The 57671-nt window shown below is 52.5% G+C and carries 54 protein-coding genes (1 of these 54 running past the window's edge); 41 read left to right on the top strand and 13 right to left on the bottom strand.

What is annotated here, in order from left to right; all coding sequences use genetic code 11:
• Nucleotides 1–147 carry the beginning of a dCTP deaminase gene (gene dcd, locus HMPREF1141_RS13525; RefSeq protein WP_009065344.1) on the bottom strand. It extends 384 nt beyond the left edge of the window, so the window shows 147 of its 531 coding nt (coding positions 1–147); the start codon lies at nt 145–147; its stop codon lies beyond the left edge, outside the window.
• Between the two features lie 218 nt (nt 148–365).
• Between dcd and HMPREF1141_RS13520 the strand changes: the two genes are divergently transcribed.
• The 8 genes from HMPREF1141_RS13520 (at nt 366) to HMPREF1141_RS13485 (ending at nt 9907) form a co-directional block, all read left to right on the top strand.
• A complete protein-coding gene (locus HMPREF1141_RS13520) occupies nt 366–860 on the top strand; it encodes a pyridoxamine 5'-phosphate oxidase family protein (protein WP_009065348.1) in 495 nt (164 codons plus the stop codon).
• Nucleotides 861–894: 34 nt separating this feature from the next.
• A complete protein-coding gene (locus HMPREF1141_RS13515; protein ID WP_009065308.1) occupies nt 895–1284 on the top strand; it encodes a PH domain-containing protein in 390 nt (129 codons plus the stop codon).
• Between the two features lie 802 nt (nt 1285–2086).
• A complete protein-coding gene (gene murI, locus HMPREF1141_RS13510) occupies nt 2087–2884 on the top strand; it encodes a glutamate racemase (protein WP_009065264.1) in 798 nt (265 codons plus the stop codon).
• 413 nt (nt 2885–3297) lie between these two features.
• A complete protein-coding gene (locus HMPREF1141_RS13505; protein WP_009065370.1) occupies nt 3298–4554 on the top strand; it encodes a sodium/glutamate symporter in 1257 nt (418 codons plus the stop codon).
• A gap of 321 nt (nt 4555–4875) precedes the next feature.
• On the top strand, nt 4876–6225 hold the full coding sequence (gene gdhA / locus HMPREF1141_RS13500) for an NADP-specific glutamate dehydrogenase (protein WP_009065277.1): 1350 nt from the start codon (nt 4876–4878) through the stop codon (nt 6223–6225).
• Between the two features lie 104 nt (nt 6226–6329).
• Nucleotides 6330–7295: a hydroxyacid dehydrogenase gene (locus HMPREF1141_RS13495; protein ID WP_009065288.1), complete on the top strand. Its 966-nt coding sequence runs from the start codon at nt 6330–6332 to the stop codon at nt 7293–7295.
• Between the two features lie 480 nt (nt 7296–7775).
• The gene (locus HMPREF1141_RS13490) at nt 7776–9065 is read left to right on the top strand and encodes a sensor histidine kinase (RefSeq protein WP_009065357.1); all 1290 of its coding nucleotides are present in this window, start codon (nt 7776–7778) and stop codon (nt 9063–9065) included.
• The gene (locus tag HMPREF1141_RS13485) at nt 9062–9907 is read left to right on the top strand and encodes a response regulator (protein ID WP_009065281.1); all 846 of its coding nucleotides are present in this window, start codon (nt 9062–9064) and stop codon (nt 9905–9907) included. The genes HMPREF1141_RS13490 and HMPREF1141_RS13485 overlap by 4 nt, the downstream gene beginning before the upstream one ends.
• Before the next feature lie 985 nt (nt 9908–10892).
• Here HMPREF1141_RS13485 and HMPREF1141_RS13480 read toward each other — a convergent pair.
• Both HMPREF1141_RS13480 and HMPREF1141_RS13475 read right to left on the bottom strand, forming a co-directional pair.
• A complete protein-coding gene (locus HMPREF1141_RS13480) occupies nt 10893–11726 on the bottom strand; it encodes a 3-hydroxyacyl-CoA dehydrogenase NAD-binding domain-containing protein (protein ID WP_009065271.1) in 834 nt (277 codons plus the stop codon).
• 316 nt (nt 11727–12042) lie between these two features.
• Nucleotides 12043–13227: an acetyl-CoA C-acetyltransferase gene (locus HMPREF1141_RS13475; RefSeq protein ID WP_009065303.1), complete on the bottom strand. Its 1185-nt coding sequence runs from the start codon at nt 13225–13227 to the stop codon at nt 12043–12045.
• 393 nt (nt 13228–13620) lie between these two features.
• Between HMPREF1141_RS13475 and HMPREF1141_RS13470 the strand changes: the two genes are divergently transcribed.
• The 19 genes from HMPREF1141_RS13470 to HMPREF1141_RS13380 all read left to right on the top strand — a co-directional run bounded on the left by HMPREF1141_RS13470 (nt 13621) and on the right by HMPREF1141_RS13380 (nt 33582).
• On the top strand, nt 13621–14373 hold the full coding sequence (locus HMPREF1141_RS13470; RefSeq protein WP_009065352.1) for an IclR family transcriptional regulator: 753 nt from the start codon (nt 13621–13623) through the stop codon (nt 14371–14373).
• Between the two features lie 153 nt (nt 14374–14526).
• Entirely contained in the window at nt 14527–14778 is a 252-nt protein-coding gene (locus HMPREF1141_RS13465) for a hypothetical protein (RefSeq protein WP_009065298.1), read from the top strand.
• A 56-nt stretch (nt 14779–14834) separates the two neighbouring features.
• Entirely contained in the window at nt 14835–15293 is a 459-nt protein-coding gene (locus HMPREF1141_RS13460; protein ID WP_009065323.1) for an acetyl-CoA carboxylase biotin carboxyl carrier protein subunit, read from the top strand.
• Nucleotides 15294–15663: 370 nt separating this feature from the next.
• The gene (locus tag HMPREF1141_RS13455) at nt 15664–17439 is read left to right on the top strand and encodes a carboxyl transferase domain-containing protein (protein ID WP_009065260.1); all 1776 of its coding nucleotides are present in this window, start codon (nt 15664–15666) and stop codon (nt 17437–17439) included.
• 270 nt (nt 17440–17709) lie between these two features.
• Nucleotides 17710–19008 carry an acetyl-CoA hydrolase/transferase C-terminal domain-containing protein gene (locus tag HMPREF1141_RS13450; protein WP_009065313.1) on the top strand — a complete coding sequence of 433 codons (1299 nt, stop codon included), beginning with the start codon at nt 17710–17712 and terminating at the stop codon, nt 19006–19008.
• Nucleotides 19009–19064: 56 nt separating this feature from the next.
• Complete coding sequence (locus HMPREF1141_RS13445; RefSeq protein WP_009065268.1) at nt 19065–19847, top strand: enoyl-CoA hydratase-related protein; 783 nt, start codon at nt 19065–19067, stop codon at nt 19845–19847.
• Between the two features lie 33 nt (nt 19848–19880).
• Nucleotides 19881–21020 (top strand): acyl-CoA dehydrogenase, encoded by a 1140-nt coding sequence (locus tag HMPREF1141_RS13440; RefSeq protein ID WP_009065290.1) that lies wholly within the window; start codon nt 19881–19883, stop codon nt 21018–21020.
• A 13-nt stretch (nt 21021–21033) separates the two neighbouring features.
• Nucleotides 21034–21813, top strand: coding sequence for an electron transfer flavoprotein subunit beta/FixA family protein (locus tag HMPREF1141_RS13435; protein WP_009065307.1), 780 nt, complete (start codon nt 21034–21036; stop codon nt 21811–21813).
• Between the two features lie 20 nt (nt 21814–21833).
• The gene (locus tag HMPREF1141_RS13430) at nt 21834–22853 is read left to right on the top strand and encodes an electron transfer flavoprotein subunit alpha/FixB family protein (protein ID WP_009065316.1); all 1020 of its coding nucleotides are present in this window, start codon (nt 21834–21836) and stop codon (nt 22851–22853) included.
• Between the two features lie 193 nt (nt 22854–23046).
• Nucleotides 23047–24021: a glutaconate CoA-transferase subunit A gene (gene gctA, locus HMPREF1141_RS13425; protein WP_009065273.1), complete on the top strand. Its 975-nt coding sequence runs from the start codon at nt 23047–23049 to the stop codon at nt 24019–24021.
• A complete protein-coding gene (gctB, locus tag HMPREF1141_RS13420; protein WP_009065279.1) occupies nt 24021–24818 on the top strand; it encodes a glutaconate CoA-transferase subunit B in 798 nt (265 codons plus the stop codon). Before gctA ends, gctB begins: the two co-directional genes overlap by 1 nt.
• A gap of 151 nt (nt 24819–24969) precedes the next feature.
• Nucleotides 24970–25758 carry a (R)-2-hydroxyglutaryl-CoA dehydratase activase HgdC gene (gene hgdC, locus HMPREF1141_RS13415; protein WP_009065350.1) on the top strand — a complete coding sequence of 263 codons (789 nt, stop codon included), beginning with the start codon at nt 24970–24972 and terminating at the stop codon, nt 25756–25758.
• A 93-nt stretch (nt 25759–25851) separates the two neighbouring features.
• On the top strand, nt 25852–27141 hold the full coding sequence (locus tag HMPREF1141_RS13410; protein WP_009065333.1) for a 2-hydroxyacyl-CoA dehydratase: 1290 nt from the start codon (nt 25852–25854) through the stop codon (nt 27139–27141).
• Between the two features lie 5 nt (nt 27142–27146).
• Nucleotides 27147–28301 carry a (R)-2-hydroxyglutaryl-CoA dehydratase subunit beta gene (hgdB, locus tag HMPREF1141_RS13405; protein ID WP_009065317.1) on the top strand — a complete coding sequence of 385 codons (1155 nt, stop codon included), beginning with the start codon at nt 27147–27149 and terminating at the stop codon, nt 28299–28301.
• A 911-nt stretch (nt 28302–29212) separates the two neighbouring features.
• Entirely contained in the window at nt 29213–29866 is a 654-nt protein-coding gene (locus HMPREF1141_RS13400; protein ID WP_009065315.1) for a 5-bromo-4-chloroindolyl phosphate hydrolysis family protein, read from the top strand.
• A 24-nt stretch (nt 29867–29890) separates the two neighbouring features.
• A complete protein-coding gene (locus HMPREF1141_RS13395) occupies nt 29891–31024 on the top strand; it encodes a toxic anion resistance protein (protein ID WP_009065262.1) in 1134 nt (377 codons plus the stop codon).
• Nucleotides 31025–31214: 190 nt separating this feature from the next.
• Entirely contained in the window at nt 31215–31784 is a 570-nt protein-coding gene (locus HMPREF1141_RS13390) for a hypothetical protein (RefSeq protein ID WP_009065321.1), read from the top strand.
• Complete coding sequence (locus HMPREF1141_RS13385) at nt 31781–32767, top strand: TPM domain-containing protein (protein ID WP_009065305.1); 987 nt, start codon at nt 31781–31783, stop codon at nt 32765–32767. Before HMPREF1141_RS13390 ends, HMPREF1141_RS13385 begins: the two co-directional genes overlap by 4 nt.
• A 209-nt stretch (nt 32768–32976) precedes the next feature.
• Nucleotides 32977–33582 (top strand): HD domain-containing phosphohydrolase, encoded by a 606-nt coding sequence (locus tag HMPREF1141_RS13380; protein WP_009065287.1) that lies wholly within the window; start codon nt 32977–32979, stop codon nt 33580–33582.
• Between the two features lie 222 nt (nt 33583–33804).
• On the opposite strand, the gene HMPREF1141_RS13375 is transcribed toward HMPREF1141_RS13380, so the two are convergent.
• Nucleotides 33805–34212 carry a metal-dependent transcriptional regulator gene (locus tag HMPREF1141_RS13375; RefSeq protein ID WP_009065342.1) on the bottom strand — a complete coding sequence of 136 codons (408 nt, stop codon included), beginning with the start codon at nt 34210–34212 and terminating at the stop codon, nt 33805–33807.
• A gap of 236 nt (nt 34213–34448) precedes the next feature.
• Between HMPREF1141_RS13375 and HMPREF1141_RS13370 the strand changes: the two genes are divergently transcribed.
• The 7 genes from HMPREF1141_RS13370 (at nt 34449) to HMPREF1141_RS13340 (ending at nt 38893) form a co-directional block, all read left to right on the top strand.
• Nucleotides 34449–34658 (top strand): FeoA family protein, encoded by a 210-nt coding sequence (locus tag HMPREF1141_RS13370; protein ID WP_009065300.1) that lies wholly within the window; start codon nt 34449–34451, stop codon nt 34656–34658.
• A 25-nt stretch (nt 34659–34683) separates the two neighbouring features.
• Nucleotides 34684–34905 (top strand): ferrous iron transport protein A, encoded by a 222-nt coding sequence (locus HMPREF1141_RS13365; protein WP_020074359.1) that lies wholly within the window; start codon nt 34684–34686, stop codon nt 34903–34905.
• Between the two features lie 77 nt (nt 34906–34982).
• Nucleotides 34983–37121 carry a ferrous iron transport protein B gene (gene feoB, locus HMPREF1141_RS13360; protein ID WP_009065364.1) on the top strand — a complete coding sequence of 713 codons (2139 nt, stop codon included), beginning with the start codon at nt 34983–34985 and terminating at the stop codon, nt 37119–37121.
• 3 nt (nt 37122–37124) lie between these two features.
• Nucleotides 37125–37280: a FeoB-associated Cys-rich membrane protein gene (locus tag HMPREF1141_RS13355; RefSeq protein ID WP_009065312.1), complete on the top strand. Its 156-nt coding sequence runs from the start codon at nt 37125–37127 to the stop codon at nt 37278–37280.
• Between the two features lie 166 nt (nt 37281–37446).
• The gene (locus HMPREF1141_RS13350; protein ID WP_020074362.1) at nt 37447–37728 is read left to right on the top strand and encodes a DUF2325 domain-containing protein; all 282 of its coding nucleotides are present in this window, start codon (nt 37447–37449) and stop codon (nt 37726–37728) included.
• Nucleotides 37729–37778: 50 nt separating this feature from the next.
• On the top strand, nt 37779–38330 hold the full coding sequence (locus HMPREF1141_RS13345) for a DUF3793 family protein (RefSeq protein WP_009065319.1): 552 nt from the start codon (nt 37779–37781) through the stop codon (nt 38328–38330).
• Nucleotides 38331–38467: 137 nt separating this feature from the next.
• Nucleotides 38468–38893 carry a flavodoxin gene (locus HMPREF1141_RS13340; RefSeq protein WP_035317159.1) on the top strand — a complete coding sequence of 142 codons (426 nt, stop codon included), beginning with the start codon at nt 38468–38470 and terminating at the stop codon, nt 38891–38893.
• 51 nt (nt 38894–38944) lie between these two features.
• Here HMPREF1141_RS13340 and HMPREF1141_RS13335 read toward each other — a convergent pair whose 3' ends face one another.
• Nucleotides 38945–39127, bottom strand: coding sequence for a hypothetical protein (locus tag HMPREF1141_RS13335; protein ID WP_009065334.1), 183 nt, complete (start codon nt 39125–39127; stop codon nt 38945–38947).
• Nucleotides 39128–39218: 91 nt separating this feature from the next.
• Here HMPREF1141_RS13335 and HMPREF1141_RS13330 point away from each other — a divergent pair, with 91 nt between their 5' ends.
• On the top strand, nt 39219–39467 hold the full coding sequence (locus tag HMPREF1141_RS13330) for a helix-turn-helix transcriptional regulator (protein ID WP_009065327.1): 249 nt from the start codon (nt 39219–39221) through the stop codon (nt 39465–39467).
• A gap of 70 nt (nt 39468–39537) precedes the next feature.
• On the opposite strand, the gene hemW is transcribed toward HMPREF1141_RS13330, so the two are convergent.
• Nucleotides 39538–40647 (bottom strand): radical SAM family heme chaperone HemW, encoded by a 1110-nt coding sequence (hemW, locus tag HMPREF1141_RS13325; RefSeq protein WP_009065296.1) that lies wholly within the window; start codon nt 40645–40647, stop codon nt 39538–39540.
• 24 nt (nt 40648–40671) lie between these two features.
• On the bottom strand, nt 40672–42480 hold the full coding sequence (gene lepA / locus HMPREF1141_RS13320) for a translation elongation factor 4 (protein WP_009065318.1): 1809 nt from the start codon (nt 42478–42480) through the stop codon (nt 40672–40674).
• Nucleotides 42481–42723: 243 nt separating this feature from the next.
• Here lepA and HMPREF1141_RS13315 point away from each other — a divergent pair, with 243 nt between their 5' ends.
• Genes HMPREF1141_RS13315 through HMPREF1141_RS13300 form a run of 4 tightly spaced genes read left to right on the top strand, consistent with a single transcriptional unit; the run spans nt 42724 to nt 46801 of the window.
• The gene (locus tag HMPREF1141_RS13315) at nt 42724–44298 is read left to right on the top strand and encodes a spore germination protein (protein ID WP_009065291.1); all 1575 of its coding nucleotides are present in this window, start codon (nt 42724–42726) and stop codon (nt 44296–44298) included.
• Nucleotides 44295–45434 (top strand): Ger(x)C family spore germination protein, encoded by a 1140-nt coding sequence (locus HMPREF1141_RS13310; RefSeq protein WP_035317158.1) that lies wholly within the window; start codon nt 44295–44297, stop codon nt 45432–45434. Before HMPREF1141_RS13315 ends, HMPREF1141_RS13310 begins: the two co-directional genes overlap by 4 nt.
• A gap of 14 nt (nt 45435–45448) precedes the next feature.
• Nucleotides 45449–45661 (top strand): hypothetical protein, encoded by a 213-nt coding sequence (locus HMPREF1141_RS13305; RefSeq protein ID WP_009065314.1) that lies wholly within the window; start codon nt 45449–45451, stop codon nt 45659–45661.
• An 18-nt stretch (nt 45662–45679) separates the two neighbouring features.
• Nucleotides 45680–46801 carry an endospore germination permease gene (locus tag HMPREF1141_RS13300; RefSeq protein WP_009065274.1) on the top strand — a complete coding sequence of 374 codons (1122 nt, stop codon included), beginning with the start codon at nt 45680–45682 and terminating at the stop codon, nt 46799–46801.
• A 1093-nt stretch (nt 46802–47894) separates the two neighbouring features.
• On the opposite strand, the gene HMPREF1141_RS13290 is transcribed toward HMPREF1141_RS13300, so the two are convergent.
• The 6 genes from HMPREF1141_RS13290 to HMPREF1141_RS13265 form a co-directional block, all read right to left on the bottom strand.
• The gene (locus HMPREF1141_RS13290) at nt 47895–48644 is read right to left on the bottom strand and encodes an SDR family NAD(P)-dependent oxidoreductase (RefSeq protein WP_009065311.1); all 750 of its coding nucleotides are present in this window, start codon (nt 48642–48644) and stop codon (nt 47895–47897) included.
• Nucleotides 48645–48663: 19 nt separating this feature from the next.
• Nucleotides 48664–49683 carry an alcohol dehydrogenase catalytic domain-containing protein gene (locus HMPREF1141_RS13285; protein WP_009065332.1) on the bottom strand — a complete coding sequence of 340 codons (1020 nt, stop codon included), beginning with the start codon at nt 49681–49683 and terminating at the stop codon, nt 48664–48666.
• 15 nt (nt 49684–49698) lie between these two features.
• On the bottom strand, nt 49699–50523 hold the full coding sequence (locus HMPREF1141_RS13280) for a carbohydrate ABC transporter permease (RefSeq protein ID WP_009065372.1): 825 nt from the start codon (nt 50521–50523) through the stop codon (nt 49699–49701).
• Nucleotides 50524–50526: 3 nt separating this feature from the next.
• Nucleotides 50527–51426: a sugar ABC transporter permease gene (locus HMPREF1141_RS13275; protein WP_035317157.1), complete on the bottom strand. Its 900-nt coding sequence runs from the start codon at nt 51424–51426 to the stop codon at nt 50527–50529.
• A 206-nt stretch (nt 51427–51632) separates the two neighbouring features.
• Entirely contained in the window at nt 51633–52916 is a 1284-nt protein-coding gene (locus tag HMPREF1141_RS13270; RefSeq protein WP_009065362.1) for a sugar ABC transporter substrate-binding protein, read from the bottom strand.
• Nucleotides 52917–52959: 43 nt separating this feature from the next.
• Nucleotides 52960–53856 carry a sugar phosphate isomerase/epimerase family protein gene (locus HMPREF1141_RS13265; RefSeq protein ID WP_009065330.1) on the bottom strand — a complete coding sequence of 299 codons (897 nt, stop codon included), beginning with the start codon at nt 53854–53856 and terminating at the stop codon, nt 52960–52962.
• Between the two features lie 434 nt (nt 53857–54290).
• Between HMPREF1141_RS13265 and HMPREF1141_RS13255 the strand changes: the two genes are divergently transcribed.
• Nucleotides 54291–56081, top strand: a complete 1791-nt coding sequence (locus tag HMPREF1141_RS13255) for a sensor histidine kinase (RefSeq protein WP_009065325.1) — start codon at nt 54291–54293, stop codon at nt 56079–56081.
• On the top strand, nt 56074–57621 hold the full coding sequence (locus HMPREF1141_RS13250) for a response regulator (RefSeq protein ID WP_009065358.1): 1548 nt from the start codon (nt 56074–56076) through the stop codon (nt 57619–57621). Before HMPREF1141_RS13255 ends, HMPREF1141_RS13250 begins: the two co-directional genes overlap by 8 nt.
• Nucleotides 57622–57671: the final 50 nt, after the last annotated feature.

Raw genomic sequence — 57671 nt, 5'->3', positions numbered from 1 at the left:
CATGTCCAGCACCGGGGTGTCGTAAACCAAAAGCTCGTTGTGCAGGGACAGATTATAGCTGTTCGGGTTCATCTTCGCTTCATCGAACGGATCGATCACGATTTCTTTGTCCAGATGCTTTAGAATCTCTTTTCCCGATAATATCATGGCGAAAGCGCTCTCCTTTGTGCGGTCGGTATTTGCTGTTATTGTACCACATCACGGATTTTGTGTAAAGAAAAGCTCGGGTGTTTTCCAGGCCGCAAGGCGTGTCCCGGCAGGGTGCAGCTTGCGTTTTTCCAAAAAATAAGGTATCATACACGCAGAAGAACATCATCGAAAAATGGACTTTAGAGATAGAAAGGACAGAAAATAGTATGCGTCCTATGAGAAAAAAAGAGAGACAGATTACAGAAGATGAGGCGTATCAGATTCTGGAGAACGCCGAATATGCGACGCTCTGCACCATCAATGCAGACGACGGAGCGCCTTACGGAGTGCCGATTTCTTACGTGGTGAAAAACCGCGTCCTTTATATTCACATGGCCAAGGAAGGCCAGAAGCTGGATAACCTGAAAAAGGATTCCCGCGTGTGCGTGACGTGTGTTGGCCAGACCCTGCTGTATCCCGAGCAGTACAGCACTGATTTTGAAAGCGCGATCGTGACCGGCCGGGCGGAGTTTGTCACCGACCGCGAAGAAAAGATCGAAGCACTGCGGATGCTGTGTGAGAAATACGGTCTGCCGGATGGCGGAATGTTTCTGGAAAAGAAGATTGAGGGCGGTGTGGACCGCATGGAAATCATGAAGATTCCGGTAGAGGCGATCAGCGGCAAGGCCCGTTGGAGAAAGCCGAAACCCCCGATGCCGGAGAAGGCCTGAATGGCCTGCAATACATAAGGAAAGGAGGGACGAAATGGCAGATGCGGTTGTCAATAAATCCTTTCTATTTTACGGTAAGGTACCGATTACCCCAGAGATACTGCGCTTTCTGCACCCGTCGGAGCAGCTCCAGTTCTGCGTCAAAACCTTTCGGGATGTGGCGGCGTTTACCGATAAACGGATTTTGATCGTTGACCGTCAGGGAATCACCGGCAAAAAGGTCGAGTATTTTTCCGTGCCGTACCGCAGTATCGTGACATATGCGATCGAAACGGCCGGCACACTGGATCTGGATGCGGAAATCAAACTGGTGCTTTCCGGCGGGATTGTTCTGGAATTGAACTTTTTCAAGGACAAAGAGAACCAGATGGAGGAGCTTCTGTTTCAGGTGTACGATCTGATCACACAATACGTTTTGCAATAAACATTTGATAAATATGCAGCACTGCTGCCTGAGCCTTGGGGTTCTGCCTTTCTTTTTCGGAAAGCAGAGTCCTAATTTTCTAATAAAAATACTTTGTTTTTTTGAAATTTATGTCCGTGTTTGTTTTTAGTTCAAAAAAAATTCATATTTTTTTAATTTCTTTTAGGAATTATTTGTACTTATTCCAAGGACAGAAGGAGGAATTTGAAGGCTGTCAATTTGGTACCTTTGTATAGAAGTTTTTCAGTGCACTGTAGATAGAAACGTGCAAGATTTTTCGATACTTCAGATTAACTCAAAATACTACAAAACGACAGGAATCAATATATAGGGGGTCACATACACATGAACAGAATTTGGGAAGGAATTAATCTTTATTAGAATAAGTCCGCCCTCTGTGCGGCGTCTGGGACGGATAAAAAAGAGATAAGAACGGTTTTCTTGCATTTTCGGCATTTTTTCTCCTCTCAGTTTGTCCGACAAGAGGAGCGGCGTCAGGGAGCTTGGCTCATGCCGTGAGGAGGGCGGCATGGCTCCAGAAAGGATAACTCTTCCCCAAAGGGTACAAGGGATAGTGGAAAGAAAGAAAAAAGAGCTTCAAAGAGGTGAAAAATAAGAAAGGCTTTTATTTTAAAAAGGGAATTTACACATGTCCTCCACAGAAGGACAAATAGGGCGGAAATCCACCGCTGGTCGCCGTTTTCAGCCTATTGCCTTTGCAGAACAAATGCACTATAATAGGGTCGTGAATTTATTTGACAGCCCGGACAGGCAACTGCCCGGCGGGAAAAAGGAGGCTGTTATGTCAATCTTAGAGGGTTCCATTGGGGTAATGGATTCCGGCATTGGCGGGCTTACGGTTGCGAAAGAAATTCAGCGTATCCTGCCGCATGAGGACATCCTGTATTTTGGCGATAGTGCCAATTGCCCTTACGGGAACAGATCGGCGCAGGAGATCGCAGAGCTGAGCCGCAAAATGCTCCGTTTTCTGGGCGACCGTGGGGTAAAGGTCGTCGCGATTGCCTGCAACACCATTTCAACTCTTGTCGACATACTTACACCGGACTTTGATTTTAAGATCATTGGCATTGTGGCTCCTTCTGCTGCATATGTTGTGCGCTCGGGAATCAAAAGAGTGGGGCTGATCGCTACGGAATTCACCGTTTCGACCGGCAACTACGATAAGCTGATCCATCAGCTTGATCCGGAGGTTCAGGTGACCGGCAAGGGCAGTCCGCTACTGGCGGGGCTGGTTGACAGAGGTGACTTCAACCAGGACGACATCAACACCGAGATCCGTACCCAGATCGACAACATCCTGTCCAGAGATCCTCAGATTCAGCACGTCATTTTGGGGTGTACGCATTATCCTATTATAGGAAAGAACTTCGAAGAGTGCTATCCTGAGCTTTCCTTCATTAATCCGGCCCTTGAACAGGCCAATGTCGTTCGCGACTACTTGACGGAAAAGGATTCCCTGGCCCAGGAGGGAGAAGGCAGCTTTACCATTTGTACTTCGGGTGACCCGGAGGTTTACGTCCAGGTTGCGAAGCGGATTGGGATGAAAGAGCCTACTTCCACAGCTCATATCGCTCTGTAAAAAGAATTTGTATTCCGTTCTATTTTATAGAGAGAGCAGAATCAGAAAGCTTTTTGTACATAAGATGAGCTTTCGCGGCAGGTAAGAATGTGCGCGGCCTTCATTCCGTATTCCATCGCTGAAACGGCACTGCCGTATCTTTACAGCGACAGCGGGAATAGGGTCGGTACAGAGCGGGTGGTGCTCGTAAAAAACCACCGGATTGACAACGAATGGAGTGGCTCCAACAAGACTTTTTTGGCAGAATAACGGGAAACAAGCCCGTGATTTGTTCATGTTGGATGGTATTTGCTCCGGCGCCAAATATTTTTTATTAAATTTTTGACGTTATTGTATTTTTCTGTAGCATTTTGACATCGCGATGTCATACTTACAGACAACCAAATTTCTATTGTTGTAGGAGGAGATAGTTTATGGGCGTTTTAAAAGGAGTCATTGATATCGGCACGAACGATGCCGGTATGACTACAATTGGCCTAAACATGTACCTGGCGGCAGGTCTTGCGGCACTCTTGTTTTGGCTTGGTAACTGGACAGTTGACAAAGTTCGTTTCCTGAGAGAAAAATGTATCCCCGCGCCTCTGGTAGGCGGTTTGTATTTCGCCATCGTGAATACGGCTCTCACCGCAAGCGGTGTGTTGACCATTTCGTTTAACGACACGCTGCAGTCCTTCTTTATGTTGGTATTCTTCTGCACCGTCGGTTTCACGGTCAGCATTCCGATTCTGAAGAGCGGCGGTAAAAACATCATTATCATGCTGTTGCTGGCAACCGTGATGACATTCCTGCAGAACTTCCTGGGCGGCGGACTGATGGCTGCTTTCGGCCAGGATCCCAGACTCGGCGTTGCGGCAGGTTCCACCGCGCTGATCGGCGGCCCCGGCACGGCGGCTGCGTTCGGTGCAACCATGGATGCTCCCTTTGATCAGGGTGGCTACAACATGGGCGGCACAGGTACCATCGTAGGCGTTACCGCGGCTGTTTTCGGTCTGGTAATGGGCTCCATCATGGGCGGCCCCACTGCTTACAGAAGAATCAAGCAGTTCAACCTGAAATCCACTGAAGCGGCTCTTGAGGGCGGCGAAGACGGCGAGACCTTTACCACCACTGGCGGTGCCTTTACTCATGCAGCAATGCTCCTCGCAGTTGCGATCGGTATCGGCCAGCTTGTTTCTGTCGGCTTGAAGGCGGCTACTGGCATTACACTCCCCGGATATATCGGCGCGATGTTGGTTGCAGCTTGCATGCGCAACATTAACGACGCAAGAGGCAAGAAGTTCCCGGGCGAAGAGATCGACACGGTCGGCGGACTTTCCCTGAACCTGTTCCTCGCAATGGCTATGATGAGCCTCAAGCTGTGGCAGCTGGTCGATCTGGCACTGCCTCTGATCGTTGCTCTGCTGGCTCAGATCGTCCTGATGTATCTGTTCTCCTACTATGTAGTATTCAACGTAATGGGCAAGAACTACAATGCTGCGGTACAGACCGCTGGCTTCATCGGCTTTGCAATGGGCGCTACTTCCAACGCGATGGCGAACATGCAGGCGATCACCAAGCAGTATGGCCCCGCAAGAGAAGCTTATTTCGTAATCCCCATGGTTGGCGGTCTGTTCATCGACTTCGTCAACGCGGCGGTTATCACCGGATTCCTCAACTGGTGGACTCCGTGATCTGATTCCTTAAACTTTAAGGGATTGATCAATCTGAATTTCTAAAAAGTGTGTGTGGTTCTGCCGCCCGGATGAAATCTCCGGGCGGCAGAGCGTGGAAAAAACGATGATCGGCCGTTCTGAATGATGTGTGTGGTTTCAGGAAGAACGCCGTTTCGCGTTTTCTGAAAATAGCGATGTTTTTTGGACAAAATAGGTATTGGCAAAAAGCTTTTGCGGGAGAAGTGCGTGCGCTGAACCCAGAGCTTGCGAATCCTTTTTGTATATTTACGTAAATTTTCCCTATTTTTAGAGAAAAATTTTTTTATGGAGGTCTTTGTTATGAACGCGTATGTTGAAAGAGTGTTGGAAGAAACCAAGAAAAAGAACGCCAATGAACCTGAATTCCTTCAGACTGTTGAAGAGGTTCTCTCTTCCCTGGCTCCCGTGGTGGATGCCCACCCCGAGTATGAGAAGGCCGGCCTGCTGGAGAGAATGGTTGAGCCCGAGCGCACCATTGAGTTCCGTGTAGCATGGGTTGACGATGCCGGTAAGGTAAACGTAAACCGCGGCTACCGTGTACAGTACAACGGAGCAATCGGACCCTACAAAGGCGGCCTGCGTTTTGCTCCTTCCGTAACCCTGTCTGTCATCAAGTTCTTGGGCTTTGAGCAGACCTTTAAGAACAGCCTGACCACTCTGCCCATGGGCGGCGCTAAGGGCGGTTCCGACTTCGATCCCCGCGGTAAGAGCGACGCTGAGATCATGCGCTTCTGCCAGTCCTTTATGACTGAGCTGTATCGCCACATTGGTCCCGACATCGACGTTCCCGCCGGCGACTTGGGTGTAGGCGGAAGAGAAGTTGCCTACATGTATGGCCAGTATCGCCGTATCCGTGGCGCTTTCGAGAACGGTGTTATCACCGGTAAGGGCCGTTCCTTCGGCGGCAGCTTGATTCGCCCTGAGGCTACCGGCTATGGCGCTATCTACTATGTAAACGAAGTTCTGAAGCATGAAAATGATTCCATTAAAGACAAGACCTTCGCAGTTTCCGGTTTCGGCAACGTGGCTTGGGGCGCTGTGAAGAAGATTGCGGAATTGGGCGGCAAGGCCGTTACTATTTCCGGTCCTGACGGTTATGTATACGATCCCGATGGCATTGTAACCGACGAGAAGATCAACTTCATGCTCGATATGCGTTCCAGCGGCCGTGACAAGGTTCAGGATTATGCCGACAAGTTTGGCGTAGAATTCTTCCCGGGCGAGAAGCCGTGGGGCCGTAAGGTTGATATCGTCCTTCCCTGCGCTACGCAGAATGACATCAACATGGACGAAGCAAAGAAGATCGTTGCCAATGGCATCAAATACTATATCGAAGTTGCCAACATGCCCACCACCAACGATGCTCTGGTATACCTGATGGGCCAGAAGAACATGATCGTTGCTCCTTCCAAGGCTGTTAACGCCGGCGGCGTTGCAGTTTCCGGTCTGGAGATGTCCCAGAACAGCGAGAGACTGTCTTGGACTGAGGAAGAGGTTGACCAGAAGCTGCATCAGATCATGAAGAACATTCATGATGCGTCTGTTGCTGCTGCGGAAGAGTTTGGCCTTGGCTACAACCTGGTAGCTGGCGCGAACATCGCTGGCTTCAAAAAGGTTGCCGACGCTATGCTGGCTCAGGGCATTTTCTAAACAAAATCAAGGTTTTTCCAAGTTGTTTTTAGATAGGCGGGCGTTGTATACGCCCGCCTATTTCTTCTGTTTGCAATGATAAGGATACAAGGAGAGCATAGGCCATGAAGTATAAGGTACTGTTTCTAAAGGAACTGGATATTTCCGGCAAGCAAATTTTGTGGGATGACGGTGCGGAGATCATCGTAGCCGGCGGACACTCTGAGGATGTTTTTATCAAAGAGATCCGGAAGCATCAGGTAGATGCGATTATGTGCCGTACCGAAATTGTTACCCCCGCGATGATGGACGCTTCCCCGAACTTAAAGGTCATTGCGAAGCATGGCGTGGGTCTGGACAATATTGATGTGGAATATGCCGCAAAGAAGGGCATTCAGGTGGTTTATGCGCCTCTGGGGAATTACAACTCTGTCGCAGAGCATGTGATAATGCTGATGCTGATGGCTGCCCGCCGCTACAAACACGTTGACCGTGAATTCCGCAGCGGCAACTTTGATGTTCGCTATACCCTGCAGGATACCTTTGAGCTGGAAGGCCTGACGCTCGGCATTCTGGGCTGCGGCCGCATTGGTCAGATCATCGCCAACAAGGCTGCTCTGGGCTTTGGCATGAACGTCATCGGCTACGACCCCTATGCCAGGCAGGAGAGCATGAAGGCGCCCGTCAAGCTGCTGGAGAACAGAGACGACGTGCTGGCCAGGGCTGACTTTATCAGCCTGAATCTGCCCTCTCTTCCCTCTACCCGCGGCAGCATCGATTATGCCGCTTTCCAGAAAATGAAGCCGAAGGCTTTTTTCATTAACTGCAGCCGCGGTGACGTTGTTGTGGAAGCCGATCTGATTAAGGCTCTGCAGGAAGGCCTGATTTTGGGCGCCGGTCTGGACGTGTTCGATAAAGAACCGATCGAATACACCAATCCGATGCTTGAGATGGACAACGTGATCATGACTCCGCACACTGCCGCAACCACCCGTCAGGCAGTTGTACGCTGCTGTACCACCGCTGCACGCGGCATTATGGAGGTTATGAACGGAAAACCCATCACTTTCCCGGGTAACAAAATTGACTGACTTTACTCCCTCCCGTATTCGCTTTGAATACGGGAGATGCTTTTCCAAGACCCTTTTAGGCCTCCTGAAAGCCTCTGTCCCCTGTCTGCCGGATGAAATTTTTCCATGCCGAAACAGGCCGGAAATTTAATATTCTTTTGAATAAAATCCCGCAAAAAAATACATAAAAATGCAAATGGTAATTTGGAAGATATCATAAGCGAAATCCCGTTTTTTGTTAAAAATCACTTTATGAAATACGGAAAAATACATAAAAAGTCACGCTTTTTCAGCATCTCTTTCAACATAGTTGATTTTACAAAAAGCTATGGTATAATTGAAATAAAGAATGAGAAAGGCTTTTTGAGGGATATTATCTTTTTTGGAGAAACGCTTTCCCCTGCGCTCAAAACGGAACTGCACAGGTGTGCGGTACCGGCTGAGCTGGGCGGAATATAGGCAAAGAGAGGGAGACATATTATTGCGGTAAGGGGAGAGGAAATGAATGATTTAAAACACTGGAAGCACGCATTGCTGATTGCGGTTATCGTGACTTTTTCCTCTCAGTTGTATTTTAATTTCTTTACGGATAACTTTCGTATTTCAGCGGCTGTCATCTTGTTTCCTGTTTTACTCATGACGATCGCCAAGGATCAGAATTCCGCGGCGATTGGCTGTGTGACCGGCGCGATGGTGTTTGTGGTGCGTCTGTTCCTGATCAGCTCGGGGATTGCGCAGCTGCAGGACAATGTGACGGTTGCGCTGATCGGCGGTCTGTTTTATGTGGCCTATGGATTGCTGTTTTCGGTTTTCATTAAAAACAAGCACACGATTCCGTTTCAGCGGATGATCGTTGGGATGGTGCTCAGCGATTTCTGCGCCAATATTTTTGAAGTCGGGCTGCGTACAAGCATGCGGTACAACAGCCTTGATACACAGGTATACTTTTATCTATTTGGAATCGCGGTAGTTCGTACGATTATCGCGGGTTCTATTCTGCTTGGTGAGCAGAATTATCGTGCTCTTATGAAGAAAATGGAGCACGAAAACCGCTATCAGCGCCTGTACCTGATGACGACACGGCTGAAAAATGAAGTGTACTTCATGGAGAAAAATACCGATGAAATCGAGTCGGCGATGAGCAATGCCTATCGCCTGTATGAGAAGCTGTCGGGAATGGATTTACAGCCGGAACTGAAGAAAACGGCGCTTTCGATCGCCCGCGACGTCCACGAAATCAAAAAGGATTATATCCGTATCATGCAGGGAATACAAAAAGAGATTGACGAGCAGTACAGCGAAGAAGAGATGGGCATTCGCGATCTGCTGCAAATATTAAAGGAATCCACCTACCGCCTGCTGGAGGCCCGCAGACTCGATATTCAGCTGGATTTTCAGGTGAAGGATGAGTTTGTCACCTGCGATCACTACGCGCTGATGCTGGTTTTGATGAACCTGGTGAATAACGGCATCGAAGCGATTGAGAAAAAAGGACAAAAAGGCTGGATTCTTGTTTCTGTAGAGAAGCAGGGCGATCAGTTTTGGTTTACAGTAACCGATAATGGGCCCGGAATTCCGAAGAAAGATATGGACCGCATCTTTCAAATGGGATTTTCCACAAAGTTTGATGAAGAAACGGGGAATATCTACCGGGGGGTAGGTCTGTCCGGGGTACAGATGACGGTAGAGGAAAAATTCCACGGTTCCATAGAAGTGAAATCAGAGCTTGGGGTTGGAACGGAATTCCGTGTAATGATCCCCGCGGAAATGCTGGAGGAAGAAATTGTATGAATTTTTATATTGTAGAAGACGATTTGTCGGTGATCAATAATCTGGAAGATATTATTGAAAGCCATAATCTGGGCAGCGTGTGCGGCGATTCGGAGGGCAAGGCCCCCAACCCGGCAGAGATTATGGCGCTGAATCCCGATGTGGTGCTGGTGGATTTCCTGATGCCCAATGTGGATGGGATCCAGGTGGTATCGGCTCTGCGCGAAATGGGCAGCACTGCCAAGTGCATCATGATCTCGCAGGTTTCGAACAAAGAATTGATCATGAAGGCCTACAACGCAGGGGTAGACTTTTTTATCAGCAAGCCGATCAATGTGATTGAGATCAAGCGGGTGATTGAGAACATTACCCGGCAGATTCAGATGGAACAGACGCTGTCAAATATCCGCAAGATGTTTCAGGTGGATATGGGCGCCGCCCCAGCCGCAGAAAAGGATGACAAGGATACCCCAGTGCGCAGGCTGCAGTATATTCTCAATCAGCTTGGCATGTCCGGTGAAAAGGGCTCTAAAGACATCATCACCGTTTGCCAGTATCTGTATGATCATGAAAAAACCAGTATGGCCGAAGAGAACATCGGCAAGCTGTGCGAGATACTGAGCGATAATCCGAAAAGCATGGAGCAGCGAATTCGCCGTGCGATTGCAAAGGGTATGTCGAATCTGGCCAATCTGGGCATTGAGGATTTTATGAACGATACCTTTACACGGTATTCCAGCACCTTGTTCTCGTTTGAGGGCATCAAGACAGAGATGGATTTTATCCGCGGCAAGCGTTCCTCCGGCGGAAAGATCAACATTAAAAAGTTTATTAACGGTCTGCTGGTATTTATGGATCAATAACGAAGAAAAGCGCTGTCCTGATCGGGCGGCGCTTCTGCTATATTATTTGTCTTTGCTTCTGTGAGAAGTGTTTTTATTGAAGCGGAAGCCTTTCGTTCGCGCGCGAAGAGATTCTTTCTGCGGGATTTCCCGCGACGCGCGTGCCGGCGCAGTTTGCCTGCGGGTGTTCCGCCGCAGGGGTTCTGCTGACGCAGGGCTTGCCCCTCGTGCCGGGGCGGATTTACTTTTGCTACGAGGCGGCGTTAAGCAAAGGCTCGCCAAAGGACCCCTTTGGAATCCGCTTGGGGAACGATTCCCGACGGTGCAAACAAAAGTTGGCCGTAAGGCGTCGCTCCAATGAAAATACCCACTCTCCAGGATCTATCAAGAAATAAGCTTAGCAGTCTCGTCTGTCGGCGGGCATTTTCAGAGCGCTCTCGTTGGCTCGCAGTTTTTTGTACGGCTCCGCCGTGTTTTTTTCGCTGGCGCTAGCTTGCCCTTCGTATCAGAGCAGACACTTGATTTCGCGGAAAGGCGGCATCAGGCAAAGACCCTCTAAGGGGAATTTCGGGCCTTTCCCTCCTTGGCCTCCACTTCAAACGACCAAAGGCGGTGTCTTGACGAATCGTTGCTTCTTTTTGCAAGAAAGAGGCCCACCTTGACCTTAGGAGAAAGGCTGCGCCAGCGGAAGTCACACGGAGAGTCCATAAAGACAAATACAATGATTTTATGATAGAAGGCTGTTTTCGCGTGAAAACAGTCAGCGCACACGCGACGAATGGAGCGCGAAGCGGAAGCTTTTCTCCGCGCTGCCTCGCGACCTATAGGCAGGCTCAGCCTGTCGCGCTGCTTCGCGACCTGTGTGCGGGCTCAGCCTGCCGGCTTTTCCCTTTTCATTATAATATAGAATATCAGAGGGAGTTCGCCACACAATTAGAAAACCCAGGCACTTCCAACGGAGAATGGAAATGCCTGGGTTTTCTTCAGTTAGCATGGTGAAATCAAATTAATAGGTATAGAAACCTTTGCCGGTTTTTCTTCCCAGCACGCCGCCGCGAACCATTTTACGCAGCAAGGGATGCGGGCGGTATTTGGTGTCGCCAGTCTCGGACTGGAGAACCTCCATGATCGCAAGGCAAATGTCCAGGCCGATCAAATCTCCCAGAGCCAGCGGGCCCATGGGGTGGTTTGCACCCAGTTGCATCGCGGTGTCAATATCTTCGGCAGAGGCGGTGCCGTCTGCGTAAATACCAATTGCTTCGTTGATCATCGGAACCAGGATGCGGTTTACAATAAAGCCTGCGGCATCCTTCGCGATAACCGGGGTCTTGCCAATTTCCTTGGCAATTTCAGAAATGCGGTCAACCAGATCCTGCGGAGTATTCAGGCCGACTACGATTTCAATCAGCTTCATGACAGGGGCCGGGTTGAAGAAGTGCATGCCGATCACGGGGCGGTCCAGCTTGGAGGACAGCTCTGTTACGGACAGAGAGGATGTATTGGTGGAGAAGATGGTCTCCTTTTTGCAGATGCCCTGCAGAGCCAGGAACAGCTCGCGTTTGGCCTGCATATTTTCAATCGCAGCTTCCACAACCAGGTCGCAGTCTGCAACCTTTTCTTTCAGGCCGGTGGTGATTTTCGAGAGGATTGCATCCTTCTTCGATTCTTCCATCTTTCCTTTGGAAACGAGCTTTTCCAAATTTGCCTGAATTTTCTTTTTGCCATTTTCAGCAAAGCTTTCCTGAATGTCGCACAGAACGACTTCGTAGCCCTCTGTGACGGCGAAAGCCTGAGCAATACCGGAGCCCATGGTTCCGGCGCCGATTACGCCAACTTTCATGTGAATGACCTCCTGTTTCTATCATTTCTCCTCCCGCGGGTAGCCGTTGTACTGGCGTGTCTCCCTCGGGCAGATAACAGGTGCTTCGGAGCCGGGCGAAACCCGCCCGGGCGGCGGAGAACCATTCGAACCAAATGAAACGGGAGCGCCCGGGCGGATTGCTCCGCGCAGGACGCTTGACCGAACAGTGATTTATTAAGAACCTCACGCCGTGAATGGCAACAAGCTGTCAACGGCTGAAAGAACCTTCAAACTGGAAGCGGAGATATGTTTGCCGCTTGAGAATGAAACGTTTGGTTCCTTACAGATTCTTAAATTATAAGGCTTCCACGATGGTGGAAACGCCCATGCCGCCGCCTACGCACAGAGTGGCAAGGCCCTTACCGCCGCCGCGGCGCTGCAGCTCATACAGCAGGGTGCAGAGGATACGACAGCCGGAAGCGCCAACGGGATGGCCGATCGCGATCGCGCCGCCGTTCGGGTTGACCTTCTCTTTGTTCCACTTCAGCTCCATGCCTACGGCCAGAGCCTGTGCGGCAAATGCTTCGTTGGCTTCGATGACTTCCATCTCGTCGATACCCATGTTGAGCTTTGTGAGCAGCTTCTGGGTGGAGAAGGCAGGTCCAATGCCCATGATTGCCGGGTCTACACCGGCCCAGGAGCCGCCAACCCATCTGGCGATGGGTTTTACGCCCAGTTCTTTCGCCTTTTCGGCGCTCATAACGATCACAGCGGCAGCGCCGTCATTAATGCCGGAAGCATTCGCGGCGGTAACAGTGCCGTCCTTCAGGAATGCGGGCTTCAGGCCGCTGATGCCCTCAACCGTTACACCTGCGCGAGCCTGTTCGTCGGTAGAGAATACCGTTACAGCGCCCTTTTTGCCGGGGATCTCCAGCGGAGCGATTTCGGCGTCGAACTTGCCGGCCTTCTGTGCGGCTTCGCATTTATTCTGGCTCCATGCAGCAAATTCATCCTGCATTTCGCGGGTAATGCCGTATTTCTTCGCCACGTTTTCCGCGGTTACACCCATGTGGTAGTCGTTGAACGCATCCCACAGAGCATCGTTTACCATGGTATCAACGATCTTGTTGTTGTTCATGCGGTAGCCGAAACGAGCCTGCTGCAGCGCATAAGGAGCAGCGGACATGTTTTCCATACCACCGGCGATGACGACGTCCGCTTCACCGGCACGGATGCGGGAAGCAGCAACGTTCACGCTCTGCAGACCAGAGCCGCAAACCTGGTTCAGGGTCAGCGCGGGAACCTCCTGCGGCAGACCTGCAAAAATAGCAGCCTGGCGAACCACGTTCTGGCCCAGGCCAGCCTGGATAACGCAGCCCATGAGGACTTCATCTACGTCAGAACCTTTAATGCCGGCTCTTTTCAAAGCCTGCTCAATTACAAATGCGCCAAGGCGAGGCGCCGGTACGCCGACAAGGCTTCCTCCGAATTTACCAACTGCCGTTCTAACGGCACCTGCCAATACGATTTCTGTTGCCATAATGGTGCTAACCTCCTAAATTTTTTGGTGGGGTCACTCCGCCGCAAAACCAAGAATGCACTGCGGATTTTGAAATCAAAGACACCTGCCAAACATTTCACAATAAGGAATTCATTCTGAATCATGGAATCAATTCATACCTATTATCTCACTATCCAGACCAAAACACAAGGGCCGTCTGACTGGTTTTTTTAACAAAATGAATTTTGCTTTTTTAGTATTTTTGTCGTTTTCTAGACGCAGGGGGAATATTTTGCATGAGCTTGGTAAAAGAACAATTGCATATTGTGAAATTATCTTGTATGATGATAACCGTATTTTGAGCAAAATGATTTGGAAATCGTGAAAAACCAACCAGAAACGATTCATTATCATAAAAGAGGAGGTATTGAAATGGTACAAAGCTTGATACGTGCAATGGAGGTTCTCGAGCACCTGCGAAAAGCAGATAAATCCTGTTCGCTTGCAGAGCTGTCGCAGATGTCCGGCCTGCCGTCGAGCACGGTCCACCGGATTTTGCAGACCTTTTGCAGCGCGAACTATGTGTCTCGCGACCCCAAAACACATCTTTATCGGCTGGGTACTGCCCTGATTCCGCTGGGAATGGCGGCGACAAGACGGCTGCGGCTGAGTGATTCCGCGAAGCCTGTGCTGAAGGACCTGATGAAAATCACTAAGGAAGATGTTTTCCTGATTATTATATCCGGCTATAGGGGCATGGTACTCGAAAAAGTAGAGGGCCCGAATCCCCTGAAGGTGATCGAGCGCTTCGGCAACGAGGTGGACCTGCACTACGGCGGCAGCCGGCGTGCTCTGCTGGCCTTTCAGTCGGACAGCTTCATTCGCGGCTATATTCAGGAGCATCTGCGCGATGAGCCGGGATTTACTCCGGAAGAAGAAAAGAAGCTTTTGAGCAGTCTGCTGCGCATACGCGAGGAAGGGGTTGCAATTTCCCGTGGGGAATATATTCCAGATGCAGTGGGGATCGGTGCGCCGGTGTTCGATATGAACGGCAAAGCGGTCGCTTCTATCGGTCTGATCGCCCCGCAATCACGCACCTCCAGAGCGCAGGAAGAGGAGTTCAAAGTACTCGTAAAGCAGCATGCAGCCCAGTTATCTACTTTATTAGGGTTTGTCCAAAAATGACAATAATCCACTGCCATTTTTATTTAAAATAAAAAATCAATGTCTTGTTTTTTTATTGACACACAATTCAATTGATGCTATCATTTATTGAGAAAATTCCAAAAAATGAAATGAATTTCATAATACGGGAAACCAAGAGGGGGGATTTAGAGCATGCCAGTTGAGCAATTATTGCCGCTGTTGTTCTCAGGACTGACCGTGATACTGACGATTGCTATTCTTTCAACGCTGACCAAGATCAAAGCTGCGGTGGAAGAGTTGGCAGCAAGGCCTGTTGTGGCACCGGCGCCGCAGCCTGTGGACGATGGAACAGATGAGATTTATGCGGTTATTATGGCCACAATCAGCGAGGATTTGCAGATTCCGCTGGATCAGCTGCAGTTTAACAGCATCAGAGAGTGTTAACACAAGAGAGCATCCGTTGTTTCAAAAGAATTATGTTGTGATAGGAGAGACCGATTATGAAATACTTGGCAAGAGTCAATGGCAAAGCATATGAGGTGGATGTGGAGCGCGCTCCCTCCGCTTACAAACCGATTCCCAGAGGAATCTACACTGGTGAGCTTCAGGCGGCTCCGGCCCCGGTAGCGGCTCCCGTAGCAGCTCCCGCCCCTGTAGCGGCTGCTTCGGCTCCCGCTCCCGCAGCAGCTCCTGCCCCTGCAGCAGCTCCCGCTCCCAAGAAGGCTCCCGCAGCAGCGGCGGCTGGCGACACCTCCGTTAACTGCCCCATGCCTGGAACCATCCTGCAGGTAAAGGTTTCCGAAGGTCAGGCAGTCAAAGCTGGCGATACCCTGTTCGTCCTCGAGGCGATGAAGATGGAAAACGAGATCGTTGCTCCCTGCGACGGTACTGTGAAGAGCATTTCCGTCAACAAGGGCGATGCGGTACAGTCCAACGATCAGCTGGCTATTGTTGGCTGATTCTCCCCCCTCAGTTTTATATTTGCTGCCGGAGTTATCCGGCTTGCGCTGAAGTAACGGCTCGCAGGTTCTTATCGTGGAATGCATTCTAAGATGTGGATGATTCACGGAAGAATCCAGTGCGGGCTTTTCAGCGGGTTTTATGAGGTTGCAAACAGAGGCGGATTTGTGCGTTTCCTGAAAATACAGCTTGGCAAACCGGAGTTTCTGTGTTAAAATATACAGTAAGCGTAGGTGGCTTGTCCAAAAATTAACAAATCGGCTATTTCGCTGTATTTTTTCGATTTTTTCTGTTTTTTTCGGTAACTGCAAATAAATTCTGCCTTTTACAGTCCAAATTATTCTTATTTGAAAAAGGAGGCACCTGTCAATGGCTGAGCACGGTTACTCAATGCCCTCGTACTTTAAAAATATGCCGATTATTGGTTCGGCAAACCCCCAGGTGAACGCGGAAAACGAAGAAGAATTCCGCAAAGTAGAAAAGGAAATCGCAGATAAGATTGCCGAAATGCGCGAAAGCGGCCGTTCCGACGAATCTCTGCATCAGTCCGGCCAGATGACCGCTACCGACCGTATTGAGGCTCTGGTAGATCCCGGTTCGTTCCTGCCCCTGAACAGCCTGTATGATCCGGAGAGCAACTCTACCGGCAGCACCGGCATCATCAAGGGCCTGGGCAAAATCCGCGGCAAATGGGCGATGATCATCGCTTCCGATAACAAAAAGCTGGCCGGCGCTTGGGTCGCAGGTCAGGCGGACAATCTGCTCCGTGGTTCCGATACCGCGAAATGCCTGAATGTCCCGCTCGTCTACATCCTGAACTGCTCCGGCGTTAAGCTCGACGAGCAGGAGAAGGTATACGCAAACCGCCGCGGCGGCGGTACCCCCTTCTTCCGCAACGCGGATCTGCAGCAGAACGGCATTCCGGTCATCGTAGGCATCTACGGCACCAACCCGGCCGGCGGCGGATACCACAGCATCAGCCCCACCATCCTGATCGCTCATGAGAAAGCCAACATGGCAGTCGGCGGCGCCGGCATCGTGGGCGGCATGAACCCGAAGGGCTATGTGGATGAAGAGGCCGCTCAGGCGCTGATCGAGGCAACCAAGAAGCAGGTGAACGACCCGCCCGGAAACGTTGCGATTCACTACGGTGAGACAGGCTTCTTCCGTGAGGCTTACACCGAGGAAATGGGCGTTCTCGAAGCGATTCAGAAGTATATGGATGATATCCCGGCGTACAATCCGGAGTTCTTCCGTGTGGACTACCCGCAGGAGCCCAACTTTGAGCCCAGCGAGCTGTACAGCGTCCTGACGATGAACACCAAGCGCCCCTACAATGTAGAGAACATCCTTGGCCGTATTTTCGACGGCAGCCAGTTCGACGAGTACAAGAAGGGCTACGGCCCCGAGATCATCACCGGTATCGCCAAGGTAAACGGCCTGCTGGTTGGTGTCATCGCGAACTATCAGGGCATCCTGATGAACTACCCCGAGTATAAAGAGAACAGCGTCGGCGTTGGCGGAAAGCTGTATCGCCAGGGCCTGATCAAGATGAACGAGTTCGTTACCCTGTGCGGCAGAGACCGTCTGCCCATCGTCTGGTTCCAGGATACCACCGGTATCGACGTCGGCAACGACGCGGAAAAAGCAGAGCTGCTCGGCCTCGGCCAGTCTCTGATTTATTCCATCCAGTCCTCCAAGGTGCCGCAGATCGAAATCACCCTGAGAAAGAGCACCGCTGCTGCCCACTATGTCATGGGCGGCCCGCAGGGCAACGATACCAACGCCTTCACCCTGGGCACCGCGGCCAGCGAAGTGAACGTGATGCACGGCGAAACCGCCGCTGCCGCCATGTATTCCCGCCGCCTGGTGAAAGACGCCAAGGCCGGCAAGGATCTGAAGCCCACCATCGACAAGATGAACGAGATGATCGAAGAGTACCGCATTAAATCCGGCCCGCTGTTCTGCGCTCAGCACGGCTTCCTGGATGAGATCATCGAGCTGACCAAGATCAGAGAGTACGTGATTGCGTTTGCTGAGTCTGCTTACCAGAATCCGCGTTCGTTCTGCGCGTTCCATCAGATGCTTCTGCCCAGAGCGATCCGCGACTACAACAATGTATTCGCAAAAGCAGTTGAAAAATAATTCGGTTTCCGCCTGAGGCAGGAAATCGTGAATCGGGATTCCGGCGCATCGCCCAGTCAATCAAACAGTGTGGTATCCACCCTTACAAGTTGATGAAAGGAGTGCGCCGGGATTTTCCTTGATTCCCGGCTGAACAGGCCGGGCCCCGGCGAGGAAGCGACGCTTCACGCCGTCGGAGAATATTTCCGGAGCACCGGGAGCTCGGGGCGGGCCGCATCAGGCAGCCGGTTATCCGGGCACAGCATTATCTTTTGGATGAGGAGCTAAAATATGGATTGGAAAGATCTGTACGCGCAGCGAAAAATGACCGCAGAGGAAGCGGTGGCCCGCGTTCGTTCCGGCGACAGAGTCGTAACACCCAACGCGGCGGGCGCGCCGGTTCATTTGATCAATGCACTGGTTGCGCGAAAAGACGATCTGAAGAACGTAGAAATTGCCCACATGGTACCTTTGGCAAAAGCACCGTACGCTGCGCCGGAGATGGAAGGGCACTTTATCCACAACTCCATTTTTGTAGGAGGCTCGACCCGGGCCACCATTGAGGCGGGCATCGGTGACTATACGCCCTGCTTTTTCCACAAGGTGCCCGAGCTGTTCGATACCACTCTGCCGGTGGATGTGGCTTTGATCCACGTTTCCGCCCCCGACGAGCACGGCTATTGCAGCTACGGCGTAACGGTGGACTACGAAAAGCATGCCGCGGAAGTGGCAAAGCTGGTCATCGCGCAGGTGAATGAGAATATGCCCCGCACGCTGGGCGACTGCTTCATTCATGTGAGCGAAATAGACTGCATTGTGGAGTGCAACGATCCGATTCTCGAACTTGGCGCCCCCAAAATTACCGAGATTGAAAAGAAGATCGGCGGCCACTGCGCCGAGCTGATCAAGGATGGAGATACCCTGCAGCTGGGAATCGGTGCGATTCCGGACGCAGTGCTCCTGTTCCTCAAAGAAAAAAAGGATCTCGGTATCCATACGGAAATGTTCTCGGACGGCGTGGTCGAGCTGGTGGAAGCCGGCGTGATCAACAATTCCAAAAAGACGCTGCACAAAGGGAAGAGCGTTGCAACCTTCCTGATGGGTACACGGCGTCTGTACGATTATGTTCATAACAATCCGGCGGTGGAAATGTACCCCGTCAATTATGTCAATGACCCTGTTGTCATCGCGAAGAACGACAATCTGGTGTCGATCAACTCCTGCGTACAGATCGACCTGCTGGGCCAGGTGGTATCCGAAAGTATCGGGCCGGTGCAGATCAGCGGCGTGGGCGGGCAGATCGACTTCATCCGCGGCGCTTCCATGAGCCGCGGCGGGCGTTCGATTCTGGCGATGAACTCCACGGCGGCGGGCGGCAAGGTTTCCAAAATCGTGCCGTTTATCGATCCGTGGTCGGCGGTAACCACCTCCCGCAACGACGTTCAGTATGTTGTGACGGAGTACGGAATCGCGGAGCTGCGCGGACACACGATGCGTGACAGAGCGCGCAGCCTGATTGAGATTGCCCACCCGGATTTCCGTGATCCCTTGAAAGAGGAATTCGAAAAGCGTTTCCATACAAAATATTAAGAAGAAAAACAAGAGGCCCTGCCGAATGCCGCAGGGAACAGTCAGGAGGGACACAGATGAGTCTGGTTACATTTGAAGCAAAGCATGACAATCTCATCGGGATTCTGACCATGAACCGGCCCCAGGCGCTCAACGCGGTAAACCTGGAGGTTATGAAGGATCTGGAACAAGCACTGGAGCAGGCGAAGCAAAGCGGTATCCGCTGTCTGATCATCACCGGAGCCGGTGAGAAGGCTTTCGTAGCCGGTGCAGACATTGGCGAAATGCGCAATCTGACAAAGCCGCAGGGCGAAGAATTCGGCCTGCTCGGCGACAGGATTTATCATCTGGTAGAGCAGTTCCCCGCCCCTGTGATCGCGGCGGTCAACGGCTTTGCTCTGGGCGGCGGCTGCGAGCTTTCTCTCGCGTGCGATATCCGCCTTGCGTCTGAAAAAGCGGTGTTCGCGCTTCCCGAGGTGGGCCTTGGCATCACTCCCGGTTGGGGCGGCATGCAGAAGCTTGCCAGGGCAATCGGCCCCGGCAAAGCGAAGGAACTGGTATTTACCGCCGGCAGAGTGAAGGCCGAAGAGGCTCTCTCAATCGGCCTGGTCAATGCGGTGTACGCGCCCGAAGAACTGCTTGCAAAAGCGGAAGAACTGGCGCTGAAGATCGCCGCAAACGCTCCGGTGGCTGTGCAGAATGCAAAGCGCGCCATGAACGAGAGCGTTGGCCTTGGTTTGTGGGAGGCTGCCGAGCTGGAGGCAAAATACTTTGGCGATTGTTTTGAAACCCAGGATCAGCGGGAAGCGATGGGCGCGTTTGTGGAGAAACGTAAGCCCGCGCCGTTCGTTGGCAAATAAATCTTTCAACAATTAAAAATCAGGGGGATCGATATGAATTTTGAGCTGAACAACGAGCAGTCGATGGCTCGGGAAATGTTCGCGGCCTTTGCAGAAAAGGAAGTAAAGCCCTTAGCTCACGACATTGATGAGGAAGAGCGCTTTCCGGCAGAGACTGTTGAAAAAATGAAGAAGTACGGCTTTTTCGGCATTCCGTATCCGAAAGAGCTCGGCGGCCAGGGCTGCGATGTTCTGACCTACATCATGTGCGTAGAAGAGCTTTCCAAGGTTTGCGGCACAACGGGCGTTATCGTTTCCGCACACACCTCTCTTTGTGCTGACCCGATCTACAAGTACGGCACCAAAGAGCAGAAGGAAAAATATCTGGTACCGCTTGCTTCCGGCAAAAAGATCGGCGCGTTCGGTCTGACCGAGCCTGGCGCGGGCACCGATGCTTCCGGCCAGCAGACCAAGGCTGTGCTGGACGGTGACCACTATGTCCTCAACGGCAGCAAGATTTTCATCACCAACGGCGGCGTAGCCGACATTTATGTCGTGTTCGCCATGACCGATAAGTCCAAGGGCGTGAAGGGCATCTCCGCGTTTATCGTAGAGAAGGAATTCCCGGGCTTCTCCATCGGCAAAAAGGAGAAGAAGATGGGTATCCGCGGCTCCGCTACCACTGAGCTGGTATTTGAGAACTGCATCGTTCCCAAAGAGAACCTGCTCGGCCAGGAGGGCAAGGGCTTTTCCGTTGCCATGACTACGCTGGACGGCGGCCGTATCGGCATCGCCGCACAGGCACTGGGCATCGCCGAGGGCGCTTTGGACGAGACGATCAAGTATGTCAAAGAGAGAAAGCAGTTTGGCCGTTCCATCGCTGCGTTCCAGAACACTCAGTTCCGTATTGCAGACATGAAGACGAAGATTGACGCTGCGCAGCTGCTCGTTTACCGTGCGGCGATGCTCAAGCAGGCCGGCGCGAAGTTCTCTACTGAGGCTGCAATGGCGAAGCTGTTTGCGGCAGAAACCGCTATGGCGGTTACCACCGAGTGCGTACAGCTGTTCGGCGGCTACGGCTACACCAGAGAGTATCCCGTGGAGCGCATGATGCGCGACGCGAAGATCACCGAAATTTATGAAGGCACCAGTGAAGTGCAGCGCATGGTTATTTCCAACGCGCTTTTGAAATAAGGGGGGGCACGCAGTGAATATCGTTGTAAGCATCAAGCAGGTTCCGGATACCAATGAGGTAAAGCTGGACCAGGCGACAGGAACCCTGATTCGTGAAGGCGTTCCCAGCATTATCAATCCGGACGACAAGGCTGGCCTTGAGGCTGCCCTCCGTTTGAAAGACCAGGTCGGCGCGCATGTTACCGTTCTGACCATGGGCCCGCCCCAGGCGGCCATCGCTCTGCGCGAGGCTCTGGCAATGGGCGCTGATGAAGCAATCCTCGTGACCGACCGCGCATTCGGCGGCGCTGACACCTGGGCTACTTCTTCCACTCTGGCTTCTGCGATTGCGAAGCTGGATTATGATCTCATCATCACCGGCCGTCAGGCCATCGACGGCGATACCGCACAGGTTGGCCCGCAGATCGCCGAGCACCTCGGCCTGCCCAACGTCAGCTATGCGGAAGAGCTGTGGGTGGAAGGCGATACCCTCAAGGTAAAGCGCCAGTATGAAGATCGCTATCACATCATTCGCGTCAAAACCCCCTGCCTGATTACCGCTTTGGCCGAAATGAATGAACCCCGCTATATGACTCCCGGCGGCATTTTCGACGCCTTCCAGAAAGAAATCACCGAGTGGCACAGAGCCGACCTCGATGTTGACGACAGCAACATCGGCCTGAAGGGTTCTCCTACCCGCGTGAAGAAGTCCTTTACCAAGGCTGTTAAAGGACAGGGCACCGTTGTAACGATGGAGCCCGAAGAGTCAGCGAACTGGCTGACCGACCGTCTGCGTGAAAAATTCATTCTGTAGTAGGAAAGTGGTGAGGAATTATGAGTAACGAAGCATATAAGGGAATATTCGTATTTGCCCAGCAGGTGGACGGAAAACTGTCCAACGTTGCGCTGGAGCTGATCGGCAAAAGCAAAGCTTTGGCCAAAGATCTGAACACAGAAGTTACCGCCGTTGTTCTGGGTAACAAAATCGGCCATCTGCCGGAGCAGCTGGGCCGTTATGGCGCGGACCGCGTTGTCATCGCGGAGGATCCGATTCTGGAAACTTATACCACCGAGCCTTATGCGCATGTTATTACCGAAATCGTGAAAAAATATCAGCCTGAGATCGTTCTGTATGGCGCAACCGCCATCGGCCGTGACCTGGCTCCCCGTATTTCCGCCAGAGTACACACCGGCCTGACCGCCGACTGCACCTCGCTGGAAATCGAAGAGGGTACCGGCAACCTGCTGATGACCCGCCCCGCATTCGGCGGCAACATCATGGCGACCATCGCCTGCGCGGACTTCCGTCCCCAGATGGCGACCGTTCGCCCCGGCGTTATGCAGCGCCTGACTCCCGTAGACAACGCTCACCCGGTGGTAGATACTTTCTCTGTTCCGGATCTGGCCGAGCATGTCAACGTGGAAGTTGTTGAAGTGATCAAGAAGGTCAGCGAGAAGATGGACATTCAGGAAGCCAACGTTCTGGTTTCCGGCGGACGCGGCATGGGCGGCCCCGAGAATTTCAAGCTCCTCGAGGACCTGGCAGAAGTTTTGGGCGGCACAGTTTCCTCCTCCCGTACTGCGGTTGACGCAGGCTGGGTTGAGAAAGACCGCCAGGTTGGCCAGACCGGTAAAACGGTTCGCCCGAACCTGTATATTGCCTGCGGCATTTCCGGCGCCATTCAGCACTTGGCTGGCATGGAAGAGTCCGATGTGATCATCGCGATCAACAAAGATCCCAGCGCTCCCATCTTTGAGGTGGCGGACTACGGCGTTGTGGGTGACGTGATGAAGATCCTGCCGCTGTTCACAGAGCAGGTAAGAAAAGCTAAGGAAGAAAAAAGCAACGCCTGATTTACTTTAGGCTCTCAGTACGGCAGCGCGCAAGGATTTTTGCATCTGGAGGCTTCCGCGCCGCCGCGCGGGCTTTCCCCGGCCCGATGCGAATCTGCGCGCGCTGCTGCGCTGAAAATTGCTTTTTTTCAGATGGAGCCGACCGGTTCTGCCAGCCGATTCCATCCATCATACTTATATTGGAGGTTTTACCGTGGGAAAAGTGTATACGCTATCTGAAGCAGTAGCCAAATTCGTAGACGACGGTGACAGTATCGCAATCGGTGGCTTCACCACTAACAGAAAACCCTTTGCCGCCGTCCATGAAATCCTCAGACAAGGGAAAAAGGACTTTATTTTGAATGCGGGTGCCAACGGCGGTGACGCGGATCTGCTCATCGGCTGCGGGCGCGTCAAGGCGTACATCAACTGCTACACCGCAAACTCCGGCTACACCAACGTATCAAGACGGTTCCGCGCAGCGATTGAAAACGGCGACATCCTTTTTGAGGACTACTCACAGGATGCTGTTATGCTGATGTTCCATGCCGCTGCTCTGGGGTTCCCCTATGTTCCCAGCCGTCTGATGATGGGTACCGGCCTTGCTGATAAGTGGGGCATCTCCAAGGAGATCAGAAAGACCATCGACAAACTGCCCGATGAAAAGTTCGTCATTGAGCAAAATCCCATGAAGCCCGAAGAGAAGCTGCTGCTCCTGCCTGTGCCGGAGATTGACGTTGCCGTCATCCATGTGCAGATGGCTTCCCCCGACGGAACCTGCCGCATTCTGGGCGACGAGTTCCAGGATACCGATATTGCGGGCGCTGCGAAGAAGGTCATTGTTACCTGCGAAGAGCTGGTATCTGATGAGTACATCCGCCGCGATCCCAACGCAAACACCATCCCCGGCTTCTGCGTGGATGCCGTTGTTCATACGCCGCACGGTGCGCATCCGTCCCAGTGCTACGACTACTATGACTACGATTCCAAATATTATAAAGAATACGATGTTGCCTCCAAAACACAGGAAGCATTCGATGCTTTCTGCCAGGAGTGGGTATTCTCCACCCCGACACACGCGGATTACCTCAACAAGGTAGGCGGCGCAAGGCTGGCCAACCTCAAGGTCGTTCCGGGTCTCGGCTACCATGTTGATATGACGGCACAGGCAAAGGAGGAGAAGAAGTAATGGCAAACTATACGAATTACACCAACAAAGAAATGCAGGCAATTACGATTGCCCGCGCGATCACCAACGATCATATCGCGATTGTTGGAACAGGGCTTCCTCTCATCGGCGCAACTGTTGCCAAGAAGATATTTTCCCCCGGCTGCACACTCATTGTTGAGAGCGGCCTGATCGACTGCGATCCCATTCAGGTTCCCACCTCTGTCGGTGACTGCCGCTTCATGGCACACTGCGCGGTGCAGTGGCCTCCGGTTCGCTACATTGGCTTCCAGGCGAACGAGTGGCTGAAAGACAGAGACAGAATGATCGCCTTCATCGGCGGCGCTGAAATTGACCCCTACGGCAATGTCAACTCCACCTCCATGGGCGATTACAATCACCCCACCACCCGTTTCTCCGGCTCTGGCGGAGCGAATGGTATCGCAACGTATGTCGATACTGTTCTCATGATGCAGCACGAAAAGCGCCGCTTCACTGAGAAGATCGATTACATTACCAGCCCCGGCTGGATGGACGGCGGCCTCGACGGACGCAAGAAGGCAGGCCTGCCCCAGAACCGCGGCCCGCTGATGGTTGTTACCGACAAGGGCGTCATGAAGTTTGACGAAACCACCAAGAGAATGTATCTGGCAGGCTACTACGAGTCCTCCTCCATTGAAGAGATCGTAGAGAACACCGGTTTTGAGATCGACACCTCCAGAGCAGAGCTGCTGGCTCCGCCTTCGCCGGAAGTCATCAAGGCGATCCGCGAAGAGATCGATCCCGGCCAGGTATTCATCAAAGTTCCGAAAGAGTAATTATATTCTATTTCATTCTTTGCACTGCAGCGGAGCCTTGTTTGGGGCTCCGCCGGCGGCGCAGAGTTTTTGAATGTTTGGCGGTTTCAGGCCGGTTTGGTTTGGAACGCCGATTCCCGGTTCAAAAAAGTCAATTGGTAGGAAGGTTACTATGGAAGCAAAGTATACGTTAGGCATTGACGTTGGTTCCACCACGTCTAAATGTGTGATTGTGAAAGACGGGCAGGAAATCGTCAGTAAATCTCTGGTTTCAGTGGGCGCCGGTACCAGCGGCCCCGAACGCGCGATCAAAGAGGTGCTGGATAACTGCGGAATGAAAAAAGAGGACATGAGCTTTATTCTTGGCACCGGCTATGGGCGTAATTCGCTTGACATCGTGGATGACCAGATGAGTGAGCTGAGCTGTCATGCAAAAGGCGCATACTACCTGTTTCCGGAGGTCCACACTGTCATTGATATTGGTGGACAGGACATGAAAGTGCTCCAGATTGACAATGGCGTTATGGTCAATTTCCAGATGAACGACAAGTGTGCTGCCGGCACAGGGCGTTTCCTCGATGTAATGGCCCGTGTGCTGGAGGTCAATGTCGCCGAACTGGGTGATCTGGGTGCAAAGTCCACCAAGCGGGTAGCGATCAGCTCTACCTGTACGGTTTTCGCCGAGAGTGAAGTGATCAGTCAGCTGGCACAGGGCAGTGAGGTATGCGATATCATCAACGGTATCCATCACTCTATCGCCGCCCGTATGAGCGGTTTGGCCCGCCGTGTCGGCGTGCGCGACCAGGTCGTCATGACCGGCGGTGTTGCGCAGAATGCTGGTGTTGTTGCAGCGCTGGAAGAGGAGCTCGGCCATAAGGTCTACACCTCTCCTCTGGCTCAGTATGCCGGTGCGCTTGGCGCCGCATTGTTCGCGTACCAGAAGGCGACCCGTAAGAAATAGTACAAAGCAATTGAATGATTTTTCGTCGGTGTGGGGGCTCCCCACACGTTAGAAACCCTTTTTTGATCTTAATTATAAAGGAGCGAGTGAACTATGGCAGAAATAGAAAAGACAGCACCCGCTGAGCAGACTGCTCCCGCAGCTGCAGCGCCTGCCAAGAAACCTGCAAAACCCGCCAGCCCCGGTGTAACTGCTCTGCGTAAAGTCGTTTCCGATGTTTATGCTGGTGCATGGGAAGCAAAGAAAGCGGGCCGCCCGGTAGGTTGGTCTTCTTCCAAATTCCCCTGCGAAATCGCAGAAGTCCTTGACCTGGCCGTTGTATATCCCGAGAACCAGGCCGCCGGTATCGCCGCGCAGCATGACGGCGAGCGTTTATGTGAGGCTGCCGAGAACCTGGGCTTCGATGCTGATATCTGTGGTTATGCCCGTATCAGCCTGGCCTATGCTTCCGGCGTGGAAACAACCAACGTGTCCCGTCAGATGCCGCAGCCTGACTTTGTTCTGTGCTGCAACAACATCTGCAACTGCATGACGAAATGGTACGAGAACATTGCTCGTATGCACAACATTCCGCTCATCATGATTGACGTTCCCTACAACAACACCACTCACGTAGACGAGAGCCAGGTGGCATACATTCGCGCCCAGTTCGAGGACGCAATCAAGCAGCTGGAAAAGATCTCCGGCAATAAGTTTGATGAGAAGAAGTTTGAGCAGGTATGCGCAAACGCAAATCGCACCGCGAAGGCATGGCTGAAGGTCTGTGACTATTGCCAGTACGAGCCCTCCCCGATGTCTGGTTTCGATCTGTTCAACCACATGGCGGACGTTGTTACCGCCCGCGGCAAGGAATCCACCGCCGAAGCGTTTGAGCTGCTGGCAACCGAGCTGGAGGAACACGTGAAGAATGGTACCTCCACCCTGCCGTTTGAAGAGAAATACCGCATTATGTTCGAGGGTATTCCCTGCTGGCCTGATCTGAAGGCGCTGTTTAAGCCCCTGAAGGGCAGCGGCCTGAACGTAACCGCTGTTGTGTACGCACCTGCGTTTGGTTTCGTATACGACGGACTGGATGATCTGTGTCGTGCATACTGCAAAGCCCCGAACAGCGTTTGCCTGGAACAGGGTGTTGAATGGCGTGAGGGCCTCTGCCGCGATAATAAGGTAGACGGCGTTCTGGTTCATTACAACCGCAGCTGCAAGCCGTGGTCCGGCTATATGCCCGAAATGCAGCGCCGCTTTACCGCCGACTTGGGCATTCCCTGCGCCGCGTTCGACGGCGACCAGGCGGATCCCCGTAACTTCAATGCCGCTCAGTACGAAACACGCGTACAGGGCCTTGTTGAAGCGATGGAAGCAACCAAAGCTGCGAAGGAGGGCTAACGAACATGAGTATCGAATCGATTATCAGTGAGCTGGCCAGTGTTGCTGCACATCCCGGAAAGCAGCTGGCAGATTTTAAAGCACAGGGCAAAAAAGTGATCGGCATTCTGCCCTACTATGCGCCCGAAGAGCTCGTTTATGCCGCAGGCATGGTTCCCATGGGCATCTGGGGCAGCAACGATAAGACCATTTCCATGGCGAAGGAATACTGCGCAACGTTCTACTGCACCATCGCGCAGCTGGGCCTCGAAATGCTGCTGGATGGCACGCTCGATCAGCTTGACGGCGTGATCACCCCCACCATTTGCGATACCCTGCGCCCGATGAGCCAGAACATCCGCGTGGCGATGGCCAAGTACGAGAAAATGCCCACCATCTTCCTGGCACATCCCCAGAACCGTAAGCCCGCTTACGGCCTGAAATTCTGTGTGGATCAGTACACCAACATCAGAAAAGCGCTGGAAGAAATCAGCGGCGCTCCGATTACGGACGAAGCGATTCAGAACGCGATTAAGGTATACAACAAGAGCCGTGCTGCCCGCCGCGAGTTTGTAAAGCTTGCAAGCGAGCACTGCGATGTGATCACCCCCACAAAACGCAGCGCGGTGCTGAAGGCTTCCTGGTTCATGCTCAAGGATGAGTACACCGAGAAGCTCGAAGCGCTCAACGAAGAGCTGGGGAAACTGCCTGCCTGTGACTGGAAGGGCGTGAAGGTTGTCACCAGCGGTATCATCTGTGATAATCCGACCCTCCTCAAGATTTTTGAGGACAACAACGTTGCGATTGCTGCGGATGACGTTGCTCAGGAGAGTCGTTCCTTCCGTGCCGATGCTCCGGAGGATCAGGCAGATCCGATGATGGCTCTGGCCCTGCAGTTTGCGAGCCTTGACTACGACGTTCTGCTCTATGATGAGCATTCCTCTGAAAACCGCCGCGGCGAGTTCGTTGCCAACATGGTAAAAGAGAACGGCGCACAGGGTCTGATCCTGTTCATGCAGCAGTTCTGTGATCCGGAGGAGATGGAGTATCCCTCTCTGAAGAAGGCTCTGGACGAGGCCGGCGTGATGCACATCAAGCTGGGCATCGACCAGCAGATGCGCGACTTCGGTCAGGCTGCTACCGCGATCCAGGCGTTTGCCGACGTGTTGAAGTCTCTTTAATTTACATTTCTAAAAAAAGCCCCTTCCGAGAGAAATCCCGGAAGGGGCTTTTTTGCAGGCTGGGCCTGTACGTAAGCTGCGGCAGACTTTTCTCTCTTCATCTTGTTATGAAAGAACTATTTTTTTGTGAGTTGCCTCACATGGAATTTCTGCTGGCGCAGGGCTTGCCCCTAGTACCGGGGCAGGCACTTACTTTCTTTGCGAAAAGAAATTAAGCAAAGATTCGCCAAAGGGGAGAGTTTCGATTCTCTCCCCCTTGGAACTCCCTCTCAACGACCAAAGGCGCTGCCTTTGGAAACCGGGAGAAGCTCCCGCTCTGGTTCTTTTCACGCACAGGCACAGCTTGCGCGTGAAGCAAGTGAGTAAGGGAATCTTTCATATCCGTAAAAAGGCGAGAAAAAAGCCCTATATGGGTCAACTTTCACCCACAAAAAATGCGGCAGAGCCGCAGCAAAAAATACCGAGCCAACGAGAGCGCTCTGAAAATGACCGCCGACGGACGAAAGCACGAAGCTTTTGATTTGCTGTTGCTAGGAGAGTGGGCATTTTCATTGGAGCGCCTTTACGGTAGCTATCGTCTGTGCTTATAAGGGGCACTCCCGAACGGATTCCAAAGGTGTCCTTTGGCGAGTCTTTGCTTAACGCCGCCTTGTAGCGAAAGTAAGTGCCCGCCCCGGCACAAAGGGGCGGCAAGCCTGCGCCAACAGAATTTCTGTGGTATAGTCACAAAGCAAAATTCACTTTTTATCAAAATAATAGATATAGAAGGATTCCTGTGAGCGAAAAAGGAGTTTCCTTCGCCAGGTACCTAAGGGGTGAATCAAGCCCCAACCCTTGATTTTCTTGACAGGGAAATGCAAAAGCATTACAATGAAAACACATTGACCTGATTGGGAGAGAGGGAGGAATTTATGCGTAAAGTGACTCGAAAATCAGCAATTCCGGTATATGCGGCAGTAGTGCCGTGGCTTTTGGGGGCGCTGGTTCTTCCATTTTATCAGGCATGGCATTTTGTGCTGGCCGCGGTCATTTCCGCAGCGGCTTATGTTGTAATGAGCCGCGTCTTCCCGGCAAAAACGATTCTGGTGCCGGAGGAAGAGCGCCCCGCAAATACGGGCGATGCCGGCGCGGATGCTTTGATCAACGATGGGCGGGAGCAGCTCAAACGCCTGCGGGCGCTCGATGAAGAAATTGCCGACCCCGCTGTCAGTGCGCATATTGTGCGTATCTGCGGCATCTGCGGAAAGATTTTTGCGTATCTGGAGAAGAATACAAGCAAAGCGACAAAGCTTCGCCTGTTTTTCAACTATTATCTGCCCACCACCGTCAAACTGCTCGAAAGCTATGAACGGATGGCATCGCAGGACATTTCCGGGGAAAATATTGAATCCGCCATGCGCGGTGTGGAAGGAATTCTCTCAAGCATCGAAGAGGCGTTCGAAAAGCAGCTCGACCACCTGTTTGCCGATGAGGGGCTCGATATTTCCACAGATATTACCGTTTTAGAAAATATGATGGCTCGCGAGGGATTGACGAAGGACCAATTTGACAAGGACAGCAAATGAATCGAAGGAAAGGGTGTTTAAAACATGGAGCATCAGGAGTTTGTCCCCGATTTGACACTGGAGCCGGCCGAAGTTACCGTACAGGAGGATCAGCAGGAGGAACAGACGGCTGCCTCCAAAACGCTGGATAAAAGCCAGCTGACGCCCGAGGAGCAGAAGCTGGTAAGCGCTTTCGCGCAGAAGATCGATCTGACAGATACAAATCAGGTTCTTCAGTTCGGCGCCGGCGCACAAAAGAAAATCGCCGATTTTTCGGGTTCCGCTCTTGCCAATGTCCGTACCAAAGACATGGGCGAGGTTGGCGGTATGCTCACCGATCTGGTCACGGAGCTGAAAGGTCTGGAAATCAAGCCCGAGGAGAAGAAGGGCCTGTTTGGCTTTTTGAAAAAGACGAACAATCAGATTTCCGCGCTGAAAACGAAGTACGACAAGGTGGAGGTCAACGTGGATAAGATCACTACCACGCTGGAAAACCACCAGATCCAGCTCATGAAGGATATTGCGATGCTGGATAAAATGTATGAGCAGAACCTCAATTATTTTAAAGAGGTTTCGATGTATATTCTGGCCGGTAAGGAGCGCCTCGAGAGCGCGAAGCAGAACGAGCTGCGCCTGGCGCGCGAAAAAGCACAGCTTACCGGGCTGCCCGAGGACGCACAGGCCGCAAACGATCTGGCGAACCAGTGTAACCGCTTTGAAAAGAAGCTGCATGATCTGGAGCTGACCCGCATGATCTCGATTCAGATGGGCCCGCAGGTGCGCCTGATCCAGAACAATGACAGCCTGATGGCCGAAAAAATCCAGTCGTCGCTCGTGAACACGATTCCGCTGTGGAAGAGCCAGATGGTGCTGGCGCTCGGCCTTGCGCACTCCCAGCAGGCGCTGGAGGCACAGCGCAGTGTAACCGACATGACGAATCAGATGCTCCGGAAAAACGCCGAGATGCTGAAAATGGGCACGATTGAGACCGCGAAGGAATCTGAGCGCGGTATCGTGGATATCGAAACGCTTCAGCAGACGAATCAGGCGCTGATCTCCACACTGGAGGAAGTGCGCCGCATTCAGTCGGAGGGCGCACAGAAGCGCCGTGCCGCCGAGGTTGAGCTGGGCCGCATTGAGGGAGAACTCAAGCAGAAGCTGTTGGAACTGAGAGACTGATAGGCGGTTTGTAAACGCAACGCAACTTTCTGTTTTGATAAAAACAGGCTGTGGCTGCCTTAAAATCCCTGGAATACATCCAATGCGTGTGTTCTTGGATATTTCTGCAACCTGCCTTGTCTCAGTCTGCTTTTCTTCAAAATATCCGGCATGTATGAATGGATAAACAAACTCTGAACAGGAGGAAACCATGGAGTGGCTTAAAAACCGGCGAACCGCATGGGTTATTTTGATTGCTGTTGTTGTGCTGTCGGTCCTGTTTGGCTCGGTGAGGTCGGTATCGGGACTGCGTCAGCAGGCGGAGCAGACCTTTACGCAGGGAACGCGCGGCGACGGACTGGGAATTTCACATTACCTGGAATCAAGAGTCTCTCTTTCGGGAAACCTGATTACGGTAGCCGGGCGGTATCTGGACGCCAATGACGTGCGGATTACGGCGCTGCGGCAGGCAGCGGATGCGTTGGCGGGAGCCCAGACGCCGTCAGCCAAATACCAGGCCAATCTGAGTCTGGATTCTGCGTTCCAGTCTGTGTATGACGCGATGGAGGGACAGTATCTGTCGCAGAAGGATACGGAGTACCGCACCCGCCTGTTAGCGGATTTTAAATCACGCAATGCGTCCATCAGCTATAACGGCTATAATGGTCTGGCGCAGAATTTTAATGATAAGGTGCTGAGGTCGACTCCCGGCGGCGCGATGGCGTCCGCTGTTGGGGTGAAACCTCTCGAGCTGTATACCATGACAGGGGGAGACAAATGAAAAAGCGCGTCAGTGTGCTTTTGGTTTTAACCGTGCTTCTGTCTGTTCTGTTCGCTCTGCCTGCTTCGGCAGAAGTGAACATACCGGAGCCGACCGATCAGTTTTACGTCAATGATTTTGCCGGTGTGCTCAGCGATGAAACCAAGAACGGCATCATGTCCGCCAATATCAATCTGTACGAAAAAACCGGTGGGCAGATTGTCGTGACGACGGTGGACTTTCTGGACAACGCGGATATCTCCGATTACGGCTATGCTATGTTCAATCAGTGGAAGATCGGCTCGAAAGAGAAAAACAACGGCATTTTGCTGTTGCTGGCCATTGGCGACGACAATTACCGCGTGATCCCCGGCTATGGGATCGAGGATGAACTCTCTGCAGGTGAGCTCAAGCAGATGCTTAACGAATATCTGGAGCCGGATTTTGCCGCCAAGGATTACGACGCGGGTGTGCAGAAAATGTTTACCGCGCTGGTAAACTGGTATGAAAGCAATTACGGCGTTTCCATCTCCAGCACCGCTGGAGCGCTGCCGGACCCAGAAGCAGAATATCAGGGCGGCGGCGGAGTCAATGAGTACGAAGGCCAGCGCTCCGGCGGCTTCTCGAGGATGTTCAGTTCCATCATTATGCTGATTATTCTGTTTGTTGTTTTCAGCTCCATCTTTTCCCGCAGGCGCCGGTATCGCGGGTATCCCCCGTATGGCGGCGGATACGGCGGAAGAGGATATTATGGCGGCGGTTCATGGTTCTGGCCGTTCTTTTTAGGCAACCTGTGGGGTTCTAGCCGGCGCCCTCCCCCGCCCTGGGATGATAACCGCGACCATCACCACCATGATGATCATGACGATCACGATAACCACGGCGGATGGTTCGGCGGCGGTGGCGGATTCGGTGGCTTCGGAGGAGGCGGAGGCTTTGGCGGAGGTGGCGGTTTCAGCGGCGGTGGCGGCGGAAGCAGCGGCGGCGGAGCGGGCCGTTTCTAGGAATCCTCTTTTCCCCAAAAAGAGACCTTTTTTTCGCACGAAGTGATCTATATTTAAAATACAGTTGCCGCAGTGTGCGGGTATTTACAATAAAATCGGGAATTACGAGTAGAAAACGCCCCTTCCGGGGCTTTTCTGTACCCGTTGATAAAGAATGTTTTTACGATCCGACAGATTATGAAATACTCTTAAATCATGAGGTATTCAGCATGGAAGCGAATTTCTCAACACCTGCTCAGGATTACTACGAGATTGTAAAACGTCAGACACAATTGCTTGGGGATCACGATCTATACACAGTCTGCCATTCTCTTCGGGTGGCCCGTACCAGTTATTTTGTTGCGCATCATCTGGGGCTTTCCTCCGATCAGTGCAGGCGCGTGTATTTGGCCGCCAATGCACACGACATCGGTAAAATCGGTGTTCCCGATGCGATTCTTCAAAAGAACGGGAGCCTGACGACGAGGGAATGGGCCATCATGAAGCAGCATCCCGCGCTGGGCGCGGGCATGCTGATGCAGTCTGCCTCTACGGAGGAAATTGCCTATATTGTGTGGTGCCACCATGAGCGCTATGATGGGACAGGCTACCCCAATGCGCTCTGCGGCGATCAGATTCCGCTGGAAGCGCGAATTATTGCGGTGTGCGATTCGTTTGACGCGATGAAGAGCAAGCGCGCTTACCGGGATTCTCTGCCCGATCAGACGTGCCGGAATGAAATTGAGAAAAACATCGGAACCATGTACGACCCGGCGATCGCAGAATTGGTTCTGAGAAATTGGCAGACCATGCAGAAGCTGCAAAGTGCAAAGTAATAAAAAATCAAAAACGGCAGGCACCGGAGTTTGGGTGCCTGCCATTTTTCTGAAACAAATGGTATAATCATAAACATTATATACTTTTTGTTAATTAATTGTCAGCCGCTCACACCCCGGGAAGGGCAGAGAGCCGGAACGGTTCAGGACGCAAAAAACTCTCCGCAGGACAAAGCGGAGAGTTTTCTCTTTTTATTTCATATTATAAACCGTGGCAGCAATTTATTTCCCGTCGGGACACTGCTCTGCATCGGCGCATACACCCTGATGGCGATTCCAATATTCGCGCAGCTTTTGAAAGCTCTCGGCACTGATCGCATGCTCAAGGCGGCAGGCGTCCTCTTTGGCCACGGTTTCCTGTACACCGAGCTTCATCAACAACTCCGATAACAGGGTATGCCTTTCGTAGATTCGCTCCGCAATCTCCCGGCCGCTTTCTGTCAGCTCAATGTATCCGTTATCATCCATCGTGATCAGGCCGTTTTCCCGAAACTGCTTCATGGCATGGCTCACGCTGGGCCGGGAAAAATTCATCTCGTTGGCAATATCAATAGAGCGAACTTCTCCTCTGCGGTTTTTCAGAACCAGAATCGTCTCCAGGTAATTTTCCGCGGATTCCTGTATTTTCACGCAAACTCCCCCTTTCGAAATTGTTATTCTATATCATACCATAAACCTGCACTTTTTACAACGCTCCAAAAAGCCGGAATTTGTTGACTTTTTTCTTAAAAAAACAATGGCAGGCAGTTGACACGTTTCGTTAGCTATGATAAACTAAAGACGCAAAAGGTTAGCATGCGCTAACTTTGTTCGATTCATCATAAAACCGAAGACGGCAAAATACAATTTGCCTAGGAGGTATCTATATGCCACTGACAATGGCGAAAGCCGGAGAAAGAAATTTAATTAAAAGAGTTACCGGCAAAGATGAGGTTCGCCGCTTTCTTGCATCCTTAGGGTTTGTGGAGGGCGAAAGCGTTACGGTGGTCAGTGAGATCGCCGGCAATATGATCCTGAATATCAAGGATACCCGGGTCGCTCTGGATAAATCCATGGCGAATCGGATCATGATATGAATATAAGGAGAGAGGTTGAGGCTTGATGAAGACGTTGAAGGAGGTACAGATCGGGGATACCGTTACCGTGGTAAAACTCCACGGAACCGGAGCCGTAAAACGCAGGATTATGGACATGGGCATTACCAAAGGAGCCCAGGTGTTCGTGCGTAAAGTTGCCCCGCTGGGGGATCCGATTGAAGTGAAGGTTCGGGACTACGAACTGAGCCTGCGCAAAGCGGACGCGGAATTGATTGAAGTAGACTGACCGGATGCCCGATTCAGGGCTTTCAGGCAGTGCGGTGTTAGTCAAGACTTCCGCAGGAAAACGAGGAGGAACGAAACATGTCTATAAAATTAGCGCTTGCGGGCAACCCGAACTGTGGTAAAACCACTCTGTTCAACGAGTTGACCGGATCATCACAGTATGTGGGTAACTGGCCCGGAGTTACAGTTGAGAAAAAGGAAGGAAAGCTCAGAGGACATAAGGACGTTATCGTCACTGACCTGCCGGGTATTTATTCCCTTTCTCCCTACACTTTAGAGGAAGTGGTCACCCGGAATTACTTAATCCATGAGAACCCGGACGTCATTGTCAACCTGGTGGACGCTTCCAACCTGGAACGCAACCTGTACCTGACCACCCAGCTGGTGGAAATGGGCTTGCCGGTGGTTCTGGCTTTGAACATGATGGATATTGTCCGTAAGAACGGCGATACCATCGATTCCAAAAAGATCGGTGAAGCATTTGGCTGTCCGGTGGTGGAAATTTCCGCTCTGAAAGCCGAAGGCACCAAGGAGCTGATCTCTGCAGCCCTCAGCGCGGCGCAGCAGAAGCCCCACGCAATCGCCGCCACCTTCAGCGATAAGGTGGAAGCAGCCCTTGGGCAGATCGCACAGCAGCTGCCCGGCGCACTGAAGAACCGCCATCAGCGCTGGATGTCCATCAAGCTGTTTGAGCGCGATGAAAAGATGCTGGCCGAGGCCGGTCTTTCCAACGCCGACCGCGCAAATCTTGAGGCGATCATCACCAAGTGTGAGACCGAGCTCGACGACGATACCGAATCGATCATTACCAATGAACGGTATGAATATATTTCCAAGGTGATTCATAAGAGCTACAAGAAGAAGGTAGCCGGCCTGACCACCTCGGATAAAATTGACCGTGTTGTGACGAACCGCATTTTGGCTTTGCCGATTTTCGCATTGATCATGTGGTTTGTGTACTATGTTTCCATTTCCACAGTCGGCACCGCAATGACCGACTGGGTTAACGATGCTTTGTTCGGTGAAATCATTCCGCCTGCTATTGAGGGCTTCCTTGTTTCCGTCGGTACTGCCGACTGGCTGATTTCTCTGATTATGGACGGCATCGTTGCCGGTGTGGGCGCTGTTCTCGGCTTCCTGCCCCAGATGCTGACCATGTTCCTGTTCCTGGCCATTTTGGAGGATTGCGGTTACATGGCGCGTATCGCGTTCATTATGGACCGTATTTTCCGCCGTTTCGGCCTGTCGGGTAAATCCTTTATCCCGATTCTGATCGGTACCGGCTGCGGCGTTCCCGGCATCATGGCTTCCCGTACGATTGAGAATGACCATGACCGCAAGCTGACCGTTATCACCACAACGTTTATTCCGTGCAGCGCAAAGCTGCCGATTATCGCCCTGATTGCGGGCGCTATGTTCCCCGATTCCACCTGGGTTGGGCCTTCCGCTTACTTCCTGGGGATCGGCGCGATCATCGTTTCGGGTATCATCCTGAAAAAGACCAGAGTGTTTGCCGGTGATCCCGCTCCGTTTGTTATGGAGCTTCCCGCTTACCACGTGCCGGGCGCCAAGGGCGTTCTGATTCACATGTGGGATCGCGGAAAGGCCTTCATCAAAAAGGCCGGTACGATCATTCTGCTCGCAACCGTATTGGTCTGGTTCCTCAGCTCCTTCGGCTGGAATATGCAGATGGTTGACGTTGAAGATTCTATGCTGGCGACCCTCGGCAATTTCATTGCCCCGCTGTTTGCCCCGCTTGGTTTTGACAACTGGAAGTTTGCTGTTGCAACCATTACCGGTTTGATCGCCAAAGAAAACGTAGTTGGCACCTTCGGTATCCTGTTCGGCTTTGCCGAGGTTGCCGAGGATGGCGCGGAAGTATGGAGCAGTCTGCAGGCTGCCGTTAGCCCTCTGGCCGCTTATGCTTTCCTCACATTCAACCTGCTCTGCGCCCCTTGCTTCGCTGCAATCGGTGCGGCCCGTGCTGAGCTTGGTTCCGCAAAATGGACTTGGTTCTCTGTTGGCTACCAGACTGTGTTCGCCTATATTATCGCTTTGATCATCTACCAGACCGGCAGCCTGATTAACGGCGGCGGCTTTGGATTTTGGACCGCGGTAGCATTTGTGCTGATTGCCGCACTGATTTATCTCTTGGTACGCAAACCGGCCGACATAAATTCCGCGGGCAAACGTTTAAACAGAAAGGTGTCTGCGTAAACTATGGCTACAATTATTATTTCCGTCATTGTTTTTGGAGGAATCGCTTTTGCTGCGTATCAGACCTATCGCACCCACAAATCCGGTGGATGCAGCGGGTGCAGCGGCAACTGCGGCTGCTGCAGCCCGGAAGAGGAGCAAGCGCATCATCACAAGTGAGCCGCAGTGTTTCTGAAGATGAGGTTTCCTCTGTCACATTTCGATTCGACAATAGAGTTAGCTTTGCTAACTCTATTGTTTGAACCATAAGTTAGTCACATCTAACTAATGGAATACATAAGCCTATTCATTGAGTTTTCAAAAAAGAAAGGATGGTAAGAAAAGTATGAGTGTTGTCATTATTGGGGGCCATGACCGAATGGTCTGTACCTACAAGGACATATGTAAGCAGTTCAACTGCAAAGCCAAGGTATTTACGCAGCAGCCGGCAAATTTGAAAACACAAATTGGCTGCCCCGATCTTCTGGTCCTTTTTACCAGCACGGTATCGCACCAAATGGTGTATAGCGCGCTCCAGATGACGAAAAATACCGGAACGGCGGTCGTGCGTTCTCACAGCAGCAGTTCCTGCGCACTGAAAAACATTCTGGCCGAGCATTGTTGCTAACCGAAAGTTCCCGAGCGCCGAATCCTGTTCACGAAGGGTATGATCGGATCATGCTGGAACGTTATTTAGTAGAATATTGTGCATCCACATTGGCCGGGCTGAAAACGGCGAGCCTTTTCAGTTATACCGGCGAAGAAAAAGAGTTGGTACTGGACTATCTCTCTTATTGGAACCAAATTTTGAACCCACGCGGCGTTTACCTGGAATTGCTGCACAGCAATTCAGCCCGCGAACTGATTTATGTTTACCGTGCCTCTGCTTTGACGGCGGATTTGAACCGCCCGGAGGCGATCCATTTTTTGAACGAATACGGTTATCCCATGGGCAGCTTATCGGACTGCCTGAATTATCTAAGGCAGCGGATTGCGCTGACTCAATCCTTCCCCCATGAAATCGGGCTGTTTTTAGGGTACCCGATTGAGGATGTGGCGGAATTTATTAAAAATCAGGGCCGCAACTGCAAATACTGCGGCATCTGGAAAGTATACCACAACGAAATCGAAGCAAAACGTCTCTTTGCTAAAATTGATAAATGCAGGGCAATTTATACCAAGCTGTTTTGCGGCGGAAGGTCGGTGCTTCAGCTGACCGTCGCTGCTTAATGATAATACGGATCTGAGATGAAAAAGGGTGCCCGGTTGTCTCTCCCGTTTCCGGCGGGGGAGACAACCATCGCGATGCACTGTTTTTGATTGAAGATCAGTATAATTTGAAGAAACTGGAAAGGCAGTGAAAGATTATGGCAAAATTGGCAGTAGTCTATTGGAGCGGCACAGGAAATACAGAAGCGATGGCAAACCTGGTGGCAGATGGCGCCCGGGAAGCCGGAGCGGATGTTTCGGTTTATACTTCCGCAGAATTCACTCCCGAGCTGGCCGATGAGTTTGAGCACATCGCGTTCGGGTGCCCCTCTATGGGAGCGGAGCAGCTGGAAGAAAGCGAGTTCGAGCCTATGCTTGATTCCGTGAAAGAGAAGCTTTCCTCCAAGAAAGTGGCTCTGTTCGGCTCTTACGGCTGGGGCGACGGCGAGTGGATGAGAACCTGGGACAGCGACCTGCAGGGCGCTGGCGTACCGGTGATTGGCACTGTGATTGCGAACGAAGCCCCCGACGATGAAGCAGCCGAAAACTGCAAGGATCTGGGCAAGGCTCTCGCGAACGCATAACTCCCCAACATAAAGACAGTTTCCTCTGAATAGAATGGGAAAGACCGGGTTTCAGGACTCGGTCTTTTCTTTTTGATCAGTATCTTTGGAATTTTCCGCTGGATAAAGTGTTACTACAGGGCTGGCCTCTTCCAATACCGATTCTTCCCCGTTTTGCTGCGCCCGGATTAACAGTTCAATTGCGTCTGCGACCTGAGCTGCTAAAGAGTAATACATGGCTTTGTAATCAGGCATATGTTTCACCTCAGTTTTATTTTATGCAATTATCGCATAAAAGTCAATATGCGAAAACCGCATAAAGTAAAATGCTTATGAGGTGATAAGCTTGTATCCGAGAATCAAAAATTTACGGGAAGACTGTGACTTCACCCAACAGCAGCTGGCGGAGGTGTTGAATATCAGTCAGGCGACCTATTCCCGATATGAAAGCGGAACGCTGGATATTCCCAGCTCGGCGCTGATTGCTTTGGCAAAATTTTATAAAACAAGCATTGATTATCTTTTAGGGCAGACAGATGAAAAGCCCCCTTACCCTGCGCCCAAAAGAAAGCATGACAAGAACGCTTCCCCCTGATAAAAGAAGAAGGAACAGCCTCCAATGGCAATGCCATTGGAGGCTGTTCCTTCTTTCCATATAATTTCTGTTATCCCAACAGAATATCTGCAATCAAAATGTTCGAAACCAGAAAACCCTTTGGTGTAAAGCGGATGTTTTCCTCATCGCACACGACCAGCCCCTGTTCCACATAACGACGAGCTCTTTTCAAATACTCTTCCGGGAAGGGGCTGCCAAAGCGGCTCTGATATTCCTTTTGCTGCAAGCCGCCGCACAGGCGCAGCTGCAGCATGGCGTATTCCTCCGGCGAACCGCCGTCGCCCTCGCAGATGTTGCGTGGCTCCTGCAGAAAGGCTTCCAGATCACCGGGGTAATAATAGCGCCGGCCATCGATGAACGAGTGGGCGGACGGCCCGGCTCCGTAATATTCCTCTGCATTCCAGTATTTCAGATTATGGCGGCTCTCATAGCCGGGAACAGCGAAATTCGATACCTCATACTGATGGAACCCGGCCTGCTCCAGCTCGCGGCAGGCCAGCAGATACAGCTCCGCGGATTCATCTTCATCCGGCAGGACCATGTCGTCCCGGCGGTCGTAATATACCGTGCCCTGCTCAATTTTGAGCAGGTAGGAAGAAACATGCTGCACACCGCAATCGGCGCAAAAAGCGATCGACCGCTGAAGGCTTTCACTGTTCTGCTGTTGTACCGCCAGCATCAAATCAAGAGAAATGTTGTCGAACCCGGCCTGCTGTGCTTCCCGAACCGCCTGCCGTACCTGGCCGATCGAGTGGCGGCGCCCCAGAAGGCGCAGTTCCTCCTCATCGGCGGACTGCAGGCCCATCGAAAGACGGTTGACTCCGGCTTTCCGCAGGGTTTCGAAAAATCCCGGTTCATATTCCCCGGGATTGACCTCCACCGTGATCTCCGCCCCGCTGAGGCCCCAGTTCTGCCGCACGGCGTCAAGCAGCCCGACAATCCGGTTTGCGCCCAGCACAGAGGGGGTTCCGCCGCCAAAATATACGGTGTCCGCCTCGCGGTTCAGCCGTGTGGCAGCGGCGTACAGCAAACGCTTCATCTGCTCGGTGTAAGCGTCTTTCTCTTCTTCTTTGCCCCGGATCGAGTAAAAATCGCAGTAGGGGCATTTTGCTTTGCAGAATGGTACATGCAGATACAGACCTATAGGTGTGCGGCTCATAATCCCTCCGTTCGAAATGTTCGTCTATTCGTCCAGTTTCAAAACGCTCATGAATGCGTCCTGCGGTACCTCTACGGTGCCGAGCTGGCGCATGCGCTTTTTTCCTTCTTTCTGTTTCTCCAGCAGTTTTTTCTTTCGTGTGATGTCGCCGCCATAGCACTTGGCCAGAACGTCCTTGCGCATGGCCCGTACGGTTTCGCGCGCGATAATGCGTCCGCCGATACATGCCTGAATCGGCACTTCAAAGAGCTGGCGCGGAATTTTCTCCGCCAGTTTTTCCGTCATTTTGCGTGCGCGGGGGTATGCCTTATCCGCGTGGATGATAAACGACAGCGCGTCTACCATTTCGCCGTTCAGCAAAATATCGAGCTTGACGAGGTTCGATTTCTCGTAGCCAATCAGCTCGTAGTCAAACGACGCATAGCCGCGGGTGCGGCTTTTCAGCGCGTCAAAAAAGTCATAGATAATCTCATTGAGCGGCAGGGTGTAGTGAATGTCCACGCGGTCGGTATCCAGATATTTCATGTCCTGGAACACGCCGCGCCGTTCCTGGCAAAGCTCCATGATGTTTCCCACATATTCCGACGGCGAATAGATGTGCGCGTTCGTCATCGGCTCCTCCGCCATCGAGATCAGCGTCGGGTCGGGGTAGTTGGTGGGGTTGTCCACATAGACCACCTCGCCGTCCGTTTTGGTGATGCGGTACACAACGCTGGGCGCGGTCGTGACAAGATCAAGATCGTATTCGCGCTCCAGGCGCTCCTGAATGATCTCCATATGCAGCAGACCCAAAAAGCCGCAGCGGAAGCCGAAGCCCAGTGCGATAGAGGTTTCCGGCTCAAAGGAAAGCGCCGCGTCATTGAGCTGCAGGCGCTCGAGCGCCTCGCGCAGGTCGGAATAATGCGCGCCGTCTGCCGGGTATACGCCGCAGAACACCATTGGCTGCGCCGCGCGGTAGCCGGGGAGCGGCTCCTTGGCCGGGCGGCTGGCCAGCGTGACGGTGTCGCCCACGCGCGCCTCCTTGACCGCCTTGATCGAAGCGGAGATATACCCCACCTCGCCCGCGTACAGGCTTTCGGTCGGCTCCATGCCTGTCGCGCGCAGGTAACCCACCTCCACTACGGTGAACTCACTGCCGGAGGCCATCATGCGGATCTGGTCGCCGGCACGCACCATACCATGCTTTACGCGGACATATACGATGACGCCGCGGTACGAATCGTAGTAGGAATCGAAAATCAGTGCCTGAAGCGGCGCTGTTTCGTCGCCCTCCGGCGGAGGAATGTCCTTCACGACGCGTTCCATCACCTGGTCGATGTTCAGGCCGGCTTTGGCCGAAACGCAGGGCGCGTCCTCTGCCGGCAGGCCGATCACATCCTCGATTTCCGCCTTCACCCGGTCCGGGTCGGCGCTGGGCAGATCGATCTTGTTGATCACCGGCACGATCTCCAGCCCGGCGCCGAGCGCCAGGTACGTGTTGGCCAGCGTTTGCGCCTCAATCCCCTGCGAGGCGTCCACCACCAGCAGCGCGCCCTCGCAGGCCGCCAAAGACCGCGATACCTCATAGTTGAAGTCCACGTGTCCGGGGGTATCGATCAGATTGAAAATATAGTCCTGCTCATCCTGGGCATGGTATACCAGCGTGACCGCGTGCGCCTTGATCGTAATGCCGCGTTCCCGCTCCAGATCCATGTTATCCAGAAGCTGATTTTCCATGTCCCGCAGTGCAACCGCTTTTGTCTGCTCTAAAATACGGTCGGCCAATGTGCTTTTTCCATGGTCAATATGGGCGATAATACTGAAATTTCTGATTCTGTTTCTTGGAATCGACATGCTGTCACCTGATTCTCCCAACTGCTCAAAATTGTGCGTGCTGAATCTTCAAATAAATTGGAATGATGTAATACAGTATTATACCACAAATCCCGTGGATTGGAAAGAAAAATGTAGTTCTGCCGCGGCTGGCAGCTGGAAAAAACGGTCGGAAAACTGGGAAAAGAGGTATAGATTTCAGGCGTTTGCTCATAATAAACACCGAATTCGTGTTATGCAGGAAAAGATCGGAGATGATTTGATTTGTGGAACCCATTTCGTCCCAAACAGGAGGAAAAGCAGAAACGGATCGACGAGGCGCTGAACCAGAGCGCGGAGCAGTCTGAAGCGGCCAGCCAAAGTCAGGAGGAAATCCTCTCCTCCTCTATGGAAGAAAACTGCCAGCACTTTGAAGAGCTGTTTCAAGACAACGACACCATTGTCTGCCGTAAAATACAAAATGCCTTTTACCCGTGGTTGGAATACCGGCTGTATTACAGCGACGGGATGGTCAGTTCGTCCCTTCTGCACGACGGCGTGCTGCGACCGCTGGTCGAGTCGCGTGAAAAGCCGGGGCGCGATCTGGCCGAAAGCCTGTCGAGGCAGGTTCTTACCGCCAGCGATATTCAGATCAGCGAAAAATGGAAGGATGTGTGCGACGGCGTTACCTACGGTGACGCGATTCTGTTTTTGCCCCACTCCTCCCGGACGCTGATTCTGTCCGCCAAAAATTTTCAGCTGCGCGGAGTGGAGGAGCCGGAAAACGAAAGAGTCCTTTCAGGCCCGCGCGAGGGCTTTAACGAAAGTCTGCTGGGCAATCTGACCCTGATCCGACGCCGGCTGCGCACGCACGATTTAAAGCTCAAGTTCCGCACCTTTGGCCGCCGTACCCAGACAAAGGCCTGCGTCTGCTATCTGGACGGCCTCGTCAACAAGAACATATTGAAGCTTTTGGAAGACAGGCTGAACAATATCGACATTGACGGCGTGCTGGACACGAACTACCTTTCCGAATTGGTGCGTGATTCTGCCCTTTCGCCATTTCGCAGTACAGGCTATACCGAACGGCCCGACGTGGTGGCTGCAAAGCTTCTGGAGGGGCGGATCGCTATTTTCCTTGACGGTACCCCAGTTGTTTTGACGGTGCCCTATTTGTTCATCGAAAATTTTCAGAGCAGCGAAGATTATTATATGAACTTTTTCTATACCTCTTTTTCGCGTATGCTTCGCATTCTCGGATTTTTCATGACCATTACCGTACCCGGCTTTTATATCGCGATTGTGGCGTTTCACCACGAGATGCTGCCCACCCCGCTGCTGATCAATATTGCCAGCGAGCGCACGGGCGTGCCCCTGCCAGCTGCCGCCGAGGCGTTCATTATGCTGATCGTTTTTGATATTCTCCGCGAAACCGGCGTGCGGATGCCGTCCAACATTGGTCAGGCACTGAGCATCGTGGGCGCTTTGGTGATCGGCCAGGCGGCGGTGGAGGCCCGGTTGGTGGCTGCCCCGATGATCATCATTGTCGGTATCACCGGTATCACCGGACTGTTGGTGCCCAGAATGAACGCACCAATCATTTTTGTGCGGATCTTCATTCTCATCGGCTCTTCGATCTTCGGGCTGTTCGGGATGATGCTGACGCTCTGCGCGCTGTTTATCCACATGCTGAATCTGGATTCCTTTGGGGTTTCTCAGCTGACCCCCAGCGGGCGTCTGCAGTTTCAGGAGATAAAAGACATAGTAATCCGCGCGCCCTGGTGGACGATGATTCAGCGCCCAAGAAAAACAGCATGGGGTACGGTACGTCAGAAGGTATCCCCGAGGACGAAAGAATGAAGAGATATTTATGCGCTGTGCTTGCCGTCTGCCTGATGCTTCCTCTGGCAGGATGCTGGAACTACCGGGGCCTGAATGAAATGACGATCGTGGCCGGTATGGCGGTCGATGAAGCTGACGATGGGCAGTACCTGATGACGTTTGAGGTGATGGATTTGACGCAGCCCACCAAAACAGCGGGGCCAAACTCAAATCTGGTGTTTGCGGAGGGCGGATCGATGCTTGAAGCGATCCGCAACGCCAAACGTCAGCTTGCCAGCAAGCTGTATTTCGGCAATATGCAGATCATGGTGATCAGTCACCAGATCGCTGAAAGAGAGGGGCTGGATGCCATTCTGGATTTTGCCCTGCGCGACTCGGAAATGCGCGAAACGATGGAGCTGGTCGTTTCGCGGGAGGAGACTGCCAGGGCCATCCTGAGCAGCGACGAAAAAAGCAGCGGTGCCGTTTCCTATGACATCAGCCGGATCATCCGGGAGGATGCCAGAGTGACGGGCTCCCTCTACAGCGCGCAGTTTTACCGTGTTTATAATGATTTCAAGATACCGGGGATGAACGTAGTTCTGCCGGTGTTTTATCTGGCGTCAGAGCCGGATTCGGAAAAAAAACACGTGGAAGCCTATGGATGCGCTGTTTTTCGGAGTAGTTTACTCGCAGGCATTCTTTCTTCGGAAGAGACAAAATATATGCTGATGGTCAACGGACCCCTCACCGGCGGCGTTCTGACGCTTTACGAACCGGAGATTACCCAGAATAACATTTCGCTGGAAATCAAAAAAGTCGAATCCTTTATGTCTTATGATAACAATAATGGAAAAATTGCTATGAAGCTGGACATTAAAATCAATGCCTATTTTGCGGAATTTCCGCACGATAAAAGCGAAGGCGATAATCCCGTACTTGACCGGGTAGAAAAATCAGCGGAAAAATTGGTTCAGGAAAATCTTCGAAATGTCATCAAAAAGCTGCAGACACAGTATCAGTCGGATGCTCTGGGGATGGGCAGCCTGATATACCGCACAAATCTGCCGCTTTGGAGGCAGATCTCTGGTCAGTGGAACGAAATATACCAGACCCTTCCCGTGGATGTTACGGTGAAAATTTACCTGGCAAATACCGCCATGGTGCGTGAGTAGTAGGAGGAGTTCCTTTGATCTATATCATACTGGTCTTTTTGATTACGGGTATCATCTGTATAGATTATATTCCAAGGCGTCAGATGATGGCCCGGCCGCTGCGTTTCTGGTACCTGGGCGTGTGTTTGTTCTGCTTTGTGGTATTGATTCTGGATCAAATAGGCGTTCCCGTTCCCAGAATTGCGACTGTTTTAACATGGATGATTCAAAAAATATGCGGCGTTTGAAAAGGGAAGGAATTCAACATGAAAACAATTCATGACAATCCTGTTTCCTCACGGGAAATGGTTCTGATGATTATTTTATTTGCTTTTGGCAGCAGTGTGGTAATGGGTGTGAACTCCCATACGGGGCAGGATGCCTGGATCTGTTTGCTGATCGCTACCGTTATCAGCATACCGGTTTTTGTGATGTACGCCAGAATCATACGGCTGATGGACGGAAAAGATTTTTTTACAACTATTCTGGACTGGTTCGGAGAAATCCCCGGCCGAATCGTGATTGCCTTGCTTGTGTGGTATTATCTGTATCTGGCGGCGATCGTCTCTCGAAATTTTTCTGAATTTATGGAGATCGTGGCCATGCCGGAAACCCCGCAGATTCCGATGATGATTTCCTTTTTGCTGGTCGGCGCTTATCTTTGCAAAAGCAGGATTCAGGTGATGAGCCAATGGTCCATCGTTGGCCTGTATCTTACCATCGGCATCATGATTATCACCGTTCTGTCTACGATTGCGAGCATGCGGCCACAGAACCTGCTGCCGGTTCTGGAGCACTCCCCGCCGGAAATAATGAGAAGCTCCTATCAAATTTTCGTATTCCCTTATGCGGAATGTGTGGTGTTTCTTCCCCTGATCAATGCGGTAAAGCATGGAAGTCCCTATAAAATCTTTCTCAAGGGGCTTTTTTACTCGACTTTGGTGCTTCTGGTTATCATCCTCCGCAATGTCCTTACGCTTGGCCCACAGTTGATGGAAGAGGAGTATTTTCCGTCTTATACCTGCGCAAGGATCATGGAGATCGGCAGCTTTCTGTCGCGGATTGAGGGGACGATTTCCGTCAACTTTATCGTAGCAGGACTGACAAAAACCAGCTTGTGCCTGTACTCCGGGGCTTTGGGGCTGGCAAAGCTGCTGAATACTCCCAATAAGCTCGACCTGATCATGATGCCGATCTTCATGTTCGTTTTGATGCTCTGCGTCCTCTCTTACACTGATGCGGTGCAGATGTTCGATTTTCTCGACCTTTACCCGCTGTATGCCCTGCCATTCCAGGTCATTGTCCCTCTTATTATCTGGCTGGTAGGCGAATGGAGAACCCACAGCAAAAAGACCTCTTCGGTACAGACGGCATCGCAAACTTCCTGAATAATATCTGTCTTTCCAGATAATTGCTGCGAATCTTCAGCAGGCAAAACACCCTTTGGTTTTTTGTGTGCGCAGAGAATGCTGAAACGCATAGCAAAGAGAATGTTTTATGCTGTTAACGGCGATTTAGCGCCCGAAATTAGCGGTTTGTGTTTGCAACAACTTTCTCAAATCTTCATACTATACTAAAGGGTGCCATCCTTTTACGAGAGACCTATTATATAGATAGGAGATTTGCATATGTCATCAGACAGAAGATCCTCATTTGGTGTCGGGGATTCGTTTTCCCCCGGCATGAAGATTTACAGCAGTAACAGCGGCAACAGTGGCTGCCCACCTTGCCCGCCGCCCTGCCCGTCACCGTGCCCACCGCCGTATCCGCCCTGCCCGCCCTGCCCGCCGTGCCCGCCTCCGTTCCCGATTCCGGGTCCCACGGGTCCCACAGGCCCCGCAGGTGCACAAGGTCCCGCCGGTCCGACCGGCGCTCCCGGCCCCGCTGGCCCCGCCGGCCCGCAGGGAGTACAAGGGCCCGTAGGCCCCGTAGGTCCTCAGGGAGCAGTAGGTCCCGCAGGTCCTCAGGGAGTACAAGGTCCCACCGGTCCCACGGGCGCAACGGGTGCCACAGGTGCTACAGGCGCCACGGGTGCACAAGGTCCTGCCGGCCCTGCCGGCCCGACCGGCCCCACAGGCGCAACGGGCGCAACAGGTGCCACAGGTGCCACGGGTGCCACAGGCGCAACCGGCCCGACCGGCCCCACAGGCGCGACGGGTGCTACAGGCGCCACAGGCCCTGTAGGTCCCACTGGAGCCACAGGCGCAACGGGTGCCACCGGCCCGACCGGTCCCACAGGTGCTACAGGTGCAACAGGCGCAACCGGCCCCGTAGGCCCCACTGGAGCCACAGGTGCAACAGGTGCCACAGGCCCCGTAGGCCCCACCGGACCCACCGCTCCGTGTATCAAATGACAACTTTCAGGAACAGAAAAGCGCCCTGCCGATCATTCGGCGGGCGCTTTTTTTATGAAACAGGCGAGCCGCCTGTTCGGGAAAAACCAGATTTCTTTTGGCGGCTGTGAAAAAACGCTTTCTTTGCTTACTCCAGCATCCACATACCGCCGTCCACATGATATACCTGGCCGGTGATGTACCACCCTTCATCGGAGCAGAGGTATGCCGCCATATTGGCGATGTCTGTCGGGTCGCCAAAGCGGTGCATCGGAATTTTAGAGAGCAGGCTCTCCCGCAGCTCCGGCTCCCAGCTGTTGGTGATGTTGCTGGGCACCACGCCGGGGGACACGCCGTTTACGGTGATGCTCTGACGAGCCGTTTCACGCGCAAGGGATTTGGTCATGCAGATCAGGGCTGCCTTGGAGGCCCCATAAGCGATCTGACCGTTGCTATAAGCACCGCCTGTGTTGCCCGATGGAGAGGTCAGGTTGATGATGCGTCCCCAGCCCTTTTTGCGCATCTGCTCGATCGCATACTTCGAGCAGAGGAACGCGCCCCGCACGTTCACCTTTATCACCTTGTCGAAGGTCTCCGGCTCCATATCCTCGATCAGGGCGTTCAGGTTAATGCCGGCGTTATTGATCAGGATGTCCACGCCGCCGCTTTCCTGCTCCATCCGGTCGAAAAACCGCCGCATATCCTCGACCTCAGACACGTCCGCGCGCACGCAGTGCAGATTCTGCGGATTCTCCACCAGCTCCGGCAGTTTGTCGAGATTGGCCTGATTCACGTCGCAGACATAGACCGCCGCGTGGTCGGCGAGGAACCGCCTGGTGAATGCCAGCCCGATTCCATTCGCACCGCCGGTGACACATACTGTTTTATTAGAAAACATATTGAAACGCTCCTTTGTATCAAACGGGTTTGTGGTTACTGCATTCCAGCACGATTTTGGGATACTGCGAGGAACGCAGCAGGTCGAACGCCTCCACCCCCTGTGACAGCGGCAGAACCTTGCCGATGATTTTTTCGGTCTGCAGCTTGGGGATGAGGTTCATGACACGATGATAATGGAAGGTCGTGGTGAATGCCGTATGGATGCTCGCTTCCTTCTGATAAAGCCGGTAGAGGTTTACCGGCAGCTCGTACTGCATGGGGTACACCGCGAAATACATCACTTTGCCCTTGTTTGCGACCAGGTCCAGCATCGCGGGTGCGGCGGACGGCGACCCGGAGGCCTCGAAAACCATATCGTAGCCCCGCTCCTGCGTGATCTCCTTACCTCTGGCAACCGTATCCTCCGTAAGGGGGTCAACCACGTACTCCGCCCCCAGTGAGAGAGCCAGCTCACGCTTGGAGGCGACCGGCTCGAACACCGTGACCTTCGTGCCGCCGTGCAGCAGAAGCAGATTCAGCAAAATGCTGCCGATCCCTCCTGCGCCGGAAAGCGCTACGGTCGCGCCCGCCGGTATCTCCATCAGGTCAACCCCGCGCAGGGCGCAGGCACATGGCTCTGCAAGGCAGTACGGCAGCATGTCGTCCCCGTCGGGAATCCGGAAGATCATATTGGGGCGTACCAGCGCGTATTCCGTAAAGGTACGCACGCGCCACCGGTGTTTGCAGAACATATCGTCCCCGCGCTTGCAGTCGTCGCACTCGCCGCAGGGGGACGCCCCCGCGCAGGCGACACGGTCGCCAAGCTTCCAGCCCAGCTCCGCCATTCCCTTGCCCAGTGCGACGATGGTGCCGCAGGACTCATGCCCCAGCAGATGCGGCGTTGGCACATTGTCCATTCCGTGGTCGACCACATGCAGGTCCGACCCACAGAATGCGACGTAATCCACCCGGATTTTGATCGTTCCCGGTTTTACCTGCGGTTCCGGCAGCTCGCGCAGCTCTACGCGTCCCGGTTCCGTATACATCAAAGCTTTCATGTGTTCCCCTTTCCTTTAACCCTTGACGGAGCCCGCCGTCATGCCTGTCACCAGATGCTTCTGCACCAGCATAAACAGCAGAACGACCGGGATCACCGCCGTAATTCCTCCCGCGGAGATCATGTCCCACCGCACGTCGTATTCGCCAATGAAGGAGAACAGCGAAACCGGCAGGGTTCTGGTTTCGGAGGAGGTAAACATCACCGCGTAAAGATATTCGTTCCAGGAATTGATAAAGATATAGCTTCCGGTAGCGACCATGCCCGGCTTGAGCAGCGGGATGATGACCCGCAGAAACAGCTGTGGCATGGAGGCTCCGTCGATTTTCGCCGCTTCCTCAATCTCCTGCGGAATTTCATCCATAAAGCCGGTCATCAGCCAGATCGCGAAGGGAATCGTAAAGGTGCAGTATGCGATCACAAGGCTGACCCAGCTGCCCAGCAGATGCAGGTTCCGGAAGGTGATGAACAGAGGAGTCAGGAACAGCACCTGCGGGAACATATACAGCAGCAGGATTCCGCTGAGCGCAATGTCCCGGCCCGGAAAGCGATACCGTGAGAAGGCGTACCCCGCCATAGACGATACGATGATCGCGATGCAGCTGGTGACGGTGGCGACCAGAGTGCTGCGGAGCATGCTGGGGATAAAATCCGTATTGGTAAACAAAAAGCGATAATTATTGAGCGTGGGCATCTCTGGAAGGTAGTGTACGGTCTTGGTATACAGCTCGCTGGTGTTTTTCAGGGAGGTGAGAAAGGTCCACGCATAGGGGAAGATGATGAACACCAGCAGCAGCGCAAAAGGCAGGTAAAACAGGAAGAAATTTTTTCTCTTTTTCATCGCTCATCTCTCCCTATTTTTTCTGGTGAATTTCAAATAGAAGGTCATGAACAGGATCATAATGAGGGTTCCATACACCGCGATGGTGGAACCATAGCCAAAGTTCAGGGATTTCTGCGCTTCTATGTAAGCGTTCAGGGAAAGCGTCAGCGAGCTGTACCCCGGTCCACCCTGAGTCATCAGATAAAGCACCTCGACGTTGTTGAATACCCAGATAATGCGAAGCAGACTGGTAATTACAATCGTCGGGAAGATGTGCGGCCATGTGATATAGTAAAACTTTTGCCAGATATTCGCGCCGCTGACGTCGGCGGCCTCATACAGATCGATCGGGATGGACTGCAGGGAAGCCAGAATCATGATCGCGAAGAAGGGCGTACCCTGCCAGACCATCGTCAGAATTTGGGCGTTCAGCGCCGTATGAGCGTTGGAAAGCCACGCGACCTTATCCCCGAGGATTCCCGCACGCATCAGCAGATCGTTGAGGACCCCGAAATTGCCGTTATACATCCACATCCACATCAGCGCAATTACCACGCCCGGGGTGACCCATGGGATCAGAGAGATGGAGCGGAGAAAGCCCCGGAATCTGAAATTCTGGTTCAGGATCAAGGCGAGGATGAGGCCGAGCAAAAACTGCAGGGATACGGTGACGATCACCCAGCGCGCCGTATTGGACAGGGACGCGAGGAACGCATCGTCGTGCCAGACCTGGATGTAGTTTTGCAGCCCGACAAACCGCCGGTTTGCAAGGTCGAACATCGCGTAATACTGAAAGCTGGTGAACACCGCGTAAAAAATCGGATAAATAATGATGCAGCAGATCAGCAGAAGCGCCGGCGCCAGCATGATATACGGCGTATAATCCCGTTTCTTTCGAACGTTTTGTACACTATTTGTCATAGAATCACCTTTTCTGAAAAAGCGGAAAGCGCATGCTTTCCGCTTTTTCCCTTTCACTCTTGCCGTGCGCATCATGGCACATAACATCAGATTTGCAAAGGGGCAAACCACAAAAGTGCTGCGGAAAGCATAAGGTTTGTGTCTTTGCCTCGCCAAAGGAGGGGCAAAGACACGGTTTCATCTCTTACAAGCAACCGCTGCCCGGATTATTTCAGTGAGTCGCTGAGGATCTGCATCATCTGTTCGCTGCTGATTTCGCCCAGAAGCGCACGCTGCATGGTCTGCGGCCAGATTTTTTCGGTAAACTGCCCCATGTTCGGCACGGGCGGCAGCATTTTGGAATCCGGCAGGCTGTCGATCGAAATCTTCATGAACGGATCGCTCTGATATTTGTCGAGCTTCTGAACCGATTCCATCCACGGAACCATGTCGACATTATCGGAGATGATGTCATGGATTTCAGGGCTGGTCAGCCATTTCGCGAACTTGAGAGTAGCCTCTTTCTGCTTCGAGCTTGAGTAGACGCCGATGCTGGACGGGATGCTCGGTACATATTTTCCGCCGTCGCCGGTGGGTACGGGCACTACCGCCAGATTTTCCTTGCCGACTGCTTCCAGCATACCGGTGGAGGAGCCGACGTGGTGGATCAGCATCGAGGCAACGCCGGATTTGAAGTTCTGAACGGTCTGCTCAAAGCCGTCCGTGGGAGCGGAGGGCGGAGCCCAGCCGTTTTTGAAGATGTTCAGGTACATTTCGTTCGCCTTTACCAGCGTGGGATTCGTGAGCATCGGTACGTCGTTTTCATCGACATAGTCGGCGCCCTTCAGGCTGTTGAGCACCAGAGAAGCCCACATGTCCTGTCCGCCTTTCGCACCGCGCATGCTGAAGCCGTAGGTGTCGATTTTTCCGTCACCATTGGTGTCGCGGGTCAGCTTTTCGCAGGCCTCATAGAATTCCTGCATATTGGTGGGATAATTGAGCCCGACCTCTTTGAAGTGGTCGGCGCGGCAGTAGAGATAGAGCACCACGTTGCAGAACGGCAGGCTGTACAGCCGATCCTGTCTTGCATAGGCCGTATCCATTTCCGCTTTCGGAATCTCAGGGAGCACTTCCCATTTGCTCACCTCGTCCGTGAGGTCCTCGAGTGCGTTCATTCCCTTTAGTTCTGTCAGCCAGGAAGGATACATCTTGAAAACATCGGGGCCCGTGTTGGAGCTCATCGCGGTGATCAGCTTGTCGTGGTAGCTGCTCTGTGGAATGGATTCAAATTTGACATTGATATCCGGAGCATATTCCTTCCACTTGCTCTCCAATATGTCTTTATGCATGCCTTCCAGATCTTCCCAGTACCAGAATGTGAGATTTACCGGCTCTCCAGATGTTCCTGAAGCCGCAGGTGTGCCGGACGATGAGGAATTGGGTGCGCAGCCGCCCAGGGCCGATAAGGCCATCACAGCGGAAAGGGACAATGCCAACCATTTTCTCTTCATTTCTATACCTCCTAATCATTATTTATAAAAACAGCTTCCTGTTTTATAGGTCATTCTCGAAACAGTCCTTGATGTAATGGAGTCCCTGCCGCAGCCGCTGCATGCGGCCCAAAAAGGAAACGTCCTGTTCCAGGTTCCTCCAGATTCTCATGTTCTGAGAGGCTTCGCCCAGAAACATCAGAAAGCTTTCGATCGTGACGGAGCCGTCGTAGCCGGTTTCCCGCAGGGCCTTCCCGATTTCGGGCCAGCAGATGCGGGCTGTATGATACGGGATTTTCCGGTTTGGCTCGCTCACATGAAAATGCCCGATCTTTCCTTTTGCGGCGCGGATCGCCGCCGGGATGTCGTCCTCCTCTATGTTCATGTGGAACACGTCGGCCAAAAGCTTACAGTTGGGGCTTTCCACACACCGGCAGAAATCCAGGCCCTCCGCCAGCGTGTTGATGAGATAATGCTCAAAGCGGTTTACGACCTCTAAATTAACGGTCACACCTTCGCTTTCCGCTGTGGGCATGACGCTTCGGATGCCTTCGATGCTGCGCAGAAGGCGTTCCCGCTTTACTGTGGGATCAATGCGAAGGCTCTGGTAATCGGCCGGCCACCGGGAGTAAACGATTCCCCCCAGCATGGTTCCGCCTGCTTTGGCAATCCTGCGGATGGAGAGACGAAGATAATCCTGCGCGAGCTGGCGCGGCTCCTCTTCCGGCGCGCTCATTTCATAGCCCTCTGGAAAACGGAAGGTATAGATTGCCTGCACGCCCGTTTCTTTCTGCGCCTGCCGGATCTGTTCGCAAAACCGCTCGTCACCCGCCAGTATGCTGTCGGGGATCCGAGTTTCAAAGGTTTGTGCGCCAAGCTCCGCCGCCTGTGCCAGATGCAGGGCCAGCTGCTCTGCGTCGTACTCCGGTCCCCAGCATCCAAGGTGTACGCCATACCGCATTCCGGTTCCCTCCCCGCGTGTGTTTTCCTCTCTTGTTCCACATTTTATCTATTTTTGCGGACTTACACAATGAAATTTTACTGCATCATTGACAACTATTTACACGAATCAAAATTCGGCGGCGAGCAAACAGGAACATTTTTACGAATTTGCGTGACTATTTTCCGTTTTTTCTATTCGCCTTGCTTTTTTTCACCGAAATCATATAATGATCGGTAGAAAGAAATCACGAAGCGATTGGAAACGGAACAGAAAAAGCAACCGTTTCTTCCGCAAAGGAGGGTATGGTACCATAGCCGCAGGCGGCCTTTGTACCGCCAATTGATAAAATATACCACAACGGCCGATCTGTGCCTGTGGTATAGTCAATACAAAACGCAGAAACGCTCAGGGTGGGTGCTTCACCGCCGGATTTACCGTAAGGATTGGTGCATATGTTCGCAAACAGAAGCCTGAAAAGCAAACTTTTTTTCTGCCTGTTCGTCTTTCTTGTGCTCCCGTATTTAGCGCTGAACGCTGTCTTTTACGCCGCGGCGGAATCGATCATCCATGAAAAAATCGTCAACTCCACAACCAAAGCGCTCAAGCAGACCTGTTTGAACATTGAGGGAGTCGTTTCTTCCATTGTGACGGGCTCGAATGTGATCGCGCGGACAGACTGGGTCGCACAGGGATTAGTCAGCCCCCCCGCCGACGCTTTGGGCAGAACCCGCCTGCAAATTGAAATCAACACCTTGTTTCAAAGCGTGCAAACCAACATTCTGCCGGTGGAGAGCGAAATTTTGATGGTGTCCGCCAGCGGAGAAATTTATTCCACAGCGCTGCGGGATCCTGACCGCGCCGACGCTGCTCTCTCCTCCAGCTGGTGCGGCCAGACCCTGGAACGCAGCTATTTTTATAACTGGCATCAATTACATAACAGGGATTTGGGGCTGATGGGAGGAGAAAATGCAGAGGTGATCGTCATGTCACGCGCCGTCAGAGATTCCTCCGGGAAAGTCTGCGGCGTTCTGGCCATCGCGATTGATAAGAGGGTCTTTTCCGAAATCTTTTCCAACCTCGCTTCAGACCGTCAGGAAAGCTACATCATTACCGAAGCAGATGGCAGCATTGTGCTTTCTTCACGGCAATTCTCTGTTTCCGAAGCCTTCGCGCCTTATTTTCAGCAGATTTTGGACAGGCGCAGCGGTTCTTTCTCTTATTATGACAGCTCCGATCAATATCTCGTGAATTTTATGAGCATCGATCCCCTCAACTGGAGAATCGCCGTCTTCTCCCCGCATCGGTATGTGTTTTCCGAAATCGATCAGCTGCGCACCAAGACCATTTCACTGCACATCCTTTTCCTGGTTCCCTTCTCGGTTATCGTGATTGCCTTGTTCTATCGCTTTCTGCGTCCGCTTTCCGCGCTCATGACATTGATCCATCGGGTGCAAAAGGGAGACCTCTCCCGGCGGGCCCCCGTCACATCAAAGGATGAGCTTGGCGTTTTGACCGAGCACTTCAATACTATGTTGGATAACGTCGGCCGCCTGATCGAGGAAAATCAGCAAAAGCAGCTTCGTCTGGCGGAGCAGGAGAAGGAAAAAGAGGCAATGCGGTACCTGGTTCTGTATTCCCAGATCAACCCGCACTTTTTGTTCAACACCCTGAACAACATCAAGTGGATGGCCCTGATCAACCACGACCGTGTCGTGGCGGACAGCATTTCAAAGCTGGGGCATTTGCTGGAGGCCAGCATTCGGAACACCCAAGACGAAATCACGCTGCGGGAAGAGCTGTCTTATCTGGAAAGCTATGCGCACATCATGCTGCTGAGCCAGCCGGGCAAATTCAAGCTGCATTTCGACGTCGCACCAGAGGTAATGGAGTGCAGAATCTTAAAGCTTCTGCTGCAGCCGCTGGTAGAAAACAGCATCATACACGGGTTCCAGAACAAGGCGGAGAACGGGAAAATCATCATCACCGCCGCGCGGCGCGACGGTAACCTTGTCATTGAGGTATCCGACAACGGGGTAGGCGTGCAGGAAACGGAGCTGGACGGCATTTTAAGCCGGAAGCTGCCGATGAACAAGCTTGGCGTCAACAACACCAATCAGCGCATCCGCCTGTATTACGGAGAGCAGTTCGGTATCCAGATCACCTCAAACATGGACGGAGGGACCCTTGTGACTGTTACTCTGCCATTCCACATCCAAAAAGAGGAGGCGAATTCAGATGTATAAGGTATTGATCGCTGATGACGAACCGTTGGTGCGGATCGGGCTGGCTTCCTCGATTCCCTGGAAGGAGCTGGATCTGGCGCTTGTAGGGGAGGCCTCCAACGGAAAAGAGGCGCTCGCGCTGATCGAAGCCTATGAGCCGGACATTTTGCTGCTGGACATCGGAATGCCCGTCATGGATGGAATCCGCCTGATGGAAATCCTCAAGGAGCGCAAGTATGCCGTTCAAACGCTTGTGCTGAGCTGCCACAATGAGTTTGAATATGTCAAACAGGCCTTGAAGCTGGGCGCTTTTGATTATATCCTCAAGCTTTCTCTGGACGTTGACGAGCTGACCCGTCAATTAAAACAGATCAAAGAGAATCTGGGAGAACATTCCGCAGATACCTTCCGCCAGGATAAAAAAGTGATCAACGATTATCTTTATCGGTTCCTGAACTATCTTCCGGAAGCCTCTCCTCTTCCTGCAGAGGTGCAAGAAGCCCTCGCGCAGACGGAGCAAAACGAAAATGACCTTTTGATGATCGAGATGCGGCGGCCATGTGAGCGGTCAGAGACCTACTCCAATATCCTGCGCGAGGTCGCTTTGCAGACGCTTGGGCCTGAACAGCCGTGGTATTACTGCATACTGGACGCCTGCAAGGTGCTGTTCATCATTCCCGGGCAGCCCGAAGCCCAGATCGAATTGTTGATCCACCGTATTTTCGATATGCTGCACGCCTATCTCAGCAGCCAGTTTCATATCGGCGTCAGCGCGCCCTTTACAGGAATTTCGAAAATACATGAAGCGGTGCGGCAGGCGGATACCGCGCTGCGCCACGGCTTTTACACCCCGAACCAGAGCGTTTTCTTCTTTACGAAGGAACCTCGATACGTCATGAATTCCCTGATCAGCAGTTCGCTGGAAAAAAGTATTTATCAGCAGATAGAGCTTGGGAATTTCGATGAGGTAAAGAGGATGGTGCTGGAGATCATCGATGAGAACCTGGAAAAAAAGACGCTGCACCCCAGTGTTCTACTGGGGAATATGATCGAGATCACGGGGCTTTTCGCAAAGTATCTGCGCACGTTTGATCTGATGCTCCCGGACCTTTCCGAAGAATACGAGCACTTTTTTGAGCAGATTCTGAAATACCGCAGCATCTTTGCGCTTCGGGAGGGTTACGAGCGGTTTCTGGACTGCTATGCGCAGCGGGTGAGCCAGCTCAAAAAGAGCGGCAACCGCGACGATATTGTTAAAGCAAAGGTCTATATTCAGGAAAATTTCCGGAAGCAGCTTTATCTGGAGGACGTTGCGAGATACGTCAATATGAGCAAGAATTATTTCAGCTGCATCTTTAAAAAAGAAACCGGCTTCAGCTATGTGCATTACCTGAATTCCCTGCGGGTGGAGGAGGCCCAGCGGCTGTTCCAGACCGGTTCGTTTAAAATCTACGAGGTGGCCGAAATGGTGGGCTATAACAATACCAATTACTTTTATAAGACCTTTAAAAAATTTACCGGCTATAACCCGAACGATTTTCGAAATAATCTAAGCAGATAACATGCTCTGCGGCAGACAACCAGATTTAACAAACATTGCGAAAAAGGCTC

Source organism: Clostridium sp. MSTE9 (genome assembly GCF_000277625.1).
Taxonomy (GTDB): domain Bacteria; phylum Bacillota; class Clostridia; order Oscillospirales; family Acutalibacteraceae; genus Faecalispora; species Faecalispora jeddahensis.
Note: the sequence above shows the minus strand (reverse complement) of the source record. Positions and strands in the feature narration are given on the sequence as shown.

What these genes read in the sequence shown, in the direction of transcription:
- HMPREF1141_RS13520 (WP_009065348.1), top strand. Translation starts at nt 366, where the DNA reads ATGAGAAAAAAAGAGAGACAGATTACAGAAGATGAGGCGTATCAGATT.
- HMPREF1141_RS13515 (WP_009065308.1), top strand. Translation starts at nt 895, where the DNA reads ATGGCAGATGCGGTTGTCAATAAATCCTTTCTATTTTACGGTAAGGTA.
- murI (WP_009065264.1), top strand. Translation starts at nt 2,087, where the DNA reads ATGTCAATCTTAGAGGGTTCCATTGGGGTAATGGATTCCGGCATTGGC.
- HMPREF1141_RS13505 (WP_009065370.1), top strand. Translation starts at nt 3,298, where the DNA reads ATGGGCGTTTTAAAAGGAGTCATTGATATCGGCACGAACGATGCCGGT.
- gdhA (WP_009065277.1), top strand. Translation starts at nt 4,876, where the DNA reads ATGAACGCGTATGTTGAAAGAGTGTTGGAAGAAACCAAGAAAAAGAAC.
- HMPREF1141_RS13495 (WP_009065288.1), top strand. Translation starts at nt 6,330, where the DNA reads ATGAAGTATAAGGTACTGTTTCTAAAGGAACTGGATATTTCCGGCAAG.
- HMPREF1141_RS13490 (WP_009065357.1), top strand. Translation starts at nt 7,776, where the DNA reads ATGAATGATTTAAAACACTGGAAGCACGCATTGCTGATTGCGGTTATC.
- HMPREF1141_RS13485 (WP_009065281.1), top strand. Translation starts at nt 9,062, where the DNA reads ATGAATTTTTATATTGTAGAAGACGATTTGTCGGTGATCAATAATCTG.
- HMPREF1141_RS13480 (WP_009065271.1), bottom strand. Translation starts at nt 11,726, where the DNA reads ATGAAAGTTGGCGTAATCGGCGCCGGAACCATGGGCTCCGGTATTGCT.
- HMPREF1141_RS13475 (WP_009065303.1), bottom strand. Translation starts at nt 13,227, where the DNA reads ATGGCAACAGAAATCGTATTGGCAGGTGCCGTTAGAACGGCAGTTGGT.
- HMPREF1141_RS13470 (WP_009065352.1), top strand. Translation starts at nt 13,621, where the DNA reads ATGGTACAAAGCTTGATACGTGCAATGGAGGTTCTCGAGCACCTGCGA.
- HMPREF1141_RS13465 (WP_009065298.1), top strand. Translation starts at nt 14,527, where the DNA reads ATGCCAGTTGAGCAATTATTGCCGCTGTTGTTCTCAGGACTGACCGTG.
- HMPREF1141_RS13460 (WP_009065323.1), top strand. Translation starts at nt 14,835, where the DNA reads ATGAAATACTTGGCAAGAGTCAATGGCAAAGCATATGAGGTGGATGTG.
- HMPREF1141_RS13455 (WP_009065260.1), top strand. Translation starts at nt 15,664, where the DNA reads ATGGCTGAGCACGGTTACTCAATGCCCTCGTACTTTAAAAATATGCCG.
- HMPREF1141_RS13450 (WP_009065313.1), top strand. Translation starts at nt 17,710, where the DNA reads ATGGATTGGAAAGATCTGTACGCGCAGCGAAAAATGACCGCAGAGGAA.
- HMPREF1141_RS13445 (WP_009065268.1), top strand. Translation starts at nt 19,065, where the DNA reads ATGAGTCTGGTTACATTTGAAGCAAAGCATGACAATCTCATCGGGATT.
- HMPREF1141_RS13440 (WP_009065290.1), top strand. Translation starts at nt 19,881, where the DNA reads ATGAATTTTGAGCTGAACAACGAGCAGTCGATGGCTCGGGAAATGTTC.
- HMPREF1141_RS13430 (WP_009065316.1), top strand. Translation starts at nt 21,834, where the DNA reads ATGAGTAACGAAGCATATAAGGGAATATTCGTATTTGCCCAGCAGGTG.
- gctB (WP_009065279.1), top strand. Translation starts at nt 24,021, where the DNA reads ATGGCAAACTATACGAATTACACCAACAAAGAAATGCAGGCAATTACG.
- hgdC (WP_009065350.1), top strand. Translation starts at nt 24,970, where the DNA reads ATGGAAGCAAAGTATACGTTAGGCATTGACGTTGGTTCCACCACGTCT.
- HMPREF1141_RS13410 (WP_009065333.1), top strand. Translation starts at nt 25,852, where the DNA reads ATGGCAGAAATAGAAAAGACAGCACCCGCTGAGCAGACTGCTCCCGCA.
- hgdB (WP_009065317.1), top strand. Translation starts at nt 27,147, where the DNA reads ATGAGTATCGAATCGATTATCAGTGAGCTGGCCAGTGTTGCTGCACAT.
- HMPREF1141_RS13400 (WP_009065315.1), top strand. Translation starts at nt 29,213, where the DNA reads ATGCGTAAAGTGACTCGAAAATCAGCAATTCCGGTATATGCGGCAGTA.
- HMPREF1141_RS13395 (WP_009065262.1), top strand. Translation starts at nt 29,891, where the DNA reads ATGGAGCATCAGGAGTTTGTCCCCGATTTGACACTGGAGCCGGCCGAA.
- HMPREF1141_RS13390 (WP_009065321.1), top strand. Translation starts at nt 31,215, where the DNA reads ATGGAGTGGCTTAAAAACCGGCGAACCGCATGGGTTATTTTGATTGCT.
- HMPREF1141_RS13385 (WP_009065305.1), top strand. Translation starts at nt 31,781, where the DNA reads ATGAAAAAGCGCGTCAGTGTGCTTTTGGTTTTAACCGTGCTTCTGTCT.
- HMPREF1141_RS13380 (WP_009065287.1), top strand. Translation starts at nt 32,977, where the DNA reads ATGGAAGCGAATTTCTCAACACCTGCTCAGGATTACTACGAGATTGTA.
- HMPREF1141_RS13370 (WP_009065300.1), top strand. Translation starts at nt 34,449, where the DNA reads ATGCCACTGACAATGGCGAAAGCCGGAGAAAGAAATTTAATTAAAAGA.
- HMPREF1141_RS13365 (WP_020074359.1), top strand. Translation starts at nt 34,684, where the DNA reads ATGAAGACGTTGAAGGAGGTACAGATCGGGGATACCGTTACCGTGGTA.
- feoB (WP_009065364.1), top strand. Translation starts at nt 34,983, where the DNA reads ATGTCTATAAAATTAGCGCTTGCGGGCAACCCGAACTGTGGTAAAACC.
- HMPREF1141_RS13355 (WP_009065312.1), top strand. Translation starts at nt 37,125, where the DNA reads ATGGCTACAATTATTATTTCCGTCATTGTTTTTGGAGGAATCGCTTTT.
- HMPREF1141_RS13350 (WP_020074362.1), top strand. Translation starts at nt 37,447, where the DNA reads ATGAGTGTTGTCATTATTGGGGGCCATGACCGAATGGTCTGTACCTAC.
- HMPREF1141_RS13345 (WP_009065319.1), top strand. Translation starts at nt 37,779, where the DNA reads ATGCTGGAACGTTATTTAGTAGAATATTGTGCATCCACATTGGCCGGG.
- HMPREF1141_RS13340 (WP_035317159.1), top strand. Translation starts at nt 38,468, where the DNA reads ATGGCAAAATTGGCAGTAGTCTATTGGAGCGGCACAGGAAATACAGAA.
- HMPREF1141_RS13335 (WP_009065334.1), bottom strand. Translation starts at nt 39,127, where the DNA reads ATGCCTGATTACAAAGCCATGTATTACTCTTTAGCAGCTCAGGTCGCA.
- hemW (WP_009065296.1), bottom strand. Translation starts at nt 40,647, where the DNA reads ATGAGCCGCACACCTATAGGTCTGTATCTGCATGTACCATTCTGCAAA.
- lepA (WP_009065318.1), bottom strand. Translation starts at nt 42,480, where the DNA reads ATGTCGATTCCAAGAAACAGAATCAGAAATTTCAGTATTATCGCCCAT.
- HMPREF1141_RS13310 (WP_035317158.1), top strand. Translation starts at nt 44,295, where the DNA reads ATGAAGAGATATTTATGCGCTGTGCTTGCCGTCTGCCTGATGCTTCCT.
- HMPREF1141_RS13300 (WP_009065274.1), top strand. Translation starts at nt 45,680, where the DNA reads ATGAAAACAATTCATGACAATCCTGTTTCCTCACGGGAAATGGTTCTG.
- HMPREF1141_RS13290 (WP_009065311.1), bottom strand. Translation starts at nt 48,644, where the DNA reads ATGTTTTCTAATAAAACAGTATGTGTCACCGGCGGTGCGAATGGAATC.
- HMPREF1141_RS13285 (WP_009065332.1), bottom strand. Translation starts at nt 49,683, where the DNA reads ATGAAAGCTTTGATGTATACGGAACCGGGACGCGTAGAGCTGCGCGAG.
- HMPREF1141_RS13280 (WP_009065372.1), bottom strand. Translation starts at nt 50,523, where the DNA reads ATGAAAAAGAGAAAAAATTTCTTCCTGTTTTACCTGCCTTTTGCGCTG.
- HMPREF1141_RS13275 (WP_035317157.1), bottom strand. Translation starts at nt 51,426, where the DNA reads ATGACAAATAGTGTACAAAACGTTCGAAAGAAACGGGATTATACGCCG.
- HMPREF1141_RS13270 (WP_009065362.1), bottom strand. Translation starts at nt 52,916, where the DNA reads ATGAAGAGAAAATGGTTGGCATTGTCCCTTTCCGCTGTGATGGCCTTA.
- HMPREF1141_RS13265 (WP_009065330.1), bottom strand. Translation starts at nt 53,856, where the DNA reads ATGCGGTATGGCGTACACCTTGGATGCTGGGGACCGGAGTACGACGCA.
- HMPREF1141_RS13255 (WP_009065325.1), top strand. Translation starts at nt 54,291, where the DNA reads ATGTTCGCAAACAGAAGCCTGAAAAGCAAACTTTTTTTCTGCCTGTTC.
- HMPREF1141_RS13250 (WP_009065358.1), top strand. Translation starts at nt 56,074, where the DNA reads ATGTATAAGGTATTGATCGCTGATGACGAACCGTTGGTGCGGATCGGG.